Genomic DNA, 55589 nt, shown 5'->3' with positions numbered 1-55589 from the left:
GCTGGGTACTGCGGAGGACATCGAGCTGGTGGGGGCCGCGGGCGACGGGGCCGAGGCGGCGACGATGGCGGCGGAGTTGCGGCCGGACGTCGTGCTGATGGATCTGTCGATGCCCGGGACGGACGGGATCTCGGCGACCGAGCGGATCGTGGCGGCGTCGCCCGACGTACATGTGCTCGTGCTGACGTCGTTCAGCGATCAGACGCGGATCCTGGACGCGCTGCAGGCGGGCGCCGAGGGGTATCTGCTGAAGCACAGCGAGCCCGAGGTGATCCTGGCCGGCATCCGGGAGATCGTGTCGGGCGGCTCGCCGCTGGACCCGAAGGCGGCGCGGGTGCTGCTGACCAACCGTCGCTCGCCGGGGCCCGAGACCAAGCTGACCGACCGCGAGCAGGAGGTCCTCGACATGGTCGGCGCCGGCCTCCCCAACAAGACAATCGCCCGCCGCCTGGGAATCAGCGAGCGCACGGTGAAGGCGCACCTCACCAACGTCTACCAACGCCTGGGCGTAACCGACCGCACCCAGGCCGCCCTCTGGTCCCAACGCCAACGCCGAGACACCTAGTACTAGTACCAACGTCCGATACCCGTCGGCCGCCCGCGGCGACACGATAGAGCCATGGACGACCAGGTGGACGAGGCGGAGACCGGGCAGCCTGACGTGCGGGGGCGGCCGGTTGTGCTTCGGGCTGGGCGGGGGGAGCAGGTGAGGGCTCGGCGGTCTGGGCGGTACTTGGGGTGGGTGGGGAGCGGCGTGCTGGGGCTGGCTGCGGCGGCCGGGTTGGTGGCTGGGGGAACGGCGGTCTGGTCGGCGTTTGATCCTGGTACGCCGGCGAGGTCGCCGGCGCCGTTGTGGTTTCCGCCGCCGGAGACGATCACACCGCAGAGCGAGCGGGTCACACCGACGCCGACTGTGGACGACCACGGCGGCGACCGGACCCGTACTCCGAAGTCAGGTAGCACCACCGAGCCGGGCGACGACAAGGGCGGCGCCCGCCCGACCACCGGGGCCAGCGCCGGGAAGCAGACCACCGGGGAGGCGACGTCCGGTAAGCACGGGTCGGACGGGTCTGGGAAGTCGGGCTCGGGGGACGGGTCAGGGCATGGGTGACGTGGCTCGGCCGAGGATGTGCGGGCGCGCTGGGTTGGGCTGGTTGGCGGGGAAGTCGAAGCGGTCGAGGTGCTCGATCGCGAAGCCGGCCGTCTCGATTGCTGCTGCTGTGTCGCGGTGCAGGTGGCATCCGCCGGCGAACAGCGACCACACCGTCGCGTCCGCGAGACGTTGCACCGTTTCCAGGCGGCCGCCGTCTGCGGCTACATGCTCGTAGAACCTCAGCTCGCCGCCCGGGCGCAGCACCCGCCGTGCCTCGGCCAGTGCGACCTGCTGATCCGGCACCGAGCACAGGACCAGCGACATCACCACCACGTCGGCTGACCCGTCGGCAGCCGGCAGCCGCTCCGCCGTACCCTCGACGACCTCGACCGGCACAGGCGCGGCCGCAGCGGATCGAAAAGCCTGAGCGCGCAGATACGGCTCGGGTTCGACCGCGAGGACCTGGACGACCTCAGCCGGGTAGTGCGCGAAGTTGCCTCCGTCACCGGCACCGACCTCGATCACACGGCCAGTTGCACCGGCCAGCAGCCGACGCCGGTGCTCGGCCGCGCCCTCCCGGTCCATCGTGGGACGGACCCGCGCGTACATCCGGGCAAAGATCGGACGCTTCATGCCAACACGATGTCACCCCGGAATGCCAGAGTGTCGGATTGAGCGTGACCCCGATCGTCATCAGGCTGAAGCTACCGACCGGAGGTGTACGGGTGAAGTACGTGCTGATGTTCATCGAGACCGAGGAGTACGCCAAGGAGCTCGAGGCGATGACGCCGGGCGAGCGGGAGACGGCGTACCAGAAGGTGTACCAGTGGTTCGACGACCACCGCGACAAGATCCGCGGCGGGAGCAAACTGCAGGGCGCCGAGACCGCGACGACGGTGCGGTTCGACGGCGGGGTGCCGATGACGACCGACGGGCCGTTCATCGAGGGCAAGGAGGTCGTGTCCGGATTCACCGAGATCGAGGTCGCGGACCTGGACGAGGCGCTGCGGATCGTGAAGACGTGGCCGGCCTGCCCGGTGGTGGAGATCCGTCCGGTGGCAGAGATGTGAGTACCGAGGACGAGTTGGCTCGCGTGGTGCGTGACCACGCGGGCCGGCTGGCCGGTTCGCTGGTGTCGCTGCTGGGAGACTTCTCCGCGGCGGAAGATCTGGTGCAGGACGCGGTCGAGATCGCGCTCAGACGCTGGCCCGTCGAGGGTATCCCGGACCGGCCGGACGCCTGGCTGTTCACGGTCGCCAAGCGGCGCGGTCTCGACGTACTGCGTCGTCAACAGAACTATCGCGCCAAGCTGAGCGAGCTGCAGCGCCAGGACGGCCAGCCGGCGCCGGACGACCGGCTGCGGCTGATCTTCACCTGCTGCCATCCGGCTCTCGCCCGGGAGGCACAGGTCGCGCTCACCCTGCGAGTCGTCTGCGGCCTGACCACCGCACAGATCGCGGCCGCGCTGCTCGCCTCCGAGTCCGCGGTCGCGCAACGCATCACGCGGGCCAAGCGCAAGATCACCGACGCCGGCATCCCGTACCGGATCCCGCGCGACGACGAGCTGCCGGACCGCCTCACCGAAGTACTGACCGTCATCTACCTCCTCTTCAACGAGGGCTACCTCTCCAGTACGGCGGAACGCGCGCACTCCCGCGACCTCGTCGACGACGCCGAATGGCTGACCGCACTGCTCCACGGCCTGCTGCCGAACGAGCCCGAGGTCGCCGGCCTCCTCGCCCTGATCCGCCTCCACCGAGCCCGTACGGCGGCCCGTTTCACGCCGTACGGCGAACTCGTCCTGCTCGAAGACCAGGACCGCACGCTCTGGGACCAGACCGCGATCACCGAAGCAACAACCCTCCTCACCAGGACCGCCCACCGCCACCACGCGCCCGGCCCGTACCAACTGCAGGCCGCCATCGCCGCCTGCCACAGCGAGGCGCCGACCTGGGCCGAGACCGACTGGCCGCAGATCCTCGTCCTGTACGACATGCTCCTCGTGCTCCAGCCGAGTTCGGTGACCTGCCTGCACCGTTCGGTCGCGGTCTCGTTCGTCGAAGGACCGGCAGTAGCCCTGGCCGAGCTCGACCGGCTCGCCCTCGACACCTATCCGTTGTTCCACGCGACCCGAGCGCAGTTTCTCCGCGACCTCGGCCGCGACGCCGAGGCCCGCGTCGCCGACGGGCGTGCGGCGGAGCTGACGGCCAATCCGGCGCAACTCGACCTGTTGCGCGAGCGGCTGGCCCGCTGAGCCACCATGCTTTCTTCATGGGAGCTCAGGGGCGGGGCGAACGGTTGTGGTTTCTCGACTGGTTGCGGGTGCTGGCGGTGTTCGGGGTGTTCGTGTTCCACACCCTGCGGCCGTTCGACGACGGTGACTGGCATGTGAAGAACGCGGAGACGAGCGAGGGGATCTCGATCGGGATCGCGTTCCTGGGTCTGTGGGGTCTGGCGTTCTTCTTCATGATCTCCGGATCGGCGGCCTGGCTGGCGTTGCGGTGGCGGACCGCGGCGCCGTTCCTGAAGGAGCGGTCGATCCGGCTGCTGATCCCGTTCGTGGTCGCTTATGTGCTGCTCTCACCGCTGCAGTACTTCATCGAGGAGCACCACAAGGGCCGGTCGACCCAGTCGTTCTTCGGCGACGTGCGGACGTTCTTCAGCGATCTCGCCGGGGATGCGCCGCTGTGGTTGCGCGACACGTACCACCTCTGGTTCCTCGTCTACCTGATCCAGTTCGCCGTACTCGGGCTGCCGTTGTTCGTCCTGCTGCGCGGCCGGACGGATCCGATCGCCCGGTGGTGTCAGCGCCGCGGCTCGATCCTGCTCCTCGCCGTACCGCTGGTTCCGCTGCATCTGCTGCTGCTCGCGGCGCCCGGTCCGGAGCACGGGTGGGGCGAGTTCGTGTTCTTCTTCGACTTCTTCGTCGTCGGCTACCTGGTGATGTCCGACGAGCGCCTGTTGGCAGCGGTACGCCGGGACGCCGTGCCCGGGCTGATCCTCGGCATCGGCGCCTTCCTCATCGGCGTGTTCACCGGGATCATCGACTTCCTCGACGGCTGGTGGCCGGACCCCGGGTACTCCTGGCAGTACCTCTGGTACTCGCCGCTGATCACGTTCGCCGTCTGGGGCTGGCTGGTTGCCGTGCTCGGCTTCGGCATGCGCGCAGCGGCCTTCCGGCGTACGGTCCCGACGCCGCTCGCCCGCGCCGCGATGCCGTACTTCATCGTCCACCAACCGGTGATCCTCGCGATCGCGTACTTCGTCGTCCGGTGGGACGCCGCCATCTGGACGAAGTACGCCGTGTTGCTGCCGTCCGCCTTCATCGTCTCGGCAGCCTTGGCGTGGTCGCTGTCAGCCCTCCCCGGGGTCCCGCTCCTGTTCGGGGTCAAACGTGTCGAATCCGGGGCGGCCCCGTTCGTCAACAGATCGAAGGCATCCGACTGAAGGAGACTGGAGCAATGGGATCGATCGTCACGAAGATCGAGGTCGAGCGGAAACCGGACGAGGTGTTCGCCTACGTCACGGACCCGGACCATTTCACCGAGTGGCAGGCCAACGTCACCGGCGGGCACCTCGAAGGCGGTGAACCGGTCGTCGGCGCGAAGTGCATGACCCGCCGCAAGATCGGCGGCCGCGAGCGCGACGTGACGTCACGCCTGACCGAGTTCGACCCGCCGCGGGCGTGGGCGGTGCACGGCGACGAGGGCCCGATCCGCTCCACGGTCAGGGTGTCGGTCGAGCCGATCGCCGGCCGGGACGCGAGCACGGTGACGATCGACCTCGACTTCGAGGGGCACGGCATCGGCAGGCTGCTCGTGCCGCTGATGGTCGTTCCGCAGTCCCGCAAGGAGATGGTGCGGAACATGGCCCGGCTGAAAACCAACCTCGAACGCTAGACGCTCCGCAGGACCGAGACGACGACGCCGAGGATCGAGGCGTTGTCGCCGTCGATGACTTCGTAGGCCGGGTTGCGCGGCTCCAGGTACACGTGGCCGTTGCGGCGGCGGTAGACCTTCACCGTGGCCTCCTCGTCGATCATCGCGGCGACGATCTGGCCGGAGTGCGCCTCGGACTGCTGGCGGACCACGACGATGTCGCCGTCGCAGATCGCGGCGTCGACCATCGACTCACCGCGGACGCGCAGCCCGAACACGGTGCCGCGTCCGGTCAGCCCGCGGGGGAGCTGCATGACGTCGTCGACGTGCTCGATGGCGGAGATCGGCGTACCGGCGGCGATGTCACCGACGACCGGGACCGGCACGTTGTCGTCGCTGGTGGTCTGCGTACTCGTCTCCTGCAGGAACATCCGTACGTCGATCGGCCGCGACACCGACGGACTCCGGCGCAGGAAGCCCTTCTCCTCGAGGCTGGCCAGGTGCTTCGACACCGACGACGAGGACCGCAGCCCGACCGCGTCTCCGATCTGCCGGCTGCTCGGCGGGTACCCGTGCCGGGTGACCCAGTCGCGGATCACCACCAGGATCCGCTGCTGCCGCTCCGGGAGGGCGGCGGTGTCGAGGTCGCCGAACAGGTCGAGATCAGTCACCTCAGAACCCTATAGCTCCCGGAGCGAAAACCTGGTGAGCCCGCGCGCTGTTGATGGGAGGGTGCGGGCATGGTGGGTCCTTCTGAAGAGGTGCTGGACGCGTTCGGGCTGTCGGAGCCGGCGGTGTTGCTGCCGGGCGGGCAGGGCGAGACGTGGCGATCGGGTGCTGTCGTCCTGAAACGCGCGGTCTCGGAGAGCGCGTGGCGGGCGGACGTGCTGGCCAAGTTGCCCGAGTCCGGCGAGTTTCGGGTACCGAGGCCGGTGCGGAGCCGGAGTGGTGCATGGATCGCGTTCGGGTGGGAGGGCAGCGAACTGCTGGCGGGTGAGACCGACGTCCGTCGACAGGACGAGGTGCTGACGGCGGCCGACGCGTTCCATGCGGCCGTTGCCGGGTTGCCCAGACCCGATTTCCTCGACGGGCGCAGCGACCCGTGGTCCGACGGCGACCGCATCGCGTGGGCCGAGCAGTCGTACGACGGCAGCCCGCCGTACGCCGAACTGGTCGCTCCGCTCGTCGCAGCGTGGCGCCCGGTGGAGCTGGTTGACCAGGTGGTGCACGGTGACCTGCCGGGGAACGTCATGTTCGCCGACGGGCTGCCGCCGGCGATCATCGACTGGCCGGTGTACTGGCGACCGCCGTCGTGGGCTTCGGCGGTCGCCGTCGCGGACGCGCTGTGCTGGTACGGCGCCGAACCCGCGCTTGCCGCCCGCTGGTCGCACCTGCCGGAGTGGGGCCAGATGCTGATCCGCGCGCTGATCTACCGGATGGCGACCGACGACCTGGCCGGCGGCGCCGCGACGTGGACCGAGGCCCGGCGCTCGGGCTATACGCCGGTCATCGAGCTGACCCTCCGGTTCGCCGGCTGACCGGCGGCCCGGATCGCGAGCGGAATGGTGCCGACGGCAAGTACTCCGAGTCCGGCGCCGATCCAGCCGACCGACGAGTACCCGGCGCCGGCATCCAGCGCGAGCCCGCCCAGCCACGGTCCGACCGTGATGCCGACGTTGAAAGCGGAGATGTTGAACGCCGCGGCCAGCGTCGGAGCGGATCCGGCGACGCTGAAGACCCGCGAGTTCACCGCCGGGTTGGAGGCGAACCCGAAGGTCCCGACCGCGATGATCGCCGGTACGGCGAGCCACGGCGTACCCGTCGCCAGCGCGAGGACCACCGCCGCGACGATGACCCCCGTCAGGCTGAGGGCCAGCGTGGTGAACGGGCGTCGGTCCGCGGTCCGTCCACTCACCGTGATGCCGATCAGCGCGCCGACGCCGTACAGCGCGAGGACCGCGGGCACCCAGGCGTCCGACAACTCGGTGGTGTCGGTGAGCAGGGGAGCGAGGTAGCTGAAGATCACCAGGATGCCGCCGGTCGACAACGCCGTGGTGCCATACGCGAGCCACAGCTGCGGATTCGCCATACTCCGCAGCTCCAGCCGCAGCTCCGGCGTCTGCTCCGCCCGGCCCCGCGGGATCGTGGTGACGATGCCGATGACCGACAGCGCCGACAGCGCGGCGACCGCCCAGAAAGCGGCTCGCCAGCCGAGGTGCTGCCCGAGCAGTGTCCCCGCGGGGAGGCCGACGATCGTGGCGACGGTGAGACCACCGGCCAGGATGCTCATCGCCTTGGCGCGGGCCTCCGGTCCGGCGAGTTCGATCGCGGTCACCGAGGCGACCGCCCAGAACCCGGCGTACACGAACGCACCGGCAACGCGGGTCGCAAGGAGCACGCCGTACGACGACGTCAGCGCGCCGGCGACGTGGGTGAGCGCGAAGACGGCCAGGAACGCGAGCATCGCGGCGCGGCGGGACCAGCGCAGGGTGGTGACGGCCAGGATCGGCGCACCGACGAGCATGCCGACGGCGAACGCCGAGATCAGCAGGCCGGCGGCCGGGATCGACACGTCCAGGTCGGCCGCGATCTCGGGGAGCAGGCCGGCGAGCATCAGCTCGGACGTGCCCTGGGCGAAGATCGCCAGGCCGAGCAGATAGACAGCGCGAGGCATGGATGTCCTCTCGGATTGAGCGGTGGGGGAGGAACTAGAAGCTGCGAAGAGTCGCCTCGACGACGGCCTGCTGGCTCGCGCGGTCGGCGCCGCGGCGACTGGCGACGCGCAGTCCGCCGAGAACGGTGAAGACGTACGTCGCGAGGCCGGTCGCGTCCTGCTCCGGGTCGAGCTCGCCGGCGTCCTGTGCCGCGCGGATCGCGGTCGTCAGGGCCGTCAGCTTGGACTCGTGGTCGCGGTCGAGCAGGTCCACGATCTCGGCGTCCTTCGGACCGAGCTCCACGATCGTGTTGATCACGAAGCAGCCGGCCGGATCGTCGGGCTCCGGCTCGACCGCCGTCCACAGGATCCGCCGGACCCGCTCACGGATCGGGACCGTGGAGTCCTCGATCACCTCGAGCTGGGCGGCGGTGAACTGGTCGACGTACCGCCGCAGGGCGCGGTCGAACAGGTCGCGCTTGCTGGTGAACGTGTTGTAGATGCTGCTCCGGCCGAGGCCGGTCGCCGCACACAGGTCCTGCGTCGACGTCGCTTCGTAGCCGGCCGACCAGAACACGCGCATCGCGGCGTCGATGGCGCGATCCTCGTCGAAGGTCCTCGGTCTCGGCATGGCACCCAGCCTAACACGTTATGGACCGATCGATCCAAAACAGCCCGGCGAACAGGTGAACCACCTGCGCCGATAGCATCCGGGCATCGAGGCGAGTGCCGGATGCTCTTCGACAAGAGCGCGGGTGCTCGCCTTCACTTGGGGGCTCTGATCGTCGATCATCTGGGGAGCACTGTGAGGTTGTTCAGACCTGGGGGGCTGGCACTCGCCGTCGCCCTGGTGGCAGGTATCACCGCTACCACTTCAGCTGTCGCGGAGGAGACCAAGACCGTCTCGTACCGCGGCTACCAAGTAACCGTCCCGGCCAGCTGGCCGGTTGTCGACCTGGCCGCCGATCCGGCCGCCTGCGTCCGGCTCGACCAGCCTGCCGTTTACCTCGGCCGCAGTACGTCGCAGGCCAACTGCCCGGCGCACCTGGTCGGCCGCAGCTCGGGCCTGATCCTCGAGCCGCTGACCACGAACACGCCGTCCAGCGACGGCCTGCTCCGGCGCACGATCACCGACGCCGGCGTCCTGGCGACCGCGTACTACGCACCGGGTGCGGAGAGCGCGGCGAGCGATGTACTCGCGACCGGTCGCGTGGTGACGAAGACGCCGTCCGCGCGGCTCGCCCAGCCGGCCGCGGTCACCCCGTCGGTGGTTGCTACCGGCAACTTCGCGGGCGACGGCTTCGACGCCTGCACCGCGCCGCCGCAGTCCACGATGGACGCATGGCGCCCGAAGTACCAGGGGATCGGCATCTACATCAGCGGCGGTCTGCGTGCCTGCGCGCAGCCGAACCTGACGGCCGACTGGGTCAGCACGAACGCGAGCAAGGGCTGGCAGTTCCTGCTGATCGACGTCGGCTATCAGGCGCCGTGCACGACGTACAAGAGCCGGATGTCGTCGGTCGCCTCGACCGCCCTGGTCCAGGGCCGCAACGCCGCGATCAACGCGGTCGCCGCGGCGCAGGCGCTCGGCTTCGCCCAGCGCAGCGCGATCTACACCGACCTCGAACCCTATGACTCGACCGCGGCGTGCAAGGCAGCGGTGCTCTCCTATGTGAGTGGCTGGACCCAGGAGTTGAACTCGCGGGGCTACGTTGGCGGCGCTTACGTCAACGCGACGCGTGGCGGTCCGGACCTCGTGAGCGGTTACACGAGCACGGCGTACACCCGGCCGGACAACATCTGGATGGCCCAGTGGAACAAGACTCCGGGCACGATGTCGATTCCGGCGACCGACTGGAGCAACCACCAGCGCGTGCATCAGTACGACAGCGTGAGTGAGACCAACGGTGGCGTCACGATGTCGATCGACAAGGACTACCTGAACCTGACCGCTCCGCCGCCGCCGGTTACCAGCTTCACCGTCACCGGTGGGGTCGCGGCCGCGACGCTGCGATGGACGAAGCCGGCCAACGTGACGCTCGGCCAGATCATGGTTCGCAGTGCGGTCGGCTCCACCCCGCCGCCGCTGCCGACGTCAGGTACGGCGGTCTACAACGGCGCGGCCAGCCTGTTCACGCAGACCGGTCTGTCGAACTCGGCCAGCTACGCGTACCGCGTCTGGGTGAAGGACAGCAAGGGCAAGATCGGCCCCGGCGTCGACGTGAAGCTGATCGGATCGAAGGCGACGATCGGCGCCAGCGCGGCCTCGATCATGTACACGCAGGCCGTGACGCTGTCGACGGCGGTCAGTCGGCTGGACGGTGTGAAGCTGGCCGGCGTACCGGTGGTGCTGTACGCGAAGGCGAAGAACGCGAGCAAGTGGTCGACGGTCGGATCGTTCACCACCGACGCCAACGGGATCGCATCGACGGCGCAGAAGCCGGCTGTGTCGACGTACTACATGTGGGGCTACAACGGCGGTGGTGCAGTCCTCGGTACCCGCAGCACCGCTCCGCTGGTCCAGGTGCATCCGGCGCTGTCGGCGTACCTGACGCCGGGCGCGATCAAGCTCGGTACGTCGACCCTGCTGTACGGGTACCTGAACCCGCCGCACGCCGGTACGACGGCGTACCTGCAGCGTCGGTCCGGTACGATGTGGGTGGCGGTGACGACCGGGAAGCTGACGACGAACGGGAAGTACGCGTTCAGCATCAAGCCGACCGCGCGCGGCACCTACACGTACCGCGTGGTGTGGCTGGCCGACGCTGACCACCAGGGCACGCAGACCGCGTCGAAGGTGCTGACCGTGAGCTAGTTGGTGAGGCCGGCCGCCGCACTCTGCGCGAGCTCGATCGCGTGGGTCGCGAGCGGTGAGTGCGTGCGGCCGGCCTGCCACAGCAAGAAGATCTCCCGCGCCGGGAGCTCGGGCGTGAGCTCGTGCAACGTCAGGCTCGGGTCGTCCCGCAGTACGGCGAGACGCGGCGCGAGCGCGGCGCCGAGGCCGGCGCGGACCATTGCGAGCAGTGCCTCGTTGCCCTCGGTGCGGAACACGAACTGCGGTCGGATGCTGCGGGCGCGCAGGAAGTCCTCGACCACCGCCTGATGGCAGATCGGCGGGTGGGCGACCAGCGGCAGGCCGTCGAGGGTCTCGAGCGGGACCGGTCCGGCCGGGAAGTGGTCGGGGCGCGCGACCAGCACGTACGGGTCGTCGAGCAGCTTGAGGTCGTCGATGCCGTCGCCGCCAGGGCCGTCGAAGAACATCAGGTCGAGCCCGGTGAGATCGGGATCGTCGGTCTCTTCCTCGAACAGCCGGATGTCGCAGCCCGGATGCGCGTCCCGCAGTCCACGAATCACCTGCGGCAGCAGCGTGTTCGAGACGGTCTGGAATGTGCCGATGTCGATCCGGCTGTCGCCGGCCCGGAACCGTTCGATCCCGTCGCTGAGCTCGTCAGCGCGACGCAGCAGCTCCCGCGCGTGCTGCAGCAGGACGGCGCCGAGCGGGGTGATCCGCACCGGCTTCGGTCCGCCCGGACGGTCGAACAGCGGACCGCGGGCAGTCTTCTCGAGTACGGCGATCTGCTGGCTGACGCTCGACTGGGTGTATCCGAGCCGGCTCGCCGCCCGGCCGAACGACCCCTCGTCGGCGACGGCAGCCAGCGTCGCCAGATGACGCAACTCGTACATGCCCGCACTCTATCGCCATTGGCGATTGCCTTGATCAGAATCAATCGCTTTTCACGATCACCTCTCGACTCCTACGGTCGTTCGTATGGAGAACATCTACGAAGTCAACGGCATCGAAATCTGCGCGGAGACGTACGGCGATCCGGCCGATCCCGCCGTCCTGCTGATCCACGGCGCCACTGCCTCCATGCTGTGGTGGGACAGCCGGCTGTGCACCGAACTCGCCGCCCGCGGACGGTTCGTGATCCGCTACGACCAGCGCGACACCGGCCGGTCCACGTCGTTCCCGCTCGGGGAACCGGGCTACGCGATGAGCGACCTGGCCGCCGACGCCGTCGGACTCCTCGACGCTCTCGGCATCGACAAGGCGCACGTTGTCGCACAGTCGATGTCCGGCGGTACGGCACTGATCCTCGGCGTCGACCACCCGTCCCGCGTCGCCTCCCTCACCTTCGTCTCGACCAGCACCGGCGATGACGGCCTCCCGCCGCCGTCACCGGACATGCCCCACCTGGACACCCCGGACTACGCCGACCGCGCCGCCGTCGAGGAGTACGTCGTACGCGCGATCGAGGCGGAGGCGGCCGCCCACTTCGACGAGTCGGCCGCCCGGGCCTTGGCGGTGGCGGACATCGCTCGGACGACGGACTACGAGTCGGCGATGACCAACCACTACGCGATGACGTTCGATGCACCGCGCAACGGTTCCTTCCCGGATCTGACGGTGCCCGTGCTCGTCATGCACGGAGATGCCGACCCGTTGTTCCCGTTGCCGCACGGTGAGGCTGTGCGTGACGCCGTACCGGGCGCTCGGCTGGTGGTGCTGGACGGTATGGGGCACGGGCTGTCCGCGCCGTACTGGAAGACCTTCGTGGACGAGGTGGCGGGGCGATGAGGTTCGCGATCTGGCTGCCGCTGTTCGACGAGTTGTCCGACCCGCGTGCGGTCGCGCACCTGGCCGCGGGCGCCGAGGAGGCTGGGTGGGACGGCTCCTTCCTCTGGGACCAGCTGTGGTGGCGTGAACCGGTGCGGCTGGTGTCGGATCCGTGGATCGCGATGAGCGCGATGGCGATGACGACCGAGCGGCTGCGGATTGGCCCGATGGTGTCGCCGATCGCGCGCCGGCGGCCCACGAAATTGTTGCGCGAGACAACGAGCCTCGACCGGTTGTCGGGCGGCCGGCTGACGTTCGGGGTCGGGCTCGGCAGCGATCGCTTCGCGCAGGAGTACTCGAAGACCGGTGAAGAGGTGAACGACCGGGTGCGAGCCGAGCGGATGGACGAGACGCTCGAGATTCTGACGGCCGGGTGGACGGGGGAGCCGGTGCAGCACCACGGCCGGCACTACCTGGTCGACGACGTACAGTTCCTGCCCCGCCCGGTTGCCGGGCGGGTGCCGGTGTGGATCGCCGGATTCCCCGGCAACGCCAAGCCGATCCGTCGAGCAGCGCGGTACGACGGGTTCTTCCCGGTCAACCTGACGTCGCCGGACCAGCTCGCCGAGCCCGTCGCCGTCCTCCGGGAATCGCGCGGCAATCTGGACGAATTCGACATCGCCGTTGCGCTCGAACCGGACGTCGATCCGCGTCCGTACGCCGCCGCCGGCGCCACCTGGTGCCTGATGGACGTCGACCCGACGACGCTCCGGCTGGCCGACGTACGCGCGGTGATCGCCGCCGGTCCGCCTGGCTAGGGGGTGTTCCTGTCCGGTGCATAGGTGTCTAATCGAAGCGTGGCCAGCGTCAGTGGACAGGCTGGGATCACCGAGCGCACCGGAACGACTGCCGTCGGTCTACGACGGCGGCCACTCGGGCAGGTGATCGGCAAACTCTTGTCGACGACCGATCACAAGGTGATCGGCCAGCTGTACCTGATCACCTCGTTCATCTTCTTCCTGATCGGCGGCGTGATGGCGCTGATCATGCGCGCCGAGCTCGCCGAGCCCGGCCTGCAGATCGTGAACGAGGAGACGTACAACCAGCTCTTCACGATGCACGGCACGATCATGCTGCTGCTGTTCGCGACGCCGCTGTTCGTCGGGTTCGCCAACGTGATCATGCCCGTGCAGATCGGTGCGCCGGATGTCGCGTTCCCGCGACTGAACATGTTCAGCTACTGGCTGTTCCTGTTCGGCGGCCTGATCACGCTCGGCGCGTTCCTCACGCCGGGCGGTGCGGCGGACTTCGGCTGGACGGCGTACTCGCCGTTGTCGAACGAGGTCCGCTCGCCGGGGGTCGGCGGCGACCTGTGGATCATGGGCCTGTGGATGGCCGGTCTCGGCACGATCCTGGGTGGCGTCAACTTCGTCACGACGATCGTCACGATGCGGGCGCCGGGGATGACGATGTTCCGGATGCCGATCTTCTGCTGGAACATCCTGGTCACGTCGATCCTGGTGTTGATCGCGTTCCCGATCCTGGCGGCGGCGCTGCTGGTGCTCGAGGCGGACAGAGCCTTGGGAGCCCATGTGTTCGACGCCGCGAACGGCGGCGCGATCCTCTGGCAGCACCTGTTCTGGTTCTTCGGGCATCCCGAGGTCTACATCATCGCCCTGCCATTCTTCGGCATCATCACCGAGATTCTGCCGGTCTTCAGCCGCAAGCCGGTGTTCGGCTACATCGGTCTGGTCGCGGCGACGATGGGCATCGGCGCGCTGTCGATCGCGGTGTGGGCGCACCACATGTTCGTCACCGGTGCCGTGAACCTGCCGTTCTTCTCGTTCATGACGTTCCTGATCGCGGTGCCGACCGGGGTGAAGTTCTTCAACTGGATCGGGACGATGTGGGGCGGTTCGCTGTCGTTCGACACCCCAATGCTGTGGGCGGTCGGCTTCTTGACGACGTTCCTGTTCGGCGGTCTGACCGGGGTCATCCTGGCCTCGCCGGCGCTGGACTACCAGCTGTCCGACTCGTACTTCGTGGTCGCGCACTTCCACTACGTCGTCTTCGGCACGGTGGTGTTCGCGATGTTCGCCGGGTTCTACTACTGGTGGCCGAAGATGACGGGCCGGATGCTCGACGAGCGCTGGGGGAAGCTGCACTTCTGGCTGCTGTTCATCGGCTTCCACACCACGTTCCTGGTGCAGCACTGGCTGGGCGTCGAGGGTATGGCGCGGCGGTACGCCGACTACCAGGCGTCCGACGGCTTCACGACGCTGCATCAGGTGTCGACCGTCGGCGCGTTCATCCTCGGGATCTCGACGCTGCCGTTCTTCTGGAACGTCTACAAGTCGCGGCGGCACCCCCCCGTCGAGGTGGACGATCCGTGGGGCTGGGGCCGGTCGCTGGAGTGGGCGACGAGCTGCCCGCCGCCGCGGCACAACTTCGACACGCTGCCGCGGATCCGCTCGGACTCGCCGGCCTTCGACTTCCACCATCCCGACATCGCGATCTCCGAGTACGACGACAACCGGACCGACGGCAGTCTGCTCGACGCCGGCGAGGACGCCGGGCGCCTCAGGCACCTCGGCTCGACCGACTCCGAGGACTAGTCAGCTCGCCAACCGGTCGATCAGGCGGGTCAGTTGGCGTTCGGTCTGCTGTGGGGACGGGCTGGAGGAGGCCAGCAGGTCCAGAGCCTGGGTGTAGGCCTCGACGTCGTCGCGTTTGTCGAGATACAGCGCGCTGGTCAGGTGCTCCACGTAGACGATGTCGGGCAGATCGCGCTGCGGGAATCTGAGGAGCGAGAACGCCCCGCCGGTCGCGGCGTGACCGCTGCTCGCGAGCGGGATGATCTGGAGCGTCACATTCGGCCGGGTGATCGCTTCGCGGAGCGCGTCGAGCTGGTTGCGCAGTACCTCAGGGCCGCCGATCGGGCGGTGCAGCACCGACTCCTCGATGACTGCCCACAGCTTGAGTGGCGGCTCGCGGTCCAGCACTCGTTGGCGCCTGGTGCGCAGCGCCACGATCCGCTCGATCTCCGCCTCGGTCGGCACGCCGGAGGGCGTCAGCCGCGCGACGGCGCGTGCGTACTCAGCGGTCTGCAGCAGTCCTGGGACGAACTGGATCTCGTACGTCCGGATCAGCTCGGCGGTCGCCTCGAGGCCGAGATACGCGTCGAACCAGTCCGGTGTGACGTCGCCGTAGCGATGCCACCAGCCCGGGTCGTTGGCCTCGCGGGCGAGCGCCAGCAGCCGATCCCGCTCGCGGGCCTCGGTCACGCCGTACAGCGTGAGGAGGTCGGCGACGTCGCGTTCCTTGAAGCCGACCCGGCCGAGCTCGAGCCGACTGATCTTCGACTCCGACGACCGGATCGCCCAGCCGGCGTCCGTCCGGGTCACGCCGGCGCGCTCGCGCAGCTCCCGCAGATGACCGCCCAGCATCATCCGCAGAGCCGTCGGCCCCACCACGTTGCGCCCCGCCATAACCCGAGTCTACATGATTTTCGAACAGGTGTTCCCATGCGATCTCACCGCACGCGGGTGCCCACCAGGAGTGCGTTGCGCAGGTCCGGAAGCACCACTTCGGTCGCCACCAGGCGAGAATCGGTGAAGAACAGCTCCCGCTTCGGGTCGTGCTCCCGGTACGGCGAATCCGCGGGCAGCGCCTCGACCGGCGTCACGTCGTCGAACACGACCCGCCCGCCGATCTTCAGCAGTCCAACGCCTTCATCACCCGCCCCGCCGTCCACGAACAGGAGATCGAACGGCGCCCGCCGCTCCAACTCGACGTACGAATCGCCGTGAATCACCTCGACGCGCTCCTCGTCCGCAAACACCCGCCGTGCCGCGGCAACCCGATCCGCATCCATCTCGACGGTCACCAGCCGGCAGTCCCGAGGCATCACCGAAGCCATCCACGCAGCCCCGACGCCGACCCCCGTCCCCATCTCGCCGATCAACCCGCCCGCACACCCAGCCGCCAGTACAGCGAGAAACCGCCCCACGCCCGGAAGCGAACACGACGGCCCACTCCCATCACGAGACAACGGCATCCCCACCTCAACCGCAGCCCTCCGAGCCCGCTCCACCAGCTCCGGCAACTCATCCATCCGAACCCCCAGCCGTCCTGACGATTGCACCAAACCTCACACCATAGATCGCCCCGCGGCCACCAGCACCCGCCGCTCGTCTGTCACCGGGGAGTACGGCGACATGCTGGTGTCGAGGTACTGACGCGCCCAGCGTGAAAGCTCGTACTACGGACGCGCAGGGCGACCCGGAGTACAGCAGCTGCGGCGACGTACGGCGCCGTGCGCCCGCGACGGCGTCTGTACCGGCCGGCGCCCGATGCGGCGACCTGCTAGCCACGCCGCAGCCGCACATGTCTGCCTACGACGCCAACCGGTGGGCGGCACCGTCTGTGCCCGGGAAGCGCCGTGTACGACGCCTTGTCGGCATCCCGGCATCCCGGCATCCCGGCATCCCGGCAGCCGCGCACGCCGCCGTGCGCCAGCTGGCCTACGGCGATCACGCTTCAGGTGTGGAAGCCCGTACTCCAGAGGGGCGGGCGACCGAAGTACTGCAGGCATGCGACGCACCGGCGTACCACGCCTGCCGTGCGCCTGCGCCTGTGCCGGGGGAGCCCGCCGGGTACGGCGACCTGCTTGGGTCGCGGCGAGCGCGGATGCCGTCGTACGACCGACCCCCAGGCTGGGGTTCTGCGATCACGCGCCTGGTGCCGAGCGTTGTACCGCGGACGGCCGCCAACCAGGAGTGGTGGATGTAGGGCGACGCGCCGGCGTACGACGCCTGCCGTGTGTCTGCGTCTGTGCCGGGGGAGCTCGTCGGGTACGGCGACCTGCTTGCGACGTGGCGAGCGCGGATGCCGCCGTACGACGGACACCGGCTCGCGTACTCCGCGGACACGGCCGTCGTGGAGCCTCGTACTGCGGCCGGGCTGCGGACCGCGAGTTCTAGATGTACGGCGACATACGGGCGTAGGTCAGCGGCCGCGCATGCCGTCATACGACGGATATCCCGGCCGGGGTACGGCGACAACACGCCTGGTGCCGAGCGTTGTACCGCGGCCAACCCGGAGTGTTGGATATGCGGCGACGTACCGGCCTACGACGCCTGCCGTGCGCCTGTGCCGGGGGAGCCCCGCCGGGTACGGCGACCTGCTTGCGACGTGGCGAGCGCGGATGCCGTCGTACGACGGACAGCGGCTGGCGTACTCCGCGGACACGGCCGTCGTGGAGCGTCGTACTGCGGCCGGGCTGCGGACCGCGAGTTCTAGATGCACGGCGACATACGGGCGTAGGTCAGCGGCCGCGCATGCCGTCGTACGACGGATATCCCGGCCGGTGTACGGCGACAACACGCCTGGTGCCGAGCGTCGTCCCGCCAACCCGGAGTGGTGGATGTACGGCGGATCCGCGGGCAATGCCTGGACCGGCGTCACGTCGTCGAACACGACCCGCCGGGCGATCTTCAGCAGTCCGACCTCTTCCACACTCGCCCTGCCGTCCACGAACAGGAGATCGAACGGCGGCCGCCGCGCCAACTCGTCGTACGAGTCGCCGTGTATCACCTCGACCCGGTCCTGATCGGCGAACACCCGTTGAGCCGCCGCGACCCGGACCGGATCCAGCTCGACCCTCACGAGCCGGCAGCCCACAGGAGGTGAGGACGAGCAAGGCGAGGGGATGTCCGTTGCTGTGTCCGTGCTGGGTGCCTGCTGCGGTGAGGCCCCGCGCCTCGTGCCGGGGCTAGTCGCGCAGGTACTCGGCTCGCCAGCGGAGGATGGTGGGGTCGCTCGGGCTGGGGGCCTGGTCGAGTTGGATCAGGTGGAGGTCGGGAGCGGTGAAGGACTGGATCGTGGCGCGGGTGAGGGGCCACGGCGGGCCTTCGACCTCGTCGTCGGGTTGGTCGTCGGGGCGCGCGGCGGCGATGACCAGCAGGGTGCCGCCGGGGGCGACGAGTTCGGTGACCTGCTTGACCGCGTCGGGCTGGAGGTGGATCGGGAGCGCCTGGACCGTGTAGATCTCGACGACCAGGTCGAAGGCGCGATGCCAGTCGGTCGGCGGAGCCAGCAGGTCGGCGACGATGTAGTGCGCCTTGGAGTCCGGGTGGTTGCGGTGAGCTGTCGCGATCGCCGTGGGGGAGATGTCGAACGCGGTCGTGTCGTACCCGCGGTCGACGACCAGCTCGGCGTCCCACCCGGTCCCGGCGCCGACGACCAAGGCTGTCTTGCCGGTGCCGTCGGGCTGCGACTCGTCGACCCAGTCGATCAATTGCTGATGCGCCGTACCGCGGTCCCACGGGACGACGGCTGATCCTTCGGCGGCCGCGGCGTACAGCTGCTCGAACCAGCCGGTCGCGTCGTCGCGGCCGATCGACTCGCGGGCGATCCGCCGGGAGACGACATCGGGATCCTCACTCATCAGCTGGGCCTTCTTCCGCCAGATCTGGACCGGCGTGGATCGCACGCACGGTCTGCACCGTATCAACGTCAGCCGGCCGCTTGTCCTCGCGATAACGAATCACCCGGGCGAACCGCAACGCCATCCCGGCCGGGTAGCGAGGCGACGTCTGCACGCCGTCGAACGCGATCTCGACGACCACCTCCGGACGCAGATAGACAGCCCAGTCGTCCCGCCGTACGGCGAGCTCCTGGAAGCGCTCGGTCTGCCACCGCAGGAGCTCGTCCGTCAGCCCCTTGAACGTCTTCCCGAGCATGACGAACTCGCCCGTCTCCTCGTCGCGCGCGCCGAGATGCAGGTTCGACAACCAGCCGGTCCGTCGCCCATGACCCCACTCCGCCGCGAGGACGAGCAGATCGAGCGTGTGCGTCTGCTTGACCTTCACCCAACCCGACCCGCGCCGGCCGGCCTCGTACGGCACGGTCAACGACTTCACCATCACGCCCTCATGACCGCGCCGCACCGCGTCCGCGAAGAAGGCCTGCCCGGCCTCGGCATCGTCGGTCACGAGCCGCGGCACCCTTCGCTCCTGCGGCACCAGCTTCGAGAGCCACTCATGCCGCTCTGCTCCGTCGAGCCCGAGCAGGTCCTGACCGTCCCGATGCAGGATGTCGAAGAAGTACGGCGTGAGCGGCATCGACTCCGGCCCTGTCGCCGCCCGCGTCGCCGTCCGCGAGCCGGTGACCTGGAACGGCTCCGGCCGACCATCGGGCCGCAGCGCGATCAGCTCGCCGTCGAGCACGACCTGCTCCGCATCGAGGGCGAGCACCGCGCCGACCACCTCGGGCACCCGCGTGGTGATGTCGTCGAGCGTCCGGGTGTAGACGACCACCTCGTCGCCCTTCCGATGCACCTGGATCCGGATCCCGTCGAGCTTCCACTCGAGGGCGGCCGGCGTGCCCGTCTTCGTCAGTGCCTCGGCGACCGTGGTCGCCGACTGCGCCAGCATCGGCTGCACCCCACGCCCGACCTCGAGCCCGAACTGCGCGAGCCCGGCCTCGCCCTCGGTCAGCACGGCGACGGCGACCGGCGCGGCCGCCCCGCGCAACATCGCCGCGGCCCGGATCTTGTCCAACGGGATCCCGGTCGCCCGCGCGACCGCGTCTGCCATCACGCCGTCGAGTGCCCCCTGACGCAACTCGCCGCCCACGAGCTGGCGCAGGAACCACTGCTCGTCCGCCGTCGCCCGCGAGAACAGCGCGTCCACGGCCTCCCGCCGCCGGGCCTGCACGCCGGTGCCCGACATCTCGGCCAGCTCCGCGAACGCGCGGTCGACCTCCTCGACGGTCAGCGCCGGCTCGGCCGCCGGCTCCGGAGCGTCCATGAGTGTCCGCCAGCCGACCCCGGTCCGGCGCTGCCGCAGCTCGCCGGACAGGTACGTCACGACGATCTCGATCTCGGCCGGTTCGGTGGCCTTGGACAACAATCCGGCGATGAACTCCGCCTTCTTCAGCCGCGACCGGGTCCCGGCCAGCGCGGCCGATGTGGTGACCACCTCGGAGAGCAACATGGATCCAGTCTGGCCCATGCCACCGACAGGTTGGATTGCACAACTTTCGAAGTGACGCCGGCATCAAGCTGAGTGAGCGAAACTTAGCACCGAAGGGGGAATGACATGCGAAAGATGATTGCGGCAGCGGCCGGGCTGCTCCTGGCCGGACCTCTCCTCACAACCATGAGCCCGGCCCAGGCGGCTCCGGCCGCCAACAGCTGTTATGTGCAGTCCGGCGGGATCACTACCGGCAACGACTCGGTCGACCGCTACGTCAACTCGACCTCGCCGATCACGGTGAAGCCGGTGGACGTGATGGCCAAGAACCCGTTCGGCAGCCTGCCGATCTCGCTCAGCACGCAGTGGACATGGGACGACGACTTCGGCGACGAGATGTCGCTCGACGGCCACATCGTCAGCGGCGACGCTATGTACCAGGCGCACCAATGGGTCCAGAAGGGCACCGGCGGCAAGGTCGTGAGCAGCAGCCTGGTCAAGATCGGGAGCGGCTGGAGCGCCTTCCGGACCCTGACACAGTCGTGGTCCCTCGAGACCAGCGGCTGGCGGGTGTACGCACTGCGGGGCGACGGCTCGCTGTTCCGCTGGAACCTCAGCCCGCAGAACAACGGCACCGAGGTCTGGCACGCGGCGGGCTCGTACCCCGGCTTCTCGGCCGTCAAGGCGGTCACGCTGCTCAGCCGGACGCCGACGTACGACAGCCTGCTGGCGACGACGTGGGGCGGTGCGCTCTACTCGATCCGCATCCCGCTGAGCTCGCCGATGAAGCCGATCGTGACCCCGCTACGGACCCGGACGTGGGGCAGCTTCGAGCGACTCCTGACCGCCCGCTGCGGCAACTACGGCACACTGCTGCTCGGCATCGACAAGGACACCGGCGCGGGCTACTTGTACGCCGTCGGCCACGCCAACGGGACCGCGACCGTGATCAACTCGCTCGGCAAGGTCCCGGCGACCTTCGACGACCGGATCGACTTCAGCTGGGGCAGCGTCGTCGACGCCCCGCTGAACGGCGACTGACCCTCAGGGCGCCGGCGGAAGGTCGTCGAGGAAGTCCGACGTCGGCGTGAAGAACAGGCCACCCGTGACCGCTGTGGAGAAATCGAGCAGCCGGTCATGGGTGCCCTCGGGTACGCCGATGAACATCCGGTGCAGCATCAGCTCCGTCACCGCCGGGCTCTTGGCGTACCCGATGAAGTACGTGCCGAACTCCTGCGTACCGATCGTGCCGAACGGCATGTTGTCGCGCAGGATCTGCAGCTGGTTTCCGTCCTGGTCCTCGATCACGTTGAGCACGATATGCGCGTTGGCCGCCTTCTTCGCGTCCGGGAACTCGATGTCGTCGAGTTTGGTCCGGCCGACCGCGGCCTCCTGCTGCTCGACCGTGAGCGCGTTCCACGCCTTCAGGTTGTGCAGGTACTTCTGCACGATCACGTAGCTGCCGCCGGCGAAGTCCGGATCCTCGTCGCCGATCAGTACGGCGGCCTGTGCGTCGGCGCCGCCCGGGTTCTCGGTGCCGTCGACGAACCCCAGCAGGTCGCGCATCTCGAAGTACTTGAAGCCGTGTACTTCGTCGACGACCGTGGCGGCGCCGTCGAGGACGGTCATGATCTGCCCGGCCAGCTCGAAGCACTGGTCCTGGTGGGCGGCCCGGATGTGGAAGAGCAGGTCACCGGGTGTCGCCGGAGCGTGGTGGGTCGCGCCCTTGAGCTCGACGAACGGGTGCAGCTCCGCGGGCCGCGGACCGCTGAACAGCCGGTCCCAGACATCGGAGCCGATGCTGGTGACGCAGGAGAGGTTGCCGTTCGGCACGCGGAAGCCGACCGAGCGGACGAGACCGCTCAACCGCTCCAGCAGGTCGCGGGTCCGGTCCTCGCCGCCTTCCTCGACCTGGACGACCAGGAAGATGGCCGAGCCGCTGAGCGGCATCAGTACGGACTGCGGCAGTGCATCCGTCGACCTGGATGTTCCCGGATCAGTAACCATCGTGTTCTTCCCTCTATCTGCCCTGGGTGCTTGCCCGATCTTCTAGAGTCCAGTCATGGACCCGCAACAGCCCGGGCCGTCGCCGCACCACCAACCGCAACCGGGCCCATACTCCCAGCCGGGGCAGTACCCACCGCCCCCGCCCCACCCCGGCCCGTACCCGGAGCAGTGGGGAGCGCCGCCTCCGCACCCGCAGCAGTGGGGCGCCCCGCCGCCCCCGTACCCGGTCCAGTACGCCTACCGTGAGCCCCGGATCATCCCCGCCCCGCCGGGTACGCCGTTCCACCGGCTCGCCCGTACGCCGAAGCACGCGTGGTGGCGCCCGATCGTCGGGACGCTGCTGCTCGGCGCCTTCGTCCTGTTCCTGACCACCGGGGTCGTCGTCGCGTGGACGATCGTGCACCGCGTCGTCGCCGGCCCGTTCCCGACGCCGACCGGCACGGACATCTTCCCGAGCGACACCGAGAACCTGGCCGTCACGTTGGTCATGCTCGGCATCCTGACCCCCTGCGTCGGCCTGGCCGCGTGGGTCGTCCAACGCAGGCCGTTCTGGAGCGTCGCCTCGGTCCTGAACAGGATCCGCTGGCGCTGGCTGCTGCTGTGCTGCGTGCCGGCCCTCGGGTACCTCGCGCTGTCGTACGCGATGGGGCTGCTGGTCGACGCGATCTTCCCGCCGGACGACGCGATCGGGAACGACGGCGGATCGTGGATCGGATTCGGCGCGTTCCTTGTTCCGGCGCTGGTGATCCTGTTCCTGGTGCCGTTCCAGTCGGCGGCCGAGGAGTTCATGTTCCGTGGGTGGCTGATCCAGGCGGTCGGCGCCTACGGCCCGGACAACCGCGACGGGAAGGCCGGCTGGGTGCGGGCGGTCTTCCGGTCGCCGTGGCCGGGGATCGTGATCGGCGGCGCAGCGTTCGTGTCGGCGCACGGGTACACCGGGTGGGCGATGGCCGACGTGTTCCTGTTCGCGATCACCGTGGGCTGGCTGACGGTCCGGACCGGGGGACTGGAGGCCGGGATCGCGCTGCACGCGCTGAACAACCTGCTCGCCTTTCTGTTGCCTGCGGCAACTGGTCAGCTGTCCGGCTGGGACGAGCAGGGCGGCGCGCCGTGGACGCTGCTGGCCTCGGACATCCCGTGCCTGGCGTTCTACGCGTTCGCGATCACCTGGCTGGCCAAGCGGCGGCAGGTCGCGACGGTGAGCTGAACGGCTGAAATACAGACGAGAACTGTCGGTCGGCTCTGGCAGGCTGTGCCGGGTGACGAACGCGAAGATCGAAGCCGTCCTGTTCGACTGGGGCGGCACATTGGCAACCTGGCACGACGTCGACCTGCGGGAGACCTGGCGGGCCGTCGCCGCGGTGCTCGACGAGGCGCAGGCCGACGAGCTCGCAGCCCGGCTGGTGGCCGCCGAGGGGTCGATCTGGCGGCGCTCGCGGGACGAGCATCTCAGCAGCACGCTGGCAGAGGTGTGCACGCTGGCCGAGGTCGTGATGAGCCCGGCGGCCCAGGCGGAGTACGACCGGCAGTGGGACCCGCACACCGAGCTGGAGCCGGACGCGATCGACACCCTGCGGGCGCTCCGTGCGCGCGGGCTGAAGGTGGGCGTGCTGTCGAACACGATCTGGCCGCGGCAGCGGCACGAGGAGATCTTCGTGCGCGACGGCGTACATGAGCTGCTCGACGGCGCGGTCTACACCAGCGAGATCGCGCACACCAAGCCGCACCCGGAGGCGTTCCTGGCGGCGATGCGGGCGGTCGGGGTGTCGGAGCCGGCCAGCTGCCTGTTCGTCGGCGACCGGCTGTTCGACGACGTCTGGGGTGCGCAGAACGTCGGGATGCGGGCCGCGCACCTGCCGCACAGTGCGATCCCGACCGAGCAGATCGGCCACACCGAAGGCACACCGGACGCCACGATCCAGCGCCTCTCGGAGCTGCCCGCGCTGATCGACAGCTGGAACTGACTCCGGAAATACACCCGGACAAACCGAAGGACCCCCGAGCCGGATCGCGGCTCGGGGGTCCTGAGGGGTTTCGGAGTGGGTGTTACGCGGCCAGCGTCGGGTCTGCCATCAGGCGGAGGCGACCCAGCGCCTCGCGCTCGATCTGGCGGACTCGCTCCGCCGAGATGCCGTGCACTGCGCCGATGTCGGCCAGCTTGGCCTGGCGGCCGTCGTGCAGGCCGTAGCGGCGCCGGATCACGTCCGCGGACCGCGGGTCGAGCTGGTCGACCAGACTGAACAGACCCGAGCGGTCGGACGCGTCCGCGACCAGCTGGTCCGGACCCGGCGCGGTCTCGGCCGCGATCAGGTCACCCAGCGAGGTCTCGCCCTCGTCGTCGACCGGGCTGTTCAGGCTGATGTGGTCCCGGCCGATACGGATCAGTTCGGTGACCCGCTCCTCTTCCAGTCCCAGCTCCAGCGCGATCTCTTCGATCTCCGGCTCACGTCCGAGCTTGCGCTCCAGCGTGCGCCGCGCCGACCCGATCTGGTTCAGCTGCTCCACCACGTGCACCGGCAGCCGGACCACCCGGGCCTGCTGCGCGATACCGCGGGTGATGGCCTGCCGCACCCACCAGGTCGCGTACGTCGAGAACTTGAAACCCTTCCGGTAGTCGAACTTCTCCACCGCGCGGATCAGTCCCGTGTTGCCCTCCTGGACCAGGTCCAGCAGCGGCATCTGGGACCGCCCGTACCGGCGGGCGATCGACACCACGAGCCGGAGGTTCGCGGTCACGAACCGCTGCTGCGCGGCGCGGCCGGCATCGGCCAGCCACTCCAGCTCCTCCTCCGTCGCATATTTGGGCGCTCCGCCCTTCTTACGTCCAACCCGCCCCTCGGCCAGCAGTTGCTCCGCAAGGAGTCCTGCCTCGACCGTCTCAGCGAGCTCGACCTCTTCCTCAGCCGTCAGCAAAGGAGTCCGCGCGATCTCTTCGAGGTAGAGACCTACACTGTCCTTGCCGTCGATACCGTCGTCCGTGGACCGGACACGAGCCATGCGAGCCACCGAAACTCCCTTCGTCGTTACATGGAGAGCAACGCTCGAGTAGGGTTCAAGATTCCAGGACGAGTGTGTAAACACCCTGAACGTTCCCTGAGAGTTCCCGGCAGCAATCGCCGCCTGGAAACCGTTGTCCTGTCGGTACCCGCCGCTATTCGGGGCAACCCGCCGATTCGAAGCTGAGAATCGGTACAGAAATCAGTCGTGAAAGTGCCCCCGGATGTGTTGCACAACACACGTCCGGGGGCACTTATTCCCACCACGTCCCACTGCGTCAGCTCAGGCCGAGCGTGTCCAGCTCCCAGGCCAGTGAGAACGCGACCTCGCGCCAGGCGTCGTACCGCCCGCTGCGGCCGCCGTGGCCGGCTTCCATTTCGGTCTTCAGCAGTACGTCGGCGTCGCCGGCCGCCGTCGCGCGGAGTTTCGCCACCCACTTCGCCGGCTCGACGAAGAACACCCGGGTGTCGTTCAGGCTGGTGATCGCCAGGATGCGCGGATAGCGCTGCGCGGCAACGTTTTCGTACGGCGAGTAGGACTTCATGTACTCGTAGACGGCTTTGTCCTCGAGCGGATTACCCCATTCCTCCCACTCGATCACGGTGAGCGGCAGCGACGGGTCGAGGATCGTGGTCAGCGCGTCGACGAACGGGACCTCCGCGACGATTCCGCCGAACGCCTCCGGCGCGAGGTTCGCGACCGCGCCCATCAGCAGACCGCCGGCGCTGCCGCCCTGGGCGACGATCCGTTCCGGCCTGGTCCAGCCGGCCTGCACCAGGTGTTCCGCGGCCGCGATGAAGTCGGTGAACGTGTTCCGCTTGGTGAGCATCTTGCCGTCGTCGTACCAGTGCCGGCCGAGCTCACCGCCGCCGCGCACGTGCGCGATCGCGAACACCACGCCACGGTCGAGCAGCGACAGTCGCGGGATCGAGAACCACGGGTCCATCGACGACTCGTACGAGCCGTAGCCGTACAGCACGACCGGCGCGTTCCCGTCCTTCGCGACGTCCTTGCGCGCGACCATCGAGATCGGCACCCGCGTCCCGTCCGGGGCCGTCGCCCACTCGCGGTACTGCGTGTACGCGGTCAGGTCCACGCCGCCGAGGACAGGCTGCTGCTTCAGCAGCCGACGCTCGCCGGTCGCGACGTCCACGTCGTACGTCGAACCCGGCGTGACCAGGGACGTGTACCCGAACCGGTACCGGGTCTCGTGCCACTCGTCGTTGCGGCCGGGGGAGACCGTGTGGATCGGCTCGTCGAACTCCAGCACCTCGGGCGTGCCGAACGCGCCCCCGGTACGGCGCATGATCGCCAACTCGGTCAGCGCGTCGCGGCGCCGGTACAGGATCACGTGGTCGGCGAACGCGTCCGCGCCGAGCAGCCGGCTGTTCTTGTCGCCTTCGATCAGCGTCGTCCACTCGCCGGGGGAGTCCAGCGAAGCGGAGGCGAGGGAGAAGTTTGTGGCGTCCGCGTTGTGGGTGATCAGCAGCTGGTCGCCGGCGTGCTCGACGTCGTACTCGACGCCCTCGCGCCGCGGCGCGACCACGACGGCCTCGCCGGTCGGGTCGTTGGCGTCGAGCAGCCAGACCTCGCTGGTCAGCTTGCTGCCGAGCGCGATCATGATCGCCTGCTCGTTGCGGGTCAGGTCGACACCGACCCAGAACCGCTCGTCCGGCTCCTCCATGACGAGCACGTCGTCGGTCGCACCGAGTGTGTGTCGCCAGACCTGGTACGGGCGCCAGGCGTCGTCGACCTTGGTGTAGAAGATCGTCGAGCCGTCCGCGGACCAGGCCGAGCCGTAGTGCACCTCGGGCAGCTCGTCGGACAGCAGCTCGCCGGTGGCCAGATCCTTGATCCGCAACGTGAAGCGCTCGTCGCCCTTGAGGTCGACGGAGTACGCGAGCAGACGGCCGTCGGGGGAGACGTCGACGGTGCCGAGCGAGAAGAACTCGGAGTCGCCGGCCACCTCGTTCCCGTCCAGAATCACCTCTTCGCCGGCGATCTCGCCGTCGGTCGCGGGCGGCTGGTCGCCGTCCACCTTGACCCGGCAGTGCAGCGAGTACTGCCGGCCCTCGATCGTGCGCGAGTAGTACCAGTACCCGCCACGTCGCGCCGGGACGCTCAGGTCGGTCTGCAGCGTCCGGTCCGAGATCTCCCGGAAGATTGCCTCACGCAACGATTCCAGATGCGCCGTGCGCGCCTCGGTGTACGCGTTCTCGGCCCGCAGGTACCCCAGTACCTCGCCGTCGCTCTTGTCCCGCAACCACTCGTAGTCGTCGACGAACACGTCGCCGTGATGCACCCGCTCGACCGGCTTGCGGGCAGCAACCGGCGGCGTAACAGCTGAACTCTCGGACATGCCGCGAGACTACCCGCGCGACACTGCGACGGCTAAGCGGATACCGCCGCGCCGACCGCGGCCAGTGCGGCGCCGAGCGCCTGTCGTGACTCGTCGGTGTGATCGAGTACGTCGAAGCCGTGGCGACCGTTCGGCGCCTCGATCACCTCGAGCCGCACACCCGCCGCCCGCGCGGCCTCGATGAACGGCGGCTGCGTCGGCGCGACGTCCGCCAACTCATGTCCCACCACGGTCATCACGATCGGCAGCCCTCGAGCGCCCGCGACCGCGTCGACCGGATGCACACCGCCGATGGTGACAAGCTTGGAGTCGCCCAGCACCGGGTACGTCAGTGCGACACAGCGAAGCCACTCCGGCGGATTCTGCAGGAACGGAGCTGCGAGTGGACTGCCCCCGGAGAAGAACCAGAGCGCGAGCCTGCCGCCGTCGACCCGCGGATGCGTCCGGACGGCCGCGATCGCCTTCGCCAGCGCTGCGTTGGAGCGGTCGTCGTCCGGACGGCCGTCAGGGCTGTGGTCGACGGTAGTGGCGACGCAGCCGCGATCGGCGAGCTGACTGGCGTAGCCCCGGTAGATGTTCCACCCGCTGGGCATCGGTTCGGCGGAGTACGGCACGCCATGGATCAGCAGGACCGCCGGCGCCGGCTCCATGCCGTCCGGAAGGTAGAGCTCGAGGCCTTCGTACGTCGTGTGGGCGACATCCGGGGTGGGCAGGACGAACGCGGGATCAGCCATGCCGTCACCGTAAGCGCGGGCAGGGTTAGAGGTCGTACGTTGCGACGACCGGGGCGTGGTCGCTCCAGCGTTCGGCGTACGTCGGGGCGCGGTGGATGACGCAACTCGTGGCTGCGGACGCCAGCTCGGGGGAGGCGATCTGGTAGTCGATGCGCCAGCCGGCGTCGTTGTCGAACGCCTTGCCGCGCCACGACCACCACGAGTACGGACCGGGTCCGTCGCCGCCGAAGCGGCGGCCGAGGTCGACCCAGCCGGACTCGAACAAGCGGTCCATCCACGCCCGCTCCTCGGGCAGGAAGCCGCTCTTCTTGCGGTTGGCCTTCCAGGCCTTCAGGTCTTCCTCGCGGTGCGCGATGTTGAGGTCGCCGCACATCAGGACGTGCCGGCCGTCGGCGCGCAGTTCGGTCAGGCGGGCCGTGATCGCGTCGAGGAACGCGTACTTCTCCTGCTGCCGCGGCGGCGTCTCGAACTCGCCGGTGAACACATACGTGCTCACCGCGGTCAGCGTCGTTCCGTCGTCCAGTACGACGTCCGCCTCGACCCACCGCCCGGTCCCGGTGAACCGCTCCGGGCCGATCTCGCCGCGCTCGTCCTTGATCGGACGCCTGCTCGCGACCGCGACACCGGCGCGTCCCTTGTGTCCGTCGATCGCGGGCTCGGCGTGCGCGATGTTCCAGTCACCGCCAAGGAGCTCCCGCAGTACGTCGTCGGTCGCCCGCACTTCCTGCATCAGCAACAAGTCCGGGTCCGTGTGGTCCAGCCACGGATGCATCCCGCGCCGGAAGGCGGCCCTGATTCCGTTCACGTTCACCGTGGCAACCGTCAGCACGCGGGAACCTTACCCTCTGTGGTGCCCCGGCTTGACGACCATCAGCACCAGCACGACCAGCCAGAGCAGCGCGAAGATCCCGGACGTCATCGAGAGCAGCTTCGCCTTCGACAGCACCGCACTCCGCTCCTCGGTCGTCCCGCCGACGCCCGCCAGCACACTCGCCTGCGCCGGCCCGATGAGGAACGCGAGCACCAGCGCCGCGGCCAGGGTCAGCACGATCGAGATGATCAGCCACGCCTCGCCCATCATGTCCATGCTGCCGGCCAGCGCGAACCCGAAGACCGGGACCGCGAGGCTCGCCCAGGCGTAGACGTTGGTGATCCGGTGCAGCACCTGCAAGCCACCGGCGTCGGCGTTCTGGCTGTTCTCGGTGTTCTCGGAGGTCAGCGCTCGTTTCGCGATCGACGGGAACATGCTGGTCGCCACGGTGACCGGACCGACGCAGAGGATCGCGGCGAGGATGTGGACCGTCAGGAAGAACTTGTTCATGCCTTCTCACTCGGACGTTGTCGTGAGGATCGCGTCCAGGGACTGCTCGCAGAGGTGTTCGAGGGCTTCCGGCGAGACGGTCGGGTCGTCGATCCATACCAGGAGGGTCTGTTCGACGTAACCCTGCCAGCCGTGGCAGGCGAGCTCGACGACGGGGCTGACCTCGATGCCACGCTCTGCGACCGCGCTGATCACCCACTGGCTGAACACACGGCGCAGATCGGAGTGCAGCGCGCGGATCTCCGGATCGCCGGCAGCCGACATCAACAGCGTGGCGCGGTAGAGCTGCGGAGCTTCGAGTACGGCGCGGACGAACGCGCGGATCCCCGACCGGAGCTGCTCGTCCGGCGGGAGTGACGGGTCGGGGGCGGTCCGCAGCATGACCTCCGCGGCGGCCTCCTCGATGACGGCGTACTGGAACTTCTTCTTCGAGCCGAAGTAGTGGAACAGCAGCGCGGGGGAGACGCCGGCCTCCGCGGCGACCAGCTCGACCGTCAGCTCGCGGTGCGGGTCCGCGAGCAGCACCTGGCGCGCCGCGGCGAGGATCTGCGCCCGCCGCTCGTCGGGGCGCAACCTGGCGGAAGAAGTCTGGCTCATACCGCCAGTCTATTGAGTAAATGGTCAACAAGCACTTACTGTTGAGTATCTGCTCAACAAGCTGGAGGTCCAGATGCGTCCGTTGGCCGGTCAAGTCGTCCTGATCACCGGAGCTTCGCGGGGGATCGGCGCCGCGGTGGCCCGGAAGTTGGCGAGCGAGGGCGCGAAACTCGCGCTGGTCGGCCTGGAGCCGCACGAGCTGAAGAAGGTCGCGCAGGACTGCGGCCCGGAGGCCGGCTGGTGGGAGGCCGACGTCTCCGACACCGACTCGCTGCGGACGGCGGTCGAGGGTGTAGTCGAGCGGTACGGCCGGATCGACGTCGTGATGGCGAACGCCGGTATCGCGGCGCCCGGGTTCGCCCGGAGCATGGACCCGGCGACCTGGGAGCGCGTGCTCGAGGTCGACCTGCTGGGCGTGTGGCGGACGACGCACCTGACGTTGCCGTACCTGCTGGAGAGCAAGGGATACCTGCTGCTCGTGTCGTCCCTCGCCGCGATCGTGCACATCCCCGGTCTGTCGGCGTACACCGCGGCGAAGGCCGGTGTCGAGGCGATGGGCGACACCCTGCGGCCGGAGCTGAGGCACCTGGGCGTGCGGGTCGGCGTCGCGCACATGACCTTCGTCGACACCGACATGGTCCGCGGCGCGGACGAGCACCCGGTGTTCGGGAAGGTCCGGACGGGGATGCCGCTGGCGAGCAAGACGTATCCGCTGGACTTCGCGGTGGACAAGTTCGTCGACGGCATCAGGAAGCGCTCGCGAACTGTGCACGTGCCCGGCTGGATCGGCGCGATGAAGGTCGTCCGGTGGGCCGTTCCGCACTTCATCGAGCTCGGTTCGCGGTTCAGCGTCCCGAAGGCGGACGCGGCGGCGCTGGCGGACGTCCAGGCGCGCGGGGCCGCGGCGTCATCGAGGCCGACCGGCGCCGGCGGGCTGGCCGACTCGGAGAAGGCCGCGCACAAGTGAGCCGCGAGTACGACGTCGTCCTGCTCGGCGCGAGCGGCTTCACCGGCGCGCTCAGCGCGGAGTACCTGGACAAGAACGCCCCGGCGAACCTGCGCCGGGCCGTTGCCGGACGCAACAAAGCCAAGCTGGAACGCTTCGGCAAGGACATCCTGCACGCCGACGTGACGGATCCCGCGTCGCTGCGCGCACTCGCCGAGTCGACCAAGGTCGTCGCAACGACGGTCGGGCCCTACATCCAGTACGGCGAACCGCTGGTGGCCGCCTGTGCCGAAGCGGGCACGGACTACCTCGACCTCACCGGTGAGCCCGAGTTCACCGACCGCATGTACGTGCGCTATCACGAGCTCGCGACCCGGACCGGTGCGCGGATCATCCACGCCTGCGGGTTCGACTCGATCCCGTACGACCTGGGCGTGCAGTACACCGTCGAGCAACTGCCGACCGGCGTGCCGATTCACGTGGACGGGCTGTTGCGAGCGGGCGGGCGGCCGTCCGGCGGCACGTTCCACACCGCGATCACCGCGTTCTCGCGGCCGAAGCAGAACCTCGAGGCGCATCGGGCCCGGAAGCAGGCCGAACCGCGCCCGGAGGGACGGAAGGCACGCGCGGTGGCCGGCCGGATCCACCGTCAGCAGGGGTTCTGGGCGGTGCCGCTGCCGACGATCGATCCGCAGATCGTCGGGTACTCCGCGCGGCTGCTCGATCGCTACGGTCCCGACTTCAGGTACTCGCACTACGCGGCCATGGACCGTCTGCCGATGGTTGCCGCAGGCATCGGTGGGGTCGGTCTGCTGATCGCCGGCGCGCAGATCCCGCCGGTGCGGAAGGCGATGCTGAACCGGCTGCAGCCCGGCGACGGGCCGAGCCCGGAGCGGCGGGCGCGGTCGTGGTTCAACGTCCGGTTCGTCGGCCGCGGCGGCGGCAAGCAGGTGATCACCGAGGTCGCCGGCCGCGATCCCGGGTACGACGAGACCGCGAAGATGCTCGGCGAGAGCGCACTGTGCCTCGCCCTCGACGACCTGCCCGAGACGTCCGGCCAGACCACGACGGCCGCCGCCATGGGTCCTGCCCTGCGCGAGCGACTGGTGAAAGCGGGGATGACCTTTGCCACCCTCGAAGTCGACCACTACTAGCCGCGACGGCACCCGTATCGCCCTCTACGACTACGGCAATCCCGACGCCCCAGCCCTCGTCTGCATCCACGGCTACCCGGACAACGGTGCGCTCTGGGAGCCTGTCGCAGAGCGCCTCACCGCCGACTTCCACGTCGTCACGTACGACGTCCGCGGCGCCGGCAACTCCGATCACCCTCGCCGCACCTCCGCCTACGCCGTGACCCGCCTGCAGGACGACTTCGAGGCAGTCCTCGACCACGCCGCGCCCGGGGAGACTGTCCACCTGCTGGCGCACGACTGGGGGTCGATCCAGGCCTGGCAGTTCGTCACCGACCCTGGCCTGCAGACGCGCATCGCCTCGTTCGTCTCCATCTCCGGGCCGTCGCTGGATCACGCCGGCTACTTCCTGCGCCGCCGCAACCGGGCCGTCGTCCGCCAGCTCGTCCACTCCTGGTACATCTTCTACTTTCACCTCCCGTGGCTCCCCGAGCTCGGCTGGCGCAAAGGCTGGGCGCACCGGACCTTCAACCGCCTCGAGCGGCAGCATCCCGACGACGCCAGGTCGATCGGCGACTACCTGAACGGCATGAAGCTGTACCGCGCCAACGTCCTCCCGCACCTGATCCGCCCGGCGCGACGGAGCACCGACGTACCCGTGCTGGCGGTGTCTCCCGACGCGGACCCCTTCGTGACCACCGCCTTGCAGACCGACATCGCGCGCTGGGCGCCGAACCTGACCGTGAAGGTGGTCAGGGGCGGGCACTGGATGCCCCGGAACGATCCCGGACTTGTGGCCGATCTGGTACGGCAACACACCCGTGAGGTGGCAGGCTTGGAAGCATGAAGACGCTTCTCAACCTGATCTGGCTGGTGCTGGCCGGGTTCTGGCTGGCTGTCGGGTACGCGGTCGCCGGCATCATCTGCTGCGTGCTGATCGTGACGATCCCGTTCGGTATCGCGTCGTTCCGGATCGCCGGGTACACGCTGTGGCCGTTCGGCCGGACCGTGGTCGACAAGCCGGGCGCCGGCGCGGGCGCGCTGCTCGGCAACATCATCTGGATCATCTTCGCCGGCTGGTGGCTGGCGCTGGGGCACCTGACCACTGGGATCGCGTTGTGCCTGACGGTCATCGGCATCCCGCTCGGCATCGCGAACTTCAAGCTGATCCCGGTCTCGCTGCTGCCGCTGGGCAAGGAGATCGTGCCGAGCAACCAGCCGTTCGCCACTCGATGACGCCGCTGTGAGGTCGCTGACGGTCCTCGGCTCCTGCGGCGCGTGGCCCGAGGCCGGACGGGCGTGTGCCGGATTCCTGCTGGAGTACGACGGGTTCCGGGTCGTGCTCGACCTCGGGTACGCCGCGTTGCCCCGCCTCCTCGAGCACTGCCCCCGGGGCGAGGTCGATGCCGTGGTCGTCACGCATCAGCACCCGGACCACTGCGTCGACGTCAGCGGCCTGGCCCGGGTGCGGTACTACGAAGCCCCGGACGCTCCGGCCGTTCCGCTGCACTGCACGCCCGGGACTCTCGACGTACTGCGGGCACTCGAACCCAACCCCGACCCGGCCGATGTCTTTGCCGTGCACGATCTCGCGACGACTACGACCATCGGGCCGTTCGACGTGCTACCGGTGGAACTGCCGCACTACAAGACGAATCTCGGAGTCCGGCTGAGCGCGCCGGGAGTGACGGTCTCGTACACCGGGGACAGCGGGCCGTCGCCCGCACTGCAGCGGTTGGCTGAGGGCGCCGATCTGTTCATCGCGGACGCGACGTACCAAGGCGCGTCGGCCAGCGACTACCTGATGACGGCGGCCGAGGCGGCTCGCGGTGCGCGTGGAGCCCGGCGGTTGATGCTGACGCACTTCTGGCCGGGCTCGGACCGATCTGTGTCGGTGCGAGAGGCACGGGAGGAGTTCGACGGCGAGGTCATCGCCGCCGAGGAGGGCCTCGTCGTCAGCCTGTGACGCCGGCTACTTCTTGGCCGCCTCGACGATCTTGCGGACGTTGGCGATCTCGCCGCAGCCGGAGTCGATCAGGCGTCCCCGTTCCGCCGCGAACGGGTCGCCGAGGTCGCGGCGTACCTGGTCGGAGACGTCGGTGCGGGCCGGGTTGAGGACGTCGCGCTCTTCCTCGTCGAGGTGGTGGGTGAGCGCCTCGGACAGCTCGTGCAGCTTCGAGCTGAACTCCTCGCTGCCGGTGTCCTCGACCTCCATCAGCTCGAGCAGCGCCTCGTTGCCCTCGTCGTGCTCGTGCTCGGAGTGCTCGACCTCGTCGGCGTCGATCGCGTCCTTGCGCCGCAGCGTGGGATAGACCTTCGACTCCTCGGCCTCGGCATGGGCGATCAGGACGGTGGCCAGATCGGCGAGCACTGCCTCGCGGTCGCTCCGGACGTCGCGCAGTTCACGCAGCGCCTCCTCGAACCACCGGTGATCGGCCAGGATGATCTCGACCACGTCGCCACCCGTCGCCGGAAGAATCTTCGGCATCCCGTTGTCTCCTCTCTCGGATGCCTCCTGGTACCCGGATAACCTGCGGACATGCCGACAGCCCTCATCCGTCGTCCGAGCCCGCGCCTGGCCGAAGGCCTCGTCACCCACATCGAACGCACCCCGGTCGAGGTCGGCCTCGCGTTCGAGCAGTGGCAGGCGTACGTCGACGCGCTGCACGAGACCGGCTGGACGACGGTCGAGGTGCCGCCGATCGAGGAGTGCCCGGACAGCGCCTTCGTCGAGGACACGATGGTCGTGTACGACGACCTCGCGGTGATCGCCCGCGCCGGTGCGGACGAGCGGCGCGCGGAGGCCGCGGCGGCCGCGGAAACGGTGGCCGCGCAGGGGTACCGGATCCTGCACATCGCCGATCCGGGCACGCTCGACGGCGGCGACGTCCTGAAGATCGGGCCGACGATCTATGTCGGACACGGCGGACGGACGAACGTGGCGGGCATCGAGCAACTGCGCGAGGCGTTCGCGCCGCTCGGTGGCGACGTACGGGCGGTGCCCGTGCAGAAGGTGCTGCACCTGAAGTCGGCGGTGACGGCGCTGCCGGACGGCACGGTGATCGGGTACGAGCCGCTCGTCGACGACCCGTCGGCGTTCGACAGCTTCCGGGCCGTTCCCGAGGAGGCCGGCGCACACGTCGTACTGCTGGGGGAGGACCGGCTGCTGATGGCGGCGTCGGCGCCGCGGTCCGCGGAGTTGTTCGCGGATCTTGGTTACACGCCGGTTGTCGTGGACATCAGCGAGTTCGAGAAGCTCGAAGGATGCGTCACGTGCTTGTCGGTGCGGCTTCGCCGTTGAGCACCTGACGTGCCGCCGCGGCGAGTTGCAGCTCACGCTTCTTCCCGCGGCCGTCGGCGATCTCGCACGCGTCCAGCAGCGCTGCGCGGTAGACGGCAGTGTCCGGATGTCGCGGAGTCGCGTCGCGGACCACCTGGGTGAGCGCTTCGAGCGCCGCCGAGATGTCGCCGCACGCGAGCAGCGCCCGCCCCAGCGCGGCCCGATCGCGCACGACCTGCGGATCCCCGGCCAGCAGGCTGTCCTCGTCGGCAGCAACGATGTCTGCGAGCAGCTGAGCCTCGGACCGCGGCCCGCCGACCATCAGCCGCGCACCGGTCGTTGCCTCGGTCGCGGCCCGGGTCAGCTCGTGATGCGGCCCGAACACCTGCGTCAACTGCGGAGTCACCAGCTCGAACCAGGCGATCGCGCGCCCGTAGTTAGCCGTCGCCAGCAAGCCTTGGGCCACCCGCAGCCGGACCCGCAACGTGGCCGGGTCGTCTGCCGCGAGCACCTTCTCCCGCTCGGTCAGCGCCGACTGGTAGAACGGCAGCGCCTGACCCGGCTCGTGCTGCTCCCAGAACGCCTCGGCCTGCTTGTACGACGGGTCGGCCTCGAGTTCCGGGTACGTTGCGATGGCCGACACCGGCTCCCGCCGTACGACGGTCTGTGCGGGCAGCGTGATCACCTTCCGGCCGACGTACGAGCGCCCGCCGGTCGGGATGATGCGGAACTTGCCGACCTTCGACACCGGCAGCCACAGCACGGTGTGGTAGAGCGTCCGCACCGACGAGCCGCAGTTCTCGCACACGTCGCGGTGGCCGTAGAACCGGCTGCCCATCGGGCCGGCCGTCTCGGCGGCCCACGCCTCCGACGACGCCGTACACGGCGCACAGAACGGGTAGACCCCCCGCCGTTCCTCATTCATTCGAGACATTATCCGGGACATTCTGGTCGGTTTCGGGTCCGTCGTCCTCATCCGCACCGGTGATCCGCACTTTTGTCAGCGCCGGATCGTCGATCGCGAACGTCCGGACCGGCCCCGGCGGGGTGTCGGCGGTCTCGAAGCGGACCGTGACGCGGCCGCGTCCGGAACCCCAGACCCAGCCGCGGCCGTAGTCGGGGTGGGCGACGTCCTGACCCGGATGGAAGCCGATCAGGTCGCGTGGCCGGGCGGGCAGCTCGACGATCTCGACCGGGTCGTCGGCGTGCTCGTCCTCGGTGAACAGGTCGTCCTGGATCCAGTCGGCCAGTGACGAGACGCCTACGCCGAGCAACCGGATGCCGCCGCCGACCTCGCTCTCCTCGAGCAGCCGGCGGGCGACCCGGGCGATCACCCGCGCGTCGTCGGTCGGCCCGGCGAGTGTCGACGAGCGGGTGTGGGTGGTGAAGTCGTGCATCCGCGTCTTCACCGTCACCGTCCGGCCGGACAGCTGGGCCTTCTGCAGCCGCTCGGAGACGCGCAGGGACATCCGGTCGGCGATCGCGACGAGCAGCGAGCGGTCGATGATGTCGGTCTCGAAGGTGTCCTCGACGCTGACCGACTTGGTCTCCCGGTCGCTCACCACCGGCCGGTCGTCGGCCGCGACCGCGAGCCGGTGCAGGCTGGTGCCATGCGCGGATCCGATCTGCCGGACTAGTTCGTCCTCGTCGAGCTGCTGCAGGTCCGCGACGGTCCGAACGCCGACCATGCTCAGCCGCTGCGCGGTCGCCGGACCCACACCGGGGATCACGGTCACCTGCATCGGCGCCAGGAACTCCGCCTCGGTGCCGGCCGGCACGACCACGACGCCGTCCGGCTTGTCGAGGTCGCTGGCGATCTTCGCGATCAGCTTCGACGTACCCGCGCCGACCGAGGCGGTCAGGCCGCCGCTCACCTTCCGGATCGACTCCTTCAGGTCCCGAGCGATCGCCTCGACGTCGTCGACCGTCAGCCCACTGAGCCCGCTCGCCGCCAGGTCGATGAACGCCTCGTCGAGCGACAGCGGCTCGACCAGCGGCGACAACGCGCGCATCTCGGCCATCACGGCCTGGCTGCTCTGCCGGTACACCTCGAAGCGCGGACTGAGGTACGCCGCGTGCGGGCAGCGCGAGCGCGCCTCCGCGGTCGACATCGCCGAACGCACCCCGTACTTGCGGGCCTCGTACGACGCCGTGGACACGACTCCGCGGACGCCGATACCGCCGACGACCACGGGCTTGCCCCGTAGCGACGGCTTGTCCCGCTGCTCGACGGCCGCGAAGAACGCGTCCAGATCGACATGCAGCACCGACGGATCCCCACGCACCTGTCCAGTGTCCCTGCTGTGACCGACAATTCCGGTTATGACGTTTCCCGAGCAGTGGGACGACGGCACCGATCCGTCCACTCCCGCCCACCAGGTCCATTGGTACGACGACCGTACGGCGATCATCCGCCAGGCGCTGCACACCAACTTCGAAGGCCCGTTCCTGTACCTCCTGCTCGGCGACGAACGAGCCCTCCTGCTCGACACCGGCACCGGCCACGCGCCGCTCCGCCCGCTGATCGAGAAGCTCGCGGGGGAGCGGCAGCTCGTCGTCGCGCACACCCACAGCCACGGCGACCACGTCGGCGGCGACGGCGAGTTCGACCAGGTCGTCGGCAAGTCGGCCGAGGAAGTCGCGCAGTACTTCGGCTTCGCCGACTGGCCGGACGGTGTCGTGCAGTTCGACCTGGGCGGGCGGGTGCTCGACATCGTCGCGATCCCAGGGCACCACGCCTCGCACATCGCGGTGTACGACCGGACGGCCCGGCTCCTGTTCAGCGGCGACTCGCTCTACCCGGGCCGCCTGTACGTCTTCGACTGGCCGGCGTTCCGCGCGAGTGTCGCCCGGCTGGCCGAGTTCGTTGCTGATGGCAAGCCCGTCGACTGGGTACTGGGCGCGCACATCGAGATGACCGCCAGGCCCGGCCAGGACTTCGAGATGGGGTCGGACAAGCACCCCGGCGAACACGAGCTCCAGCTGCGTCCCGACGTACTGACGGAGTTGGCCGAGGCGCTGGCCGGGGCGGGAGCCGAACCCGTCCGGATCGAGCGGAAGGATTTCATCGTGTATCCGGTGTGATTCGTCAGGCGGCAGGTGGGCACTTCAGGCAGACTGAAGCCATGCTGTAACCGGGGAGCCACCAGGGGAGGCGCTGATGGGTGAGGAAGTCGACCGGGTCGAGTTCACCCGGGCGGACCGGACCGCGTTCCGGGGTCAGGTCCATCGCAATCTGGACGCCTTCGCGCGGATGCTGCGCGAAGCCCGGTTCGCGCCGGACCGGCCGATGACCGGGATCGAGATCGAGCTGAACCTGGTCGACGAGAAGTGCGACCCGGCGTTCAAGAACACCGAGGTGCTGAGCGCGATCGAGGACGACGCGTTCCAGACCGAGCTCGGCCAGTTCAACATCGAGATCAACGTACCGCCCGGGCAGATCGACGGACTCGGCCTGGACACGATGGAAGCGAGCATCCGGGACAGCCTGAACGCCGCCGAGGACAAGGCTGCCCGGACCGGCTCGTCGATGGTGGTCGTCGGCATCCTGCCGACGCTGCTGACCGAGCACATCCGCCGCGACGCCCTCAGCACCAACCCGCGGTACGCATTGCTCAACGATCAGATCTTCGCGGCCCGCGGCGAGGACGTGCAGATCTCGATCGACGGCGTCGAACGCCTGCAGGTCACCGCGGACAGCATCGTCCCGGAGGCCGCGTGTACGTCGACGCAGTTCCACCTGCAGGTCACGCCGGAGGCCTTCCCGCGGTACTGGAACGCGGCGCAGGCGATCTCCGGCGTACAGCTCGCCGTCGGCGCGAACTCGCCGTTCCTGTTCGGCAAGGAGCTGTTGCGCGAGACCCGGATCGCGTTGTTCGAACAGGCCGCCGACACGCGCACGCACGAGCTCAAGACGCAGGGCGTGCGGCCGCGGGTGTGGTTCGGTGAACGCTGGATCACCTCGATCTTCGACCTGTTCGAGGAGAACTCGCGCTACTACCCGGCCCTGCTGCCGGTGACGTCGGACGAGGATCCGATCGAGGTGCTCGACCGCGGCGACACCCCGGCGCTTTCGGAGTTGCGGCTGCACAACGGGACGATCTACCGCTGGAACCGCCCGGTGTACGACGTTGTCCGGGAGAAGCCCCATCTGCGCGTCGAGAATCGTGTCCTGCCGGCCGGGCCGACGGTCGTCGACACGATCGCCAACGGCGCGTTCTACTTCGGCCTGGTCCGTGCGCTGGCCGACGACGAACGGCCGATCTGGTCGCAGATGTCGTTCAGCGCGGCCGAGGAGAACTTCCACAACGCCGCCCGCAACGGGATCGACGCGGAGGTGTTCTGGCCGGGTGTCGGGACGGCGCGCGCGACCGAGCTGGTGCTCAGACGCCTTCTGCCGTTGGCGGTTCGCGGTCTGGACGCCTGGGGCGTCGACGTGGCGGTCAGGGACCGGCTGCTCGGCATCATCGAGCAGCGCTGCCTCACCAGCCGCAACGGCGCGTCCTGGCAGGCCGACGAGTTCCATCGCCTGTATACAAAGGGCTCGCACGGTCGCAAGGACGCATTGCGCGGGATGCTCCGCCGGTACCGCGACCACATGCACGAGAACACGCCGGTGCACGAATGGCCGGTGGACTGAACCGGTTCGGGCCCGGGACGCACGCACGACAACGTAGGACAGGGAACGACGGAACCCTGGTCCTTCTGACGGAACCCGTTCGATCTTGCCCAGGGCAACGGGGTGGGCCGGTTCAGGCACGAGTTCGATAACGACCCGGACTACAGGGGTGGCGCGTTGGGTGACAGCCCTGCAAAGGTGTGGCCACCGGAAGGTTAGGCGGGCCCGCCGCGGGTAGTACTCGGGCACCGGCAGCCCTCCGTCACCGCCGCGACACAACAGGTGCAAATGCAGCGGATGCCGACCGCGGTCGGGAGCAGTATCGTTCGAGACGGGTCGACACACACCCGGAGGTGAGGCAGGGCGATGACGACCATCGTCGTGGGTTATGTGCCGAAGGCGGAAGGCCGTGCGGCTCTTCGGCGAGCAGCAGAGGAAGCGACGCTGCGCGACGCGAAGTTGGTAGTGGTGAACTCGCACCGGGGCGGACGCAGCTTCGACAGCGACGAGGCTGCGGCGAGTGATGCCGCTTTGACGGAAGTACGGGAGCAGCTCGATTCCACCGGCGTGCCCTACGAGGTGCGGCAGCTGGTGCGCGGCCTGGACCCGGCGGAGGACCTGGTGGCCGTCGCCGAGCAGGTGCATGCGGAGTTCATCGTGATCGGGCTGCGGCGCCGCTCACCGGTCGGCAAGCTGATCCTCGGCAGCAACGCGCAGCGGGTGCTGCTCGATGCTCCGTGTCCGGTGCTTGCCGTCAAGGCCGAGCCTGAGTTGTCTGATGGGGAGGAGGACTGAGGTGACTTCGACACGCAGCAGGAAATTGTGCCTCGCACAGCAGCCCGACGCCGACGAGATGTTGAGCAGAGATCCGTTCGCCTTACTGGTCGGGATGTTGCTGGACCAGCAGATCCCGATGGAGCGCGCGTTCGCGGGCCCGGTGGCGATCTCGAAGCGGATGCTGGGACCGTTCGACCCGGCCACGGTGGCGCACTACGACCCCGACGCGTTCGTCGAGGTGGTGGCCGGTCCGCCGGCGGTGCACCGGTTCCCGACCGCGATGGCGGCGCGGATCCAGACCCTGGCCAAACACCTGGACGAGCAGTACGGCGGTAACGCCTCGGCCCTGTGGTCCGATGTCAAGTCGGGGGACGATCTGCTGGCCAGACTGTCGGCCCTGCCGGGCTTCGGCGCGCAGAAGGCGAAGATCTTCGTGGCGTTGCTCGGCAAGCAGCTCAAGGTCCGCCCGCGCGGGTGGCGCGAGGCGTCCGAGCCGTACGGCGAGGACGGCGCGTTCAAGTCCGTCGCGGATGTGATCGACGTGGCATCGCTGGTGCGGGTGCGGCAGTTCAAACAGGAGCAGCAGGTGGTGCGGCAGCGGGTGGTCGCACGTCCGCTGCGGCAGACACGTAACGGTTGAGAAACGACGCCGCACGACCCCCCGGAAAAGGCTTCTCCGGGGGGTCGTGCGACGCGTGGCCTTGGTTCGCGGATTACAATGGACTGTTGCCGCCGCCTGACCAGCGAGCAGCCACACAAAGCAGTGCTCACAGACTCAGCAATACCCGAGCTTCATCAGTCGTACCGCCGTACAAACCCTGCGTCAGACGAGAGGTAATTCGTGTCGTCCAGCTCGTCCGAGAATCTTCCCGCCGAGCCGGCCCGGGCCGTGGCCGCCACCGCCCGCAGCACGGCTCCGAGGACCAGCGCCCGAGTGACCGATCCCGCTGCCAAGAAGGCGGCCGCCAAGAAGGCGGCGGTGAAGACCGCCAGTACCAAGGAGGACGGTATCCCCGCGAAGAAGGCCGCTGCCAAGAAGGCTCCGGCGAAGAAGGCAGTGTCCGAGGCGGGTCTGGCGATCGACCCGAAGACCGGGAAGCCGCGCGCTCTCGACGAGGTGGACGAGTCCGACTTCCAGCCGGACGCGGTCAAGGGGCTGGAGAAGGAGCTCACCGAGGACCAGGGCTTCATCGTCTCCGAGGCCGACGAGACCGACGAGCCCGAGCAGCAGGTGATGGTGGCCGGCGCCACCGCCGACCCGGTCAAGGACTACCTGAAGCAGATCGGCAAGGTCCCGCTGCTGAACGCCGAGCAGGAGGTCGAGCTCGCGAAGCGGATCGAGGCCGGCCTGTTCGCCGAGGAGCAGACTGCCGACGAGGCCGCCAAGCTCAAGGAGAAGGTCCGCGACGAGTACGAGTGGATCTCCGAGGACGGCCGCCGCGCCAAGAACCACCTGCTCGAGGCCAACCTGCGCCTGGTGGTGTCGTTGGCCAAGCGCTACACCGGCCGCGGCATGCTGTTCCTGGACCTGATCCAGGAGGGCAACCTCGGTCTGATCCGCGCGGTGGAGAAGTTCGACTACACCAAGGGCTACAAGTTCTCGACGTACGCCACCTGGTGGATCCGGCAGGCGATCACCCGCGCGATGGCCGACCAGGCCCGGACGATCCGGATCCCGGTGCACATGGTCGAGGTCATCAACAAGCTCGCCCGCGTCCAGCGGCAGATGCTGCAGGACCTCGGCCGGGAGCCCACTCCGGAAGAGCTCGCCAAGGAGCTCGACATGACCCCGGAGAAGGTCATCGAGGTGCAGAAGTACGGCCGCGAGCCGATCTCGCTGCACACCCCGCTCGGTGAGGACGGCGACTCCGAGTTCGGCGACCTGATCGAGGACTCCGAGGCGATCGTGCCGGCCGAGGCGGTCTCGTTCACGCTGCTCCAGGAGCAGCTGCACGCCGTCCTCGACACGCTGTCCGAGCGCGAGGCCGGCGTGGTCTCGATGCGGTTCGGTCTGACCGACGGTCAGCCGAAGACGCTCGACGAGATCGGCAAGGTGTACGGCGTGACTCGTGAGCGGATCCGCCAGATCGAGTCCAAGACCATGTCGAAGCTGCGGCACCCGTCGCGTTCGCAGGTCCTGCGGGACTACCTGGACTGATGACGATGGGGCAGGTGCTCGCCGGCGTATGGACGCTGGCGATGCCTGCCCTCGGCCCGGAGTCGGGTCTGCTGGCCGTCGCCGTGTTCACGGCGGCGGCCGTGCTGTTTCTCGCGGTCCAGGTCGCCGTCGCCCGGACCGCGGCCCAGCGTCCGCTCGCATCCCCGCTCCCGGCACTGGTCAGCGCCGCCCGGGCCAACGCGCGCCGCACGGCGTACCTCTCGCTCCGGGATCCCGACCTGCCCGGTCGGCCCCGGCCACGAGCACCGGGACAGTAGCGCTCTTCCTCGCTACCTGTTCCTTCTCACTCGTGGAGTTCTGCTGTGCCTTCTTTCCTGGAGGCACCGGTCGCCGGTGCCTATCACTTGCTCACGTCCCTCGTCTCGACCCTCCAACCGCTGACCGGCGCGTACGCCGCGGTGATCGCGATCGTGCTGTGCACCCTCGTCGTCCGGCTGTGCCTTGTCCCGTTGAGCGTGCGCGCCCATCGCGGGCTGAAGGCACGCGCGGCGATGATGCCGCAGCTGAAGCAGCTGACCGAACGCCATCGCGGCAACCCCGAACGCCTGCAGCGTGAGCTGGCGAAACTGCAGTCGGAGTCCGGTACGACGATGTTCGCGGGATTCCTGCCGACGCTCGCGCAGCTGCCGTTCTTCTGGCTGATGTACACGCTGTTCTCCCGCACGATCGTCGCGGGGGAGTCGAACCAGCTGATCAGCGGCAGCCTGCTCGGTGCGCCGCTCGGTGTGCACTGGCCGATCGTCGCCGGCACACCGGCGTTTCTCGTTCTCGCGGTGTTGCTGGCGGTGGTCGCTTGGTTCTCGGCCCGCCTGCAACTCCGTCAGCTCGACGAGACGGCCACGCCGATGTCCCGCAGACTCGCCCGGTTGCTGCCGTTCGGGACATTGCTCACCGCGGCCTTCGTGCCGCTGGCCGCCGGCCTCTACCTGTTGACGACGACAGCGTGGACAGTCGTCGAACGCACCGTCCTGCAGCGCTGAGGCCGGGCCGGATCGTTGCTCGAGGCTACGGTCTGGAGCGCGGTCCGGCGGTCAGCGCGCCGTGTCCTGCCCGCTGGATCCACGGGGCTGCGGGCGTCCGCCGACGCGGGCGGCCGCGCCGTCCGCAGCGATCGGCTGCCTGCCGGTGGAGCGCGGGGACCCGCCCGCGCTGGGCATCGGTCCCACCCGCCGCTCCATCTCGACGGCATGCTGATAGCGGGCCTCGACCCAGGCCTCCGCCCGCAGGACCTCGGCGAATTGCTCACCGCCGGCCTCGGTGGAGCCCAGCCGCGACATGATCTCCTGCACGCGACCGCCGACGTCCTGTCCGATCTGCCACTCGTTGCGGCCGTCTCGACTGGAGAAGCGGCCGAGGTAGGCATCCACGCCGAAGAGGTTCCGCTCTCGCTGCGCGACTATGCCGTGCAGCTGCTCGCCGGTCGTGTACCTGCCCAGGTCGCCGGCCGCCGTCCCTTCCGGCAGGGCCTCGAGGAGTTGCGGATAGTCACGGACCGCGGACTCGAGGTCCGTGCCCGGGTAGGCGATCATGACCCGGGCGACGCCGTACGCGGGCCGGCCCTGGAGCTTGAGCCGCAGATCGTCCGACAGCGGCCGGAAGTCGTAGTCCTTGGAACTCACCAGGACAGCCTATGTCCTGCCCGGGTCTCCGCCGCAGACTTCGTTGCGGCCTCCAGGATGTTCTGATAGCGTCTTTAATAAAGCCGGTTGCATAACAGGTGAGGCCGATGGACGCTACCCGTGGGGCCGCTCAGGCGGAGCGGTCGGCCAATCAGGTGGCGTGTCTGCGGTTCCTGGCCGAGGCCGACGACGCGCAGACGGTCGGAGCGATCAGCTCGGAGACCGGCCTGTCGCGACCGACGGTGCATGCGGTTCTGGAGGATCTGCTCGAGCTGGGGCTGGTGGTGGCCACCGGGCCGGCGAGCGTGGGGCCGGGGCGGCCGGCGCGGGCCTTCCGGTTCGACCGTGAGGCAGGCCTCGTCGCCGGTGTGGATCTAGGTCCCCGGGGGACTCGGGCGGTCATCTGCGATCTGTCCGGTCGGCGTCTGGCCTATGCCGAGCAGAAGCTCGATGGGAGCGCCGAGGTCTCGCTGATCCAGCGCGCGCTCCAGGCCGCGGCGGACGAGAACTCGATCGAGCTCGAGCGGCTGCGTGCGGTCGGCGTGGCACTTCCCGGTGTGATCGAGGCGAACGGTCACCTGCGGGCCAGCCTCGCGCTGCCCGAACTCGTCGGCTTGCCGATCGCAGACCTTCTGTCGAAGGACCTGGACCGTCCGGTTGCCGTGGACAACGACATCAAGCTGGCCGCACTCGCCGAGCAGCGCGGCGGCGCCGGCCTCGGGTACTCCGATGTCGTCTACCTGCAGATCGGTCGGCGGCTGTCGGTGTCGATCGTCCTGAACGGAGTCATCCGCCAGGGACGCCATCGCCTGGCCGGGGAGCTCGGAGCGCAGCGCGGGATGCGCTGGACGCGAAACGCGCAGCGGGGGCAGTTGATCTGGAGCTCGCATCCGACCGCTGAGGCCGTGCTGACGGCGGCAGCCGGCGGAGACCTCGACGCGCAAGCCGAGATCGAGGACTTCTGTGCGCAGATCGCCGGGCGGATCGCGACCGTGCTGCTGACCGTGGACCCGGAGGTCGTCGTGGTTCGCGGCGGGCTCGCGCGGGACAGCGGCGTCCTGCTGCGGCCGCTCGTCGCCGCGGTCGAGAACGAATTGGTTTTCCCCGAACGTCCACCGTTCGTCGCCTCGGCTCTGGGGCGTGAGGCGGTGGTGCTCGGGGCGGTCGGCAACGCGTTCGACCGGTTCGGCTCGGACATCTACGGCGTCAAGGACTACCCGAGTCCGTGGCATCGCATTCCCCTGAACACCTGAGAGGACCACAAGTGAAGCTCGGAGTCAGCTCGTACTGTTTCCGCTCGCTGATGACCAGCGGCGAGATGGACCTGATCGCGGTCCTGGACTGGGTGGCGGCATCCCCGGCCGGACACATCGAGGTCGCCGCCATGGACGGCGAGTACTACCTGGACAACCCCGACGTCGTCAACGCGACTGCCAAGCACGCCGAGAACATCGGCGTACCGATCGTGAACTACCTGGTCAGCGGCGACCTGCGGACGGCCGACGGCAAGGAGATCGACCGGCTCCGCCGGCAACTGGATGTCGCGCACCGGTTCGGCGCCCGCATCTTCCGGCACGACGTCGCGCCGTGGTCGTGGCGTGAGCAGGACCCGGGCGAGTTCGAGACGACGTTCGCGCAGGTCGTGGAGGGTTGCCGCGCGGTCGCCGACCACGCGGCCGAGCTGGGCATCACCTCGACGATCGAGAACCACGGCTTCTTCATGAACGGCAGCGACCGGCTGGCGCGGCTGGTGCACGCCGTCGACCGCCCGAACTTCCGCGTCACGCTCGACCTCGGCAACGGTCTGTGCGTCGGCGAGGTGCCCGGCAAGACCGCCGCCGGCCTGATCGACGTCGCCGCGTCGATCGGCGTGAAGGACTTCCACATCCGCCGGTCGGCCGGCGACGGCTGGCTGAAGACGCTGGCCGGCGACTACCTGCTCGGCACGATCACCGGCCACGGCGACCTGGACATCGCTGGGCTGCTCGCGCTGGCCGCCACCAAGCCCGACGTACCGGTGAGCCTCGAGTTCGAAGGCCTGGAGTCGACTCCGGCCGCCATCGAGCGCTCGCTCAACAACATCCTCCGACTGGCAGGAGCTGCCTGACATGACGACCCGCATCGCAGTGATCGGGGTTGGCGCGATCGCGACCCAGCACCTGATCTCGTACCAGAAGAACCCGCAGGCCGAGCTGGTGGCCGTGTGCGACATCGACCAGACGCGGGCGAAGGCGCGCGCCGACGAGTTCGGCGTACCGCGGGCCACGGATGTCGTCGACGAGATCCTCAACGATCCCGGCGTCGACGCGGTCAGTATCTGCGTACCGAACCTGCTGCACGCCAAGATCGCCGAGGCGGCGCTGCGGGCCGGCAAGCACGTCCTGGTCGAGAAGCCGATGTCGGTGACCGTGGCCGAGGCCGAGGCGCTGGTCAAGGCGACCGAGGAGACCGGAAAGGCCCTGCAGATCGGCTACGTACGGCGGTTCGCCCCGAACGCCCTGGTGACGAAGCGTTTCCTGGACGAGGGCGAGTTCGGCGACATCTACGCCGCGCGGGCCACCATCATCCGCGCGGCCGGTAACCCCGGCGGCTGGTTCGGCGACGTCAACGTGTCCGGCGGTGGCCCGCTGATCGACCTCGGCGTGCACATCATCGACCTGTGCTGGTACCTGATGGGCATGCCGACGCCGGTCTCGGTGTCCGGTGCGACGTTCTCGCCGCTCGGTGCGCGCGACAACATCCAGCACCTGACCCGGTACCGGGCCGCGTCCGAGACCAAGGTGAACAACGTCGAGGACTACGCGACCGCGCAGATCCGGTTCGAGGGCGGGGCGGTCCTCGACGTGGACACGTCGTACTCGCTGCACGCCCGGAACTCGACGAGCGTGAAGATCCACGGCGACAAGGGCGGCGCCGAGATCGAGCCCGAGCTGCTGATGATCACCGAGCGGCACGACACGCTGCTGCACGTCCAGCCGCAGATCGACTCGCTCGGGTTCGACTTCCAGGTCGGGTTCGCGAACCAGATCGACCACTTCCTGCAGATCTGCCGCGGTGAGATCCCCGCCGACGCGACCGCCGAGCAGGGTCTGGAGATGGCGCGGATGCTGTCGGCGATCTACGAGTCCGCGCGGATCGGCGCCGAGGTGACGATCACTCGCTGACCAGGCGCCGCGGCTGAACCTGGTCAGGGGCGGTCAGGTTCAGCCGCGGTCAGCCGTCCGACGCGGCTAACGCGTGTGGTTGGGGCGTGGGCTCAGGCGGGTGGTTCAGGCGAGCAGGGCGGTCGTGATGGTGTCGGCGTGCTCGTCGAGCCAGGCCTGGCGGTGCCGGATCGTGTCGCCGACCCCTTCGCTCCACATCCGCTGCCAGCCGCCGCCGAGCGTCTCGGCGCGGAACCTCATCATGTGCCAGGCCCGCGCGTCCCGGGCCATTGCGAGCTCCATCAGCCGCCGCCGGTCCGGCTCGGACAGGCCGTAGGCGTCGGCGAGCAGCCGGCACCGCCGCGGCCGGTCGAGACCGCGCAGTTCGGGATCGAGATCGGTGTCCTCGCCGAACGGCGCCCACCACAGCATCAGGTTCACGACCTCGCCGGCCCGGCTCACCGGCCGGACCAGGTCGAAGTCGATCAGCGCGAACGCGCGTCCGTCGCGGAAGATCACGTTCTCCGGTGTCACGTCCTGATGGCCGATCAGCTCCACCGGGTCGTCGACGGGCGGCAGCCCTGCCGGCTCGATGAGCGCCGGCAGGTTCGGCGGGATCCCGAAGCCTTCGATCGCGTCGTGGTACGCGCGCAGCAGCCGCGCGACCGACACCGCCCGCTGCTCGTCGGCGATCCACGGCGGCCGCGGCCGTCCGGCGACCTCGCCCTCGACGTACGTGAGGGTCTGGCGGCCTGCGGAGTCGACGCCGAGGTAGCGCGGTGCTCCGTCGAAGCCGGCCTTCTCGAGGTACAGCAGCACGTCCCGGACCAGCTCGTCCCGCTCGGCCGGCGGACGCCGGACCGTGTCGCCGACGCGGACCAGCCCTTCGGTCACGTCACCGCCGACCAGTGGAATCTCCTCGCCGTCCTCGATCACCGCGGTCCTCCTCGTGATTTGCCGATCCGGCAAAGATGTTTGCGTGTTGTTCTCGGGTCAACGCAGCATCTTCACATGACGACCGAGGAGCTGTCCGAGAATTACTGGAATTCGTTCTACGCCGAGCGCGACCAGATCTGGAGCGGCCGGCCGAACGTCGTCCTGGTGGACGAGGTGTCCGGCCTGACGCCGGGGCGCGCGCTCGACCTCGGCTGCGGCGAAGGCGCGGACGCGATCTGGCTCGCCGGACAAGGCTGGACGGTGACGGCTGTCGACATCTCCTCGGTCGCGCTCGAACGAGCGGCACAGCACGCGAAGGACGCCGGGGTCGACGACCGGATCGACTGGCAGCGGCACGAGCTCGGCCTGTCGTTCCCGGAGGGCTCCTTCGATCTGGTGTCGGTGCAGTTCCTGCATTCGAAGACCGAGCTGCCGCGGGATGCGATTCTGCGCAGTGCGGCGGGTGTGGTCGCGACTCACGGCGTACTGCTGATCGAGGGACACATGGGGTTCCCGCCGGGGGAGCACAACCCGCACCCGGACATCCACTTCCCGACGCCTGACGAGGTGATCGAGAGCCTCGACCTGGCGGACGCTGAGTGGGAGACGCTGGTCAGCCGGGTACACGACCGCGCGCAGGTGATGCGTGACGGTGAGCTGATCAATCGTCGCGACTGCACGGTCAAGCTCCGCCGACGGTAGGCTGTTCACCTGGCAGTCATCCGGGGAGCTGACGCTGAAGGCATGAACACCCCTGACTTGGTTCAAGAGCTCGGCTTTCGTGTCCTCGACGAAGAGGACGACGATCCGGTGCTGCTGCGTGCCGACGGTACGCCGGTCGACACCTGGCGCGAAGGCTATCCGTACGGCGAGCGGCTGCCGCGGGAGATCTACGACCGGGACAAGCGGCTGCTCCAGATCGAGCTGCTGAAGCTCCAGTACTGGGTGAAGCGTTCGAAGCAGCGGCTGGTGATCGTGTTCGAGGGCCGCGACGCCGCGGGCAAGGGCGGGACGATCAAGCGGTTCATGGAGCACCTGAACCCGCGCGGCGCGAGCATCGTCGCCCTCGAGAAGCCGACCGACCGCGAGCAGTCCCAGTGGTACTTCCAGCGGTACGTCGCGCACCTGCCGGCCGCCGGGGAGATGACGCTGTTCGACCGCTCCTGGTACAACCGCGCGTGCGTCGAGCACGTGATGGGGTACTGCGACCAGGAGCAGTACGAGGAGTTCATGCGGCAGGCGCCCGAGTTCGAGCGGATGCTGGTCCGGTCGGGGATCCTGCTCGTCAAGCTGTGGTTCTCGGTGTCGCAGGCGGAGCAGCAGACACGGTTCACGATCCGCCAGATCGACCCGGTGCGGCAGTGGAAGCTCTCGCCGACCGACCTCGCCTCGCTGGACAAGTGGGCGGCGTACACGGAGGCGAAGGAGGCGATGTTCCACTACACCGACACCGACCACGCTCCCTGGACCGTTGTGAAGAGCAACGACAAGAAGCGCGCGCGGCTGGAGGCGATGCGCCACGTCCTCAGCCTCTACGACTACACCGACAAGGACGTGGAGCTGGTCGCCCGCCCCGATCCCAAGATCCTCGGCCCCGCCGCGCAGGTCCTCGAGCACGGCGAAACCGCCAACCGCACCTTCCCCAAGCTGTAGCGAGCTCAGGCGGGCTTGCGGCCCCAGGCGGTGATCATCGGCGCGAGCATGAGATCGAGGTCGCCGCCGGCGAGGTTCGCCAGGTGGGTCTCGATCTCTTCGGGTGTTGCCAGGTTTGCAGCCAGGAGCTCGTCGCGGACGTGGTGGACCGTGGCCGATTCCAGGACCGCGCAAGCCCGCGAGGCGATGGGGAAGTAGGCCTCGGCACGGACGTCTTCGAGGTCTGACTCCCGCAGCAGCCGGGGCAGCGTGCGTCCGTAGGCGAAGTCGGCGCCGCGCTCGGCCATCAGCGCTCGCATCTGGGCGCGCAGCCGGTTCGCGAGCGCTTCGGCCGGGCCGCGTTCGTCGGGGCAGGCGAGTGGCTGCAGGGCCGGGTCGCCGTCCTCGATCACCAGCCATCCACCCGGCCGGAGCGCGTCGATCATGGTTCGCATCGCGGCCGCGCGGTCCTTCAGGTGGACGAGCACGAGCCGGGCATGGACCAGGTCGAACTTCTCCGCCGGCGGCGGATCGCGGAGTACGTCGTGCCGGCGTACCTCGAGCACGCCGCCGGCCGCAGGCTCGGCCCAGGACACATCGATGTCCGTGGCAAGCACCCGGCCACTCGTCCCGACACGCTCGGCCAGGCCACGCGGCACCGAGACGCCGCCGGCGCCGACCTCCCAGCACCGCCATCCTTCGCCGAGCCCCAGGTCGTCGAGGTGACGAAAGGTCCACGGGTCGAAGAGTTCGGCGAGTGCCCCGAATCGTTCGCCGGCCTCGGGACGACGATTGTCGAGCAGATAGCGGTTCACTGCACCAGTATGGCGGGGTGGATATCTTCGATGTAGTCATCACCGGGTGCGGCCCGACCGGTGCGATGCTTGCCGCCGAACTGCGGCTGCACGGCGTCCGCGTACTCGTGGTGGACAAGCAGACCGAGCCCGCATCCATCGTCCGGATCGTCGGACTGCATATTCGCAGTCTCGAGGTGATGGCCATGCGCGGTCTGCTGGATCGCATGCTCGAACGCGGCCGGAAACGTCCGGCCGGTGGTTTCTTCGCCGCGATCGACAAGCCCGCACCGGCGGACCTGGATTCCGCGCACGCCTATCTGCTCGGCATCCCGCAGCCAGTCGTCGTCCAGATCCTCGAGGAACACGCGATTCAGCGGGGAGCCGAGGTACGGCGTGGTTCCGCTGTCGTCGGCTTTGTCCAGGACGACGACGGCGTGACGGTCGAACTGGACAGCGGGGAGCAGGTGCGTTCGCGGTACCTCGTAGGTTGTGACGGCTCACGCAGTACGGTCCGCAAGTTGCTCGGTGTCGGCTTTCCCGGCGTACCCTCGCGCAACGAGACGCTGATGGGCGAGCTGGAGCTGGATGTGTCGTCGGACGAGCTCGCTGCCAAGGTCGGCGAAGTCCGTGAGACCTACAAGACCTTCAGCATCACGCCGTTCGCGGACGGGGTCTATCGCGTCGTCATCCCCGTCGCGGGCGTCAGTGATCGCGGCGAACCGACGCTCGACGATTTCAAGAAGCACCTGAGCGCCCTCGCCGGGACCGACTTCGGCGCGCACTCCCCGCGGTGGTTGTCGCGCTTCGGGGACGCCACTCGGCTGGCCGAGCGTTATCGGATCGGGCGCGTGCTGCTGGCTGGCGATGCCGCGCACATCCATCCGCCGACCGGCGGGCAGGGCCTCAACCTGGGTATTCAGGACGCCTTCAACCTCGGCTGGAAGCTGGCCGCACAGATCCGCGGCTGGGCGCCGGAGACGCTCCTGGACACCTACGAGACCGAACGCCACCCGGTGGCCGCCGCCGTCCTGGACAACACCCGCGCGCAGATGGAACTGCTGTCCGCCGAACCAGGCCCCCAGGCCGTACGTCGATTGCTCACCGAGCTGATGGACTTCGACGACGTGAACCGCCACCTGATCGAAAAGATCACCGCGATCGACCTCCGCTACGACTTTGGCGACGGCCCCGACCTGCTAGGCCGCCGCCAACGCGACATCCAGACCGAGCACGGCAACCTCTACAACGTCCTGCACCAAGGCCGCGGCCTGCTCCTCGATCGCACCGGCCACCTCACCACCGACGGCTGGTCAGACCGAGTCGACCACCTCACCGACCCGACCGCCGCAGTAGACGCCCCCGCTCTCCTCCTACGCCCCGACGGCCACATCGCCTGGCTGGGCAACAACCAGCAAGACCTGAACACCCACCTGACCCGCTGGTTCGGCGCGAGCGAGGACGCTACTGGTTGAGGGGGAGATAGATCGTGAAGGTGGCGCCGTGGGGTTGGGTGTCGGTGGTGGTTACTCGGCCGTTGTGGGCGGCTACCAGGGCGGCGACGATCGAGAGGCCGAGGCCAGAGCCGCCGGTGGTGCGGTTGCGGGCGGTGTCGGCTCGGTAGAAGCGTTCGAAGACTCGGGCCTTCTGTTCGTCGGAGAGACCGGGGCCGGTGTCGCTGACCTCCAGGACGGCTTCGTTGCCTCGGGTGCCGACCGAGACGGTGATCGGCGCATCCACCGGAGTGTAGTTCAGTGCGTTGCTCACCAGGTTGCCCAGCACCTGCCGGAGGCGGGCTTCGTCGCCCTCGACGACGGGAGCTTCCGAGTCCGGAAGGATCGTGAGCGAAAGGCTCCTAGAGGGCTGGATGGCCTGGGCGTTGTGCAGCGCGTCAGCGGCGATCGGGAGTAGGTCGACGGATTCCATCCGAAGCGGGCGCTGCTGATCCAGGCGCGCGAGCAGCAGCAGGTCGTCGACGAGCAGGCCCATCCGCTTGGCCTCGTCCTCGATCCGGCGCATGGTGTCCGAGTCCGTCGTGTCACCACGCTGCCGCGACAACTCCGCGAACCCGCGGATCGACGTCAGCGGCGTACGCAGCTCGTGCGACGCGTCCGCCACGAACCGCCGCATCCGGTCCTCGGACTGCCGGGCAGCCTCTTCCGAACGCCTGGCCGTGTCCTCGGACCGTCGAGCCGCGAACTCCGACGCCGTCCGCTGCGCGAAGGCAGTCTCGATCTGACCGAGCATCTGGTTCAGCGCGAGTGACAACCGCCCGACCTCGGTCCGCGGGTCCCGTTGCGGCACCCGCCGGCTCAGATCCCCGCCCGCGATTGCCACCGCGGTGTGCTCGACGTCCTCGAGTCCGCGCAGACTTCGCCGTACGACGTAGGTCCCGACGCCGGCCAGCAGCACCAGGAGGATCACTCCGGCCGCGACCTGGATCCCGACCAGGCGCTGGATCGTGTGGTCCATCTCCTTGAGGCTCTGGGCGACCATGACGGACCCCTGCTCGTCCTCCGTCGGCACTGCCAGGACCCGCCAGGTGGCACCGCCGGACTGGGCGTCGACGTTGAACGACTTCCCGTTGAGCGCGCGGACCTGGTTCAGGTTGAGCGTCGGCAACTTCGGCAGCGGCTCGGTCTCATCCGGCCGCGCGCCGACCGGTCCGTTGTCGCTGCCGCCCTCGGAGTTGCTGAACTGGACCACGAACTGGCTCGGCAACTGCCGCCGCGCCGGACCCGCGCCCGGTGGCAACGGCCGCCGATCGGACGGCGCGTGGGACAGCGACACGGCGGTCTGCTGCAGCTGCTCGTCGACCCGGTCGATCAGGTACCCGCGCATGATCGTCGTCGCCAGTACGCCGGACGCGCCCAGAGCGACCATCACCAGCGCGAGCAGTACGACGACGATGGTGACGCGCAACGGGTACCGGTCGGCGAACCGCCGGTGGGTCAGTTGCATCAGTTGGGGCCTCGCGGGGTGCGCAGGACGTAGCCGACCCCGCGGACGGTGTGGAGCAGCTTCTGGTCGCCGGTGTCGACCTTGCGGCGCAGGTACGACATGTACGACTCGACCACGCCCGCGTCACCGGCGAAGTCATAGTTCCACACCGCGGAGAGGATCTGGCCCTTCGACATCACCCGCTCCGCGTTCTCCAGCAGGCACCGCAGCAGCTTGAACTCGGTCAGCGACAGCTGCACCGCCTGACCGCCCTTGAACACCTCGTAGCTGTCCTCGTTCAGCTCCAGGTCCGCATAGCGCAGTACGGCGGCCTCGGTTGCGGTCTGCTCGCGGTGACCGGACCGGCGGAGCAGTGCGCGCACCCGTGCCACCAGCTCGTCCAGGCTGAACGGCTTGGTGACGTAGTCGTCGCCTCCGGTCTGCAGGCCCAGCACCTTGTCTTCGACAGCGTCACGGGCGGTGAGGAACAGCACCGGCACGTGCCGGTCCTCACCGCGGAGCCGGCGGACCACCTCGAACCCGTCCAGGCCAGGCATCATCACGTCGAGCACCACCAGGTCGGGCTCCACGTCCCGCGCCTTGCGCAGCGCCTCGGCGCCGTGGGTCGCCGTGGTCACGTCGTACCCGGCGAAACGCAGACTTGCGGACAGGAGCTCAACGATGTTCGGCTCGTCGTCGACCACCAGCAGATGCGGACTCATGCTGACAGTCTGCCGCGAGTTCCCATGTGAACCCTGGAAGGTTCCTGGCAATCAGCTGTGAGTCACTCAGCGTGGCCCGTGCTTGAACCCCCACTTCTGACCGGCCGCGTCGCGGGCGGAACCGTCGTTGATCATCGTCGCGGTCGCGGTGTTGTCCGCCACCACCGCACTCACGTTCACCGTGCTGCCGGTCTTGATCGACGCGATGCCGTCCCGGGCGGAGTTCACCAGCGTGTCCGCGTCGACCTTGTACGTGCGGCTGTAGCCGTCCTCGCTCTTGACCGTGATCGAGTCCTTGCTGACCGCGGTCACCGACCCACGCTGCGTCGCGACGGTCTGGTACCCGCCGCCGTCCTTCGGTACGACGAACTCGCCGTGCAGCGCGCCGCCGAACCCGAACTCACCACGCGGCCCCAAGCCGCCCTTGCCGGGCCGGTCGGGTTGTTGCTGCCCCGGCGTGGACGGCGACGCCGAGGGTGACGGGGTCGGATCCGCGTTGGTCGCCGCCCAAGCGACCCCGCCGGCGGTAGTCGTCGCGGCAACCGCGGCCACGGTACCGATGAGCCGCCATCGCTTCTGCGAAAGCTTCATCCTGCTGCGCCTTCCGTACTGCGTGCCAGGCCGGACACCTGGCACTGGGTCTTCTCACCCTGCCTCAGCGAACTGTGACGGGGCTCCGGTGCGGCTAAGAATCAGC

Annotated in this window: 60 protein-coding genes and 1 pseudogene (1 of these 61 only partly in view); 34 read left to right on the top strand and 27 right to left on the bottom strand. The window is 69.0% G+C overall.

The genetic code is table 11. The annotated features are described in order from the left end of the window. A protein-coding gene (locus ABT313_RS22160) for a response regulator (protein ID WP_350856791.1) crosses the window boundary here: on the top strand, positions 1 to 565 show its 3' portion. 68 nt of this gene lie to the left of the window's left edge; 565 of the gene's 633 nt are visible here — the last part of the coding sequence; the start codon falls outside the window, past its left edge; its stop codon occupies positions 563 to 565. A gap of 54 nt (positions 566 to 619) precedes the next feature. Further along, positions 620 to 1111, top strand: a complete 492-nt coding sequence (locus ABT313_RS22155; RefSeq protein WP_350856788.1) for a hypothetical protein — start codon at positions 620 to 622, stop codon at positions 1109 to 1111. Here the strand turns inward: ABT313_RS22155 and ABT313_RS22150 are convergent. Further along, positions 1097 to 1726: a class I SAM-dependent methyltransferase gene (locus ABT313_RS22150; RefSeq protein ID WP_350856785.1), complete on the bottom strand. Its 630-nt coding sequence runs from the start codon at positions 1724 to 1726 to the stop codon at positions 1097 to 1099. The genes ABT313_RS22155 and ABT313_RS22150 overlap by 15 nt on opposite strands. A 92-nt stretch (positions 1727 to 1818) precedes the next feature. Here ABT313_RS22150 and ABT313_RS22145 point away from each other — a divergent pair, with 92 nt between their 5' ends. The 4 genes from ABT313_RS22145 to ABT313_RS22130 are packed head-to-tail and all read left to right on the top strand — an operon-like array spanning position 1819 to position 4992. Then, entirely contained in the window at positions 1819 to 2163 is a 345-nt protein-coding gene (locus ABT313_RS22145) for a YciI family protein (RefSeq protein ID WP_350856782.1), read from the top strand. Further along, entirely contained in the window at positions 2160 to 3347 is a 1188-nt protein-coding gene (locus ABT313_RS22140; protein WP_350856779.1) for an RNA polymerase sigma factor, read from the top strand. Before ABT313_RS22145 ends, ABT313_RS22140 begins: the two co-directional genes overlap by 4 nt. A 17-nt stretch (positions 3348 to 3364) precedes the next feature. Then, entirely contained in the window at positions 3365 to 4540 is a 1176-nt protein-coding gene (locus ABT313_RS22135) for an acyltransferase family protein (RefSeq protein ID WP_350856776.1), read from the top strand. Positions 4541 to 4554: 14 nt separating this feature from the next. Next, on the top strand, positions 4555 to 4992 hold the full coding sequence (locus ABT313_RS22130) for an SRPBCC family protein (RefSeq protein WP_350856773.1): 438 nt from the start codon (positions 4555 to 4557) through the stop codon (positions 4990 to 4992). Here the strand turns inward: ABT313_RS22130 and lexA are convergent. Beyond that, on the bottom strand, positions 4989 to 5642 hold the full coding sequence (gene lexA / locus ABT313_RS22125; RefSeq protein WP_350856770.1) for a transcriptional repressor LexA: 654 nt from the start codon (positions 5640 to 5642) through the stop codon (positions 4989 to 4991). The genes ABT313_RS22130 and lexA overlap by 4 nt on opposite strands. A 69-nt stretch (positions 5643 to 5711) precedes the next feature. Here lexA and ABT313_RS22120 point away from each other — a divergent pair, with 69 nt between their 5' ends. After that, positions 5712 to 6509: a TIGR02569 family protein gene (locus ABT313_RS22120; RefSeq protein ID WP_350856767.1), complete on the top strand. Its 798-nt coding sequence runs from the start codon at positions 5712 to 5714 to the stop codon at positions 6507 to 6509. Here ABT313_RS22120 and ABT313_RS22115 read toward each other — a convergent pair. Together ABT313_RS22115 and ABT313_RS22110 are read right to left on the bottom strand one after the other, a co-directional pair. Further along, positions 6467 to 7645, bottom strand: coding sequence for a Cmx/CmrA family chloramphenicol efflux MFS transporter (locus tag ABT313_RS22115; protein ID WP_350856764.1), 1179 nt, complete (start codon positions 7643 to 7645; stop codon positions 6467 to 6469). The genes ABT313_RS22120 and ABT313_RS22115 overlap by 43 nt on opposite strands. 34 nt (positions 7646 to 7679) lie before the next feature. After that, on the bottom strand, positions 7680 to 8255 hold the full coding sequence (locus ABT313_RS22110) for a TetR/AcrR family transcriptional regulator (RefSeq protein ID WP_350856762.1): 576 nt from the start codon (positions 8253 to 8255) through the stop codon (positions 7680 to 7682). 180 nt (positions 8256 to 8435) lie between these two features. Here ABT313_RS22110 and ABT313_RS22105 point away from each other — a divergent pair, with 180 nt between their 5' ends. Next, on the top strand, positions 8436 to 10439 hold the full coding sequence (locus ABT313_RS22105) for a DUF1906 domain-containing protein (protein ID WP_502884008.1): 2004 nt from the start codon (positions 8436 to 8438) through the stop codon (positions 10437 to 10439). On the opposite strand, the gene ABT313_RS22100 is transcribed toward ABT313_RS22105, so the two are convergent. Next, a complete protein-coding gene (locus ABT313_RS22100; RefSeq protein ID WP_350856756.1) occupies positions 10436 to 11308 on the bottom strand; it encodes a LysR family transcriptional regulator in 873 nt (290 codons plus the stop codon). The two genes, ABT313_RS22105 and ABT313_RS22100, sit on opposite strands and share 4 nt — an antisense overlap. A gap of 85 nt (positions 11309 to 11393) precedes the next feature. On the opposite strand from ABT313_RS22100, the gene ABT313_RS22095 reads away from it, so the two are divergent. The 3 genes from ABT313_RS22095 to ctaD all read left to right on the top strand — a co-directional run bounded on the left by ABT313_RS22095 (position 11394) and on the right by ctaD (position 14797). Further along, positions 11394 to 12203 (top strand): alpha/beta fold hydrolase, encoded by an 810-nt coding sequence (locus ABT313_RS22095; RefSeq protein ID WP_350856753.1) that lies wholly within the window; start codon positions 11394 to 11396, stop codon positions 12201 to 12203. Next, a complete protein-coding gene (locus tag ABT313_RS22090) occupies positions 12200 to 13000 on the top strand; it encodes an LLM class flavin-dependent oxidoreductase (protein WP_350856750.1) in 801 nt (266 codons plus the stop codon). The genes ABT313_RS22095 and ABT313_RS22090 overlap by 4 nt, the downstream gene beginning before the upstream one ends. Before the next feature lie 66 nt (positions 13001 to 13066). Next, positions 13067 to 14797: an aa3-type cytochrome oxidase subunit I gene (gene ctaD, locus ABT313_RS22085; protein ID WP_502884017.1), complete on the top strand. Its 1731-nt coding sequence runs from the start codon at positions 13067 to 13069 to the stop codon at positions 14795 to 14797. On the opposite strand, the gene ABT313_RS22080 is transcribed toward ctaD, so the two are convergent. Continuing rightward, the gene (locus ABT313_RS22080) at positions 14798 to 15670 is read right to left on the bottom strand and encodes a Sco1979 family transcriptional regulator (RefSeq protein WP_350856749.1); all 873 of its coding nucleotides are present in this window, start codon (positions 15668 to 15670) and stop codon (positions 14798 to 14800) included. A 44-nt stretch (positions 15671 to 15714) separates the two neighbouring features. Beyond that, positions 15715 to 16191: an O-methyltransferase gene (locus tag ABT313_RS22075; protein ID WP_350856747.1), complete on the bottom strand. Its 477-nt coding sequence runs from the start codon at positions 16189 to 16191 to the stop codon at positions 15715 to 15717. 239 nt (positions 16192 to 16430) lie between these two features. On the opposite strand from ABT313_RS22075, the gene ABT313_RS22070 reads away from it, so the two are divergent. Then, positions 16431 to 16973 carry a hypothetical protein gene (locus tag ABT313_RS22070; RefSeq protein WP_350856745.1) on the top strand — a complete coding sequence of 181 codons (543 nt, stop codon included), beginning with the start codon at positions 16431 to 16433 and terminating at the stop codon, positions 16971 to 16973. Positions 16974 to 17189: 216 nt separating this feature from the next. On the opposite strand, the gene ABT313_RS22065 is transcribed toward ABT313_RS22070, so the two are convergent. The 3 genes from ABT313_RS22065 to ABT313_RS22055 form a co-directional block, all read right to left on the bottom strand. Then, positions 17190 to 17849: an O-methyltransferase gene (locus ABT313_RS22065; protein WP_350856742.1), complete on the bottom strand. Its 660-nt coding sequence runs from the start codon at positions 17847 to 17849 to the stop codon at positions 17190 to 17192. 106 nt (positions 17850 to 17955) lie between these two features. After that, positions 17956 to 18630 carry a class I SAM-dependent methyltransferase gene (locus ABT313_RS22060; RefSeq protein ID WP_350856740.1) on the bottom strand — a complete coding sequence of 225 codons (675 nt, stop codon included), beginning with the start codon at positions 18628 to 18630 and terminating at the stop codon, positions 17956 to 17958. After that, positions 18623 to 20179 (bottom strand): ATP-dependent DNA ligase, encoded by a 1557-nt coding sequence (locus ABT313_RS22055; RefSeq protein WP_350856737.1) that lies wholly within the window; start codon positions 20177 to 20179, stop codon positions 18623 to 18625. Before ABT313_RS22055 ends, ABT313_RS22060 begins: the two co-directional genes overlap by 8 nt. Before the next feature lie 105 nt (positions 20180 to 20284). Between ABT313_RS22055 and ABT313_RS22050 the strand changes: the two genes are divergently transcribed. After that, positions 20285 to 21199 (top strand): hypothetical protein, encoded by a 915-nt coding sequence (locus ABT313_RS22050; RefSeq protein ID WP_350856734.1) that lies wholly within the window; start codon positions 20285 to 20287, stop codon positions 21197 to 21199. 3 nt (positions 21200 to 21202) lie between these two features. Here the strand turns inward: ABT313_RS22050 and ABT313_RS22045 are convergent, their stop codons facing one another. After that, positions 21203 to 22165: a Dyp-type peroxidase gene (locus ABT313_RS22045; RefSeq protein ID WP_350856731.1), complete on the bottom strand. Its 963-nt coding sequence runs from the start codon at positions 22163 to 22165 to the stop codon at positions 21203 to 21205. Positions 22166 to 22220: 55 nt separating this feature from the next. Here ABT313_RS22045 and ABT313_RS22040 point away from each other — a divergent pair, with 55 nt between their 5' ends. Together ABT313_RS22040 and ABT313_RS22035 are read left to right on the top strand one after the other, a co-directional pair. Then, positions 22221 to 23372, top strand: coding sequence for a CPBP family intramembrane glutamic endopeptidase (locus ABT313_RS22040; protein ID WP_350856728.1), 1152 nt, complete (start codon positions 22221 to 22223; stop codon positions 23370 to 23372). 52 nt (positions 23373 to 23424) lie between these two features. Beyond that, positions 23425 to 24129, top strand: a complete 705-nt coding sequence (locus ABT313_RS22035; RefSeq protein WP_350856725.1) for an HAD family hydrolase — start codon at positions 23425 to 23427, stop codon at positions 24127 to 24129. A gap of 82 nt (positions 24130 to 24211) precedes the next feature. Here ABT313_RS22035 and ABT313_RS22030 read toward each other — a convergent pair whose 3' ends face one another. The 7 genes and pseudogenes from ABT313_RS22030 to ABT313_RS22000 all read right to left on the bottom strand — a co-directional run bounded on the left by ABT313_RS22030 (position 24212) and on the right by ABT313_RS22000 (position 30173). After that, positions 24212 to 25093, bottom strand: a complete 882-nt coding sequence (locus ABT313_RS22030; RefSeq protein WP_502884016.1) for a sigma-70 family RNA polymerase sigma factor — start codon at positions 25091 to 25093, stop codon at positions 24212 to 24214. After that, positions 25065 to 25133 (bottom strand): annotated as a pseudogene (locus ABT313_RS44750) (hypothetical protein); the annotation flags it as partial. The gene ABT313_RS22030 and the pseudogene ABT313_RS44750, both read right to left, overlap by 29 nt. A 306-nt stretch (positions 25134 to 25439) precedes the next feature. Further along, complete coding sequence (locus ABT313_RS22020; protein WP_350856722.1) at positions 25440 to 27521, bottom strand: S9 family peptidase; 2082 nt, start codon at positions 27519 to 27521, stop codon at positions 25440 to 25442. A gap of 32 nt (positions 27522 to 27553) precedes the next feature. After that, positions 27554 to 28255 carry an alpha/beta hydrolase family protein gene (locus ABT313_RS22015; RefSeq protein WP_350856719.1) on the bottom strand — a complete coding sequence of 234 codons (702 nt, stop codon included), beginning with the start codon at positions 28253 to 28255 and terminating at the stop codon, positions 27554 to 27556. Between the two features lie 25 nt (positions 28256 to 28280). Continuing rightward, positions 28281 to 29084: an exodeoxyribonuclease III gene (locus ABT313_RS22010; RefSeq protein ID WP_350856716.1), complete on the bottom strand. Its 804-nt coding sequence runs from the start codon at positions 29082 to 29084 to the stop codon at positions 28281 to 28283. Positions 29085 to 29093: 9 nt separating this feature from the next. After that, entirely contained in the window at positions 29094 to 29576 is a 483-nt protein-coding gene (locus ABT313_RS22005) for a hypothetical protein (protein ID WP_350856712.1), read from the bottom strand. Between the two features lie 6 nt (positions 29577 to 29582). Beyond that, complete coding sequence (locus tag ABT313_RS22000; RefSeq protein WP_350856709.1) at positions 29583 to 30173, bottom strand: TetR/AcrR family transcriptional regulator; 591 nt, start codon at positions 30171 to 30173, stop codon at positions 29583 to 29585. A gap of 73 nt (positions 30174 to 30246) precedes the next feature. On the opposite strand from ABT313_RS22000, the gene ABT313_RS21995 reads away from it, so the two are divergent. Genes ABT313_RS21995 through ABT313_RS21975 form a run of 5 tightly spaced genes read left to right on the top strand, consistent with a single transcriptional unit; the run spans position 30247 to position 34218 of the window. After that, positions 30247 to 31140, top strand: coding sequence for an SDR family oxidoreductase (locus tag ABT313_RS21995; RefSeq protein WP_350856706.1), 894 nt, complete (start codon positions 30247 to 30249; stop codon positions 31138 to 31140). Continuing rightward, positions 31137 to 32273: a saccharopine dehydrogenase family protein gene (locus ABT313_RS21990; RefSeq protein WP_350856703.1), complete on the top strand. Its 1137-nt coding sequence runs from the start codon at positions 31137 to 31139 to the stop codon at positions 32271 to 32273. Before ABT313_RS21995 ends, ABT313_RS21990 begins: the two co-directional genes overlap by 4 nt. Continuing rightward, on the top strand, positions 32245 to 33099 hold the full coding sequence (locus ABT313_RS21985; RefSeq protein ID WP_350856700.1) for an alpha/beta fold hydrolase: 855 nt from the start codon (positions 32245 to 32247) through the stop codon (positions 33097 to 33099). Before ABT313_RS21990 ends, ABT313_RS21985 begins: the two co-directional genes overlap by 29 nt. Further along, positions 33096 to 33488 (top strand): YccF domain-containing protein, encoded by a 393-nt coding sequence (locus ABT313_RS21980; RefSeq protein ID WP_350856697.1) that lies wholly within the window; start codon positions 33096 to 33098, stop codon positions 33486 to 33488. Before ABT313_RS21985 ends, ABT313_RS21980 begins: the two co-directional genes overlap by 4 nt. 7 nt (positions 33489 to 33495) lie before the next feature. Further along, entirely contained in the window at positions 33496 to 34218 is a 723-nt protein-coding gene (locus tag ABT313_RS21975) for an MBL fold metallo-hydrolase (protein WP_350856695.1), read from the top strand. Positions 34219 to 34224: 6 nt separating this feature from the next. Here the strand turns inward: ABT313_RS21975 and ABT313_RS21970 are convergent, their stop codons facing one another. Next, positions 34225 to 34740 carry a hemerythrin domain-containing protein gene (locus tag ABT313_RS21970; RefSeq protein WP_350856692.1) on the bottom strand — a complete coding sequence of 172 codons (516 nt, stop codon included), beginning with the start codon at positions 34738 to 34740 and terminating at the stop codon, positions 34225 to 34227. Between the two features lie 51 nt (positions 34741 to 34791). On the opposite strand from ABT313_RS21970, the gene ddaH reads away from it, so the two are divergent. After that, positions 34792 to 35553, top strand: coding sequence for a dimethylargininase (ddaH, locus tag ABT313_RS21965; protein ID WP_350856689.1), 762 nt, complete (start codon positions 34792 to 34794; stop codon positions 35551 to 35553). Here ddaH and ABT313_RS21960 read toward each other — a convergent pair. Beyond that, on the bottom strand, positions 35522 to 36457 hold the full coding sequence (locus tag ABT313_RS21960; protein ID WP_350856686.1) for a tetratricopeptide repeat protein: 936 nt from the start codon (positions 36455 to 36457) through the stop codon (positions 35522 to 35524). The two genes, ddaH and ABT313_RS21960, sit on opposite strands and share 32 nt — an antisense overlap. After that, positions 36450 to 37817: a DNA polymerase IV gene (locus tag ABT313_RS21955; RefSeq protein WP_350856684.1), complete on the bottom strand. Its 1368-nt coding sequence runs from the start codon at positions 37815 to 37817 to the stop codon at positions 36450 to 36452. The genes ABT313_RS21960 and ABT313_RS21955 overlap by 8 nt, the downstream gene beginning before the upstream one ends. Positions 37818 to 37854: 37 nt before the next feature. Between ABT313_RS21955 and ABT313_RS21950 the strand changes: the two genes are divergently transcribed. The 7 genes from ABT313_RS21950 to ABT313_RS21920 all read left to right on the top strand — a co-directional run bounded on the left by ABT313_RS21950 (position 37855) and on the right by ABT313_RS21920 (position 44086). Continuing rightward, positions 37855 to 38616, top strand: coding sequence for an MBL fold metallo-hydrolase (locus tag ABT313_RS21950; RefSeq protein WP_350856682.1), 762 nt, complete (start codon positions 37855 to 37857; stop codon positions 38614 to 38616). A gap of 76 nt (positions 38617 to 38692) precedes the next feature. Beyond that, positions 38693 to 40171, top strand: coding sequence for a glutamate-cysteine ligase family protein (locus ABT313_RS21945; RefSeq protein ID WP_350856679.1), 1479 nt, complete (start codon positions 38693 to 38695; stop codon positions 40169 to 40171). Between the two features lie 345 nt (positions 40172 to 40516). Next, positions 40517 to 40945, top strand: a complete 429-nt coding sequence (locus ABT313_RS21940) for a universal stress protein (protein ID WP_350856676.1) — start codon at positions 40517 to 40519, stop codon at positions 40943 to 40945. Between the two features lies 1 nt (position 40946). Next, positions 40947 to 41567 (top strand): HhH-GPD-type base excision DNA repair protein, encoded by a 621-nt coding sequence (locus ABT313_RS21935; RefSeq protein ID WP_350856673.1) that lies wholly within the window; start codon positions 40947 to 40949, stop codon positions 41565 to 41567. Between the two features lie 201 nt (positions 41568 to 41768). Next, positions 41769 to 43085, top strand: coding sequence for an RNA polymerase sigma factor (locus ABT313_RS21930; protein ID WP_350856670.1), 1317 nt, complete (start codon positions 41769 to 41771; stop codon positions 43083 to 43085). Beyond that, entirely contained in the window at positions 43085 to 43363 is a 279-nt protein-coding gene (locus ABT313_RS21925; protein ID WP_350856668.1) for a DUF6412 domain-containing protein, read from the top strand. The genes ABT313_RS21930 and ABT313_RS21925 overlap by 1 nt, the downstream gene beginning before the upstream one ends. 45 nt (positions 43364 to 43408) lie before the next feature. Further along, the gene (locus tag ABT313_RS21920; protein ID WP_350856665.1) at positions 43409 to 44086 is read left to right on the top strand and encodes a YidC/Oxa1 family membrane protein insertase; all 678 of its coding nucleotides are present in this window, start codon (positions 43409 to 43411) and stop codon (positions 44084 to 44086) included. A gap of 51 nt (positions 44087 to 44137) precedes the next feature. Here ABT313_RS21920 and ABT313_RS21915 read toward each other — a convergent pair whose 3' ends face one another. After that, positions 44138 to 44725 (bottom strand): hypothetical protein, encoded by a 588-nt coding sequence (locus ABT313_RS21915; RefSeq protein ID WP_350856662.1) that lies wholly within the window; start codon positions 44723 to 44725, stop codon positions 44138 to 44140. A gap of 107 nt (positions 44726 to 44832) precedes the next feature. Between ABT313_RS21915 and ABT313_RS21910 the strand changes: the two genes are divergently transcribed. From ABT313_RS21910 to ABT313_RS21900, 3 genes are read left to right on the top strand one after another with little or no spacing between them, the layout of a single operon-like run. After that, positions 44833 to 45978, top strand: coding sequence for an ROK family transcriptional regulator (locus tag ABT313_RS21910; protein WP_350856659.1), 1146 nt, complete (start codon positions 44833 to 44835; stop codon positions 45976 to 45978). An 11-nt stretch (positions 45979 to 45989) separates the two neighbouring features. Beyond that, the gene (locus ABT313_RS21905; RefSeq protein ID WP_350856656.1) at positions 45990 to 46832 is read left to right on the top strand and encodes a sugar phosphate isomerase/epimerase family protein; all 843 of its coding nucleotides are present in this window, start codon (positions 45990 to 45992) and stop codon (positions 46830 to 46832) included. 1 nt (position 46833) lies between these two features. Further along, positions 46834 to 47889 carry a Gfo/Idh/MocA family protein gene (locus ABT313_RS21900; protein WP_350856653.1) on the top strand — a complete coding sequence of 352 codons (1056 nt, stop codon included), beginning with the start codon at positions 46834 to 46836 and terminating at the stop codon, positions 47887 to 47889. 105 nt (positions 47890 to 47994) lie between these two features. Here the strand turns inward: ABT313_RS21900 and ABT313_RS21895 are convergent, their stop codons facing one another. Then, the gene (locus ABT313_RS21895; protein ID WP_350856650.1) at positions 47995 to 48804 is read right to left on the bottom strand and encodes an aminoglycoside phosphotransferase/kinase family protein; all 810 of its coding nucleotides are present in this window, start codon (positions 48802 to 48804) and stop codon (positions 47995 to 47997) included. 75 nt (positions 48805 to 48879) lie between these two features. Between ABT313_RS21895 and ABT313_RS21890 the strand changes: the two genes are divergently transcribed. Beyond that, complete coding sequence (locus ABT313_RS21890) at positions 48880 to 49506, top strand: class I SAM-dependent methyltransferase (protein WP_350856647.1); 627 nt, start codon at positions 48880 to 48882, stop codon at positions 49504 to 49506. Between the two features lie 42 nt (positions 49507 to 49548). Next, positions 49549 to 50457, top strand: coding sequence for a polyphosphate kinase 2 (ppk2, locus tag ABT313_RS21885; protein WP_350856645.1), 909 nt, complete (start codon positions 49549 to 49551; stop codon positions 50455 to 50457). A 5-nt stretch (positions 50458 to 50462) separates the two neighbouring features. Here the strand turns inward: ppk2 and ABT313_RS21880 are convergent, their stop codons facing one another. Further along, complete coding sequence (locus ABT313_RS21880) at positions 50463 to 51251, bottom strand: class I SAM-dependent methyltransferase (protein ID WP_350856643.1); 789 nt, start codon at positions 51249 to 51251, stop codon at positions 50463 to 50465. A gap of 17 nt (positions 51252 to 51268) precedes the next feature. Between ABT313_RS21880 and rox the strand changes: the two genes are divergently transcribed. After that, the gene (rox, locus tag ABT313_RS21875) at positions 51269 to 52705 is read left to right on the top strand and encodes a rifampin monooxygenase (protein ID WP_350856641.1); all 1437 of its coding nucleotides are present in this window, start codon (positions 51269 to 51271) and stop codon (positions 52703 to 52705) included. On the opposite strand, the gene ABT313_RS21870 is transcribed toward rox, so the two are convergent. The 3 genes from ABT313_RS21870 to ABT313_RS21860 form a co-directional block, all read right to left on the bottom strand. Continuing rightward, entirely contained in the window at positions 52695 to 54191 is a 1497-nt protein-coding gene (locus tag ABT313_RS21870; protein WP_350856638.1) for a sensor histidine kinase, read from the bottom strand. The genes rox and ABT313_RS21870 overlap by 11 nt on opposite strands. Continuing rightward, positions 54191 to 54892 (bottom strand): response regulator transcription factor, encoded by a 702-nt coding sequence (locus tag ABT313_RS21865; RefSeq protein WP_350856635.1) that lies wholly within the window; start codon positions 54890 to 54892, stop codon positions 54191 to 54193. The genes ABT313_RS21870 and ABT313_RS21865 overlap by 1 nt, the downstream gene beginning before the upstream one ends. 66 nt (positions 54893 to 54958) lie before the next feature. Beyond that, positions 54959 to 55483 (bottom strand): DUF5666 domain-containing protein, encoded by a 525-nt coding sequence (locus tag ABT313_RS21860; protein WP_350856633.1) that lies wholly within the window; start codon positions 55481 to 55483, stop codon positions 54959 to 54961. Between the last annotated feature and the right edge of the window lie 106 nt (positions 55484 to 55589).

The organism is Kribbella sp. NPDC000426 (genome assembly GCF_040300265.1).
Lineage (GTDB): Bacteria > Actinomycetota > Actinomycetes > Propionibacteriales > Kribbellaceae > Kribbella.
Note: the sequence above shows the minus strand (reverse complement) of the source record. Positions and strands in the feature narration are given on the sequence as shown.

Coding starts and splice junctions, on each gene's coding strand:
- ABT313_RS22155 (WP_350856788.1), top strand. CDS start 620: ATGGACGACCAGGTGGACGAGGCGGAGACCGGGCAGCCTGACGTGCGG.
- ABT313_RS22150 (WP_350856785.1), bottom strand. CDS start 1,726: ATGAAGCGTCCGATCTTTGCCCGGATGTACGCGCGGGTCCGTCCCACG.
- ABT313_RS22135 (WP_350856776.1), top strand. CDS start 3,365: ATGGGAGCTCAGGGGCGGGGCGAACGGTTGTGGTTTCTCGACTGGTTG.
- ABT313_RS22130 (WP_350856773.1), top strand. CDS start 4,555: ATGGGATCGATCGTCACGAAGATCGAGGTCGAGCGGAAACCGGACGAG.
- ABT313_RS22120 (WP_350856767.1), top strand. CDS start 5,712: ATGGTGGGTCCTTCTGAAGAGGTGCTGGACGCGTTCGGGCTGTCGGAG.
- ABT313_RS22115 (WP_350856764.1), bottom strand. CDS start 7,645: ATGCCTCGCGCTGTCTATCTGCTCGGCCTGGCGATCTTCGCCCAGGGC.
- ABT313_RS22110 (WP_350856762.1), bottom strand. CDS start 8,255: ATGCCGAGACCGAGGACCTTCGACGAGGATCGCGCCATCGACGCCGCG.
- ABT313_RS22100 (WP_350856756.1), bottom strand. CDS start 11,308: ATGTACGAGTTGCGTCATCTGGCGACGCTGGCTGCCGTCGCCGACGAG.
- ABT313_RS22095 (WP_350856753.1), top strand. CDS start 11,394: ATGGAGAACATCTACGAAGTCAACGGCATCGAAATCTGCGCGGAGACG.
- ABT313_RS22090 (WP_350856750.1), top strand. CDS start 12,200: ATGAGGTTCGCGATCTGGCTGCCGCTGTTCGACGAGTTGTCCGACCCG.
- ABT313_RS22080 (WP_350856749.1), bottom strand. CDS start 15,670: ATGGCGGGGCGCAACGTGGTGGGGCCGACGGCTCTGCGGATGATGCTG.
- ABT313_RS22060 (WP_350856740.1), bottom strand. CDS start 18,630: ATGAGTGAGGATCCCGATGTCGTCTCCCGGCGGATCGCCCGCGAGTCG.
- ABT313_RS22055 (WP_350856737.1), bottom strand. CDS start 20,179: ATGTTGCTCTCCGAGGTGGTCACCACATCGGCCGCGCTGGCCGGGACC.
- ABT313_RS22050 (WP_350856734.1), top strand. CDS start 20,285: ATGCGAAAGATGATTGCGGCAGCGGCCGGGCTGCTCCTGGCCGGACCT.
- ABT313_RS22045 (WP_350856731.1), bottom strand. CDS start 22,165: ATGGTTACTGATCCGGGAACATCCAGGTCGACGGATGCACTGCCGCAG.
- ABT313_RS22040 (WP_350856728.1), top strand. CDS start 22,221: ATGGACCCGCAACAGCCCGGGCCGTCGCCGCACCACCAACCGCAACCG.
- ABT313_RS22020 (WP_350856722.1), bottom strand. CDS start 27,521: ATGTCCGAGAGTTCAGCTGTTACGCCGCCGGTTGCTGCCCGCAAGCCG.
- ABT313_RS22015 (WP_350856719.1), bottom strand. CDS start 28,255: ATGGCTGATCCCGCGTTCGTCCTGCCCACCCCGGATGTCGCCCACACG.
- ABT313_RS22005 (WP_350856712.1), bottom strand. CDS start 29,576: ATGAACAAGTTCTTCCTGACGGTCCACATCCTCGCCGCGATCCTCTGC.
- ABT313_RS22000 (WP_350856709.1), bottom strand. CDS start 30,173: ATGAGCCAGACTTCTTCCGCCAGGTTGCGCCCCGACGAGCGGCGGGCG.
- ABT313_RS21995 (WP_350856706.1), top strand. CDS start 30,247: ATGCGTCCGTTGGCCGGTCAAGTCGTCCTGATCACCGGAGCTTCGCGG.
- ABT313_RS21980 (WP_350856697.1), top strand. CDS start 33,096: ATGAAGACGCTTCTCAACCTGATCTGGCTGGTGCTGGCCGGGTTCTGG.
- ABT313_RS21970 (WP_350856692.1), bottom strand. CDS start 34,740: ATGCCGAAGATTCTTCCGGCGACGGGTGGCGACGTGGTCGAGATCATC.
- ddaH (WP_350856689.1), top strand. CDS start 34,792: ATGCCGACAGCCCTCATCCGTCGTCCGAGCCCGCGCCTGGCCGAAGGC.
- ABT313_RS21960 (WP_350856686.1), bottom strand. CDS start 36,457: ATGAATGAGGAACGGCGGGGGGTCTACCCGTTCTGTGCGCCGTGTACG.
- ABT313_RS21950 (WP_350856682.1), top strand. CDS start 37,855: ATGACGTTTCCCGAGCAGTGGGACGACGGCACCGATCCGTCCACTCCC.
- ABT313_RS21945 (WP_350856679.1), top strand. CDS start 38,693: ATGGGTGAGGAAGTCGACCGGGTCGAGTTCACCCGGGCGGACCGGACC.
- ABT313_RS21940 (WP_350856676.1), top strand. CDS start 40,517: ATGACGACCATCGTCGTGGGTTATGTGCCGAAGGCGGAAGGCCGTGCG.
- ABT313_RS21925 (WP_350856668.1), top strand. CDS start 43,085: ATGACGATGGGGCAGGTGCTCGCCGGCGTATGGACGCTGGCGATGCCT.
- ABT313_RS21910 (WP_350856659.1), top strand. CDS start 44,833: ATGGACGCTACCCGTGGGGCCGCTCAGGCGGAGCGGTCGGCCAATCAG.
- ABT313_RS21900 (WP_350856653.1), top strand. CDS start 46,834: ATGACGACCCGCATCGCAGTGATCGGGGTTGGCGCGATCGCGACCCAG.
- ABT313_RS21890 (WP_350856647.1), top strand. CDS start 48,880: ATGACGACCGAGGAGCTGTCCGAGAATTACTGGAATTCGTTCTACGCC.
- ppk2 (WP_350856645.1), top strand. CDS start 49,549: ATGAACACCCCTGACTTGGTTCAAGAGCTCGGCTTTCGTGTCCTCGAC.
- ABT313_RS21870 (WP_350856638.1), bottom strand. CDS start 54,191: ATGCAACTGACCCACCGGCGGTTCGCCGACCGGTACCCGTTGCGCGTC.
- ABT313_RS21865 (WP_350856635.1), bottom strand. CDS start 54,892: ATGAGTCCGCATCTGCTGGTGGTCGACGACGAGCCGAACATCGTTGAG.
- ABT313_RS21860 (WP_350856633.1), bottom strand. CDS start 55,483: ATGAAGCTTTCGCAGAAGCGATGGCGGCTCATCGGTACCGTGGCCGCG.